At 43.0% G+C, this 57,671-nt stretch carries 48 protein-coding genes and 1 riboswitch (2 of these 49 cut by a window edge); of the genes, 5 read left to right on the plus strand and 43 right to left on the minus strand.

Annotation, left to right across the window (positions count from 1 at the left end; genetic code table 11):
* From HP401_RS15345 to HP401_RS15430, 18 genes are all read right to left on the minus strand, one after another.
* Positions 1–541, minus strand: the 5' end (the start) of a protein-coding gene (locus HP401_RS15345) for a GNAT family N-acetyltransferase (protein ID WP_173605613.1). Its footprint begins 614 nt before the window's first position; only the first 541 of its 1,155 coding nucleotides appear in the window; it begins with the start codon at positions 539–541; its stop codon lies beyond the left edge, outside the window.
* Complete coding sequence (locus HP401_RS15350) at positions 522–941, minus strand: VOC family protein (RefSeq protein ID WP_087341636.1); 420 nt, start codon at positions 939–941, stop codon at positions 522–524. The genes HP401_RS15345 and HP401_RS15350 overlap by 20 nt, the downstream gene beginning before the upstream one ends.
* Positions 942–954: 13 nt before the next feature.
* Positions 955–1,191, minus strand: coding sequence for an acyl carrier protein (locus HP401_RS15355; RefSeq protein WP_087341638.1), 237 nt, complete (start codon positions 1,189–1,191; stop codon positions 955–957).
* Complete coding sequence (locus tag HP401_RS15360) at positions 1,191–2,864, minus strand: HAD-IIIC family phosphatase (protein ID WP_173605614.1); 1,674 nt, start codon at positions 2,862–2,864, stop codon at positions 1,191–1,193. Before HP401_RS15360 ends, HP401_RS15355 begins: the two co-directional genes overlap by 1 nt.
* Positions 2,865–3,129: 265 nt before the next feature.
* Positions 3,130–3,486, minus strand: coding sequence for a flagellar protein FliT (locus tag HP401_RS15365; protein WP_173605615.1), 357 nt, complete (start codon positions 3,484–3,486; stop codon positions 3,130–3,132).
* Positions 3,487–3,496: 10 nt separating this feature from the next.
* Positions 3,497–3,874: a flagellar export chaperone FliS gene (gene fliS, locus HP401_RS15370; RefSeq protein ID WP_173605616.1), complete on the minus strand. Its 378-nt coding sequence runs from the start codon at positions 3,872–3,874 to the stop codon at positions 3,497–3,499.
* A gap of 15 nt (positions 3,875–3,889) precedes the next feature.
* Positions 3,890–5,377, minus strand: a complete 1,488-nt coding sequence (gene fliD, locus HP401_RS15375) for a flagellar filament capping protein FliD (protein WP_173605617.1) — start codon at positions 5,375–5,377, stop codon at positions 3,890–3,892.
* Positions 5,378–5,389: 12 nt separating this feature from the next.
* Positions 5,390–5,749, minus strand: a complete 360-nt coding sequence (flaG, locus tag HP401_RS15380) for a flagellar protein FlaG (RefSeq protein ID WP_016742353.1) — start codon at positions 5,747–5,749, stop codon at positions 5,390–5,392.
* Between the two features lie 69 nt (positions 5,750–5,818).
* The gene (locus HP401_RS15385) at positions 5,819–6,514 is read right to left on the minus strand and encodes an acylneuraminate cytidylyltransferase family protein (protein ID WP_173605618.1); all 696 of its coding nucleotides are present in this window, start codon (positions 6,512–6,514) and stop codon (positions 5,819–5,821) included.
* On the minus strand, positions 6,511–7,557 hold the full coding sequence (locus HP401_RS15390) for a nucleotidyltransferase family protein (protein WP_173605619.1): 1,047 nt from the start codon (positions 7,555–7,557) through the stop codon (positions 6,511–6,513). The genes HP401_RS15385 and HP401_RS15390 overlap by 4 nt, the downstream gene beginning before the upstream one ends.
* Before the next feature lie 30 nt (positions 7,558–7,587).
* Positions 7,588–8,208 carry an acetyltransferase gene (locus HP401_RS15395; protein WP_173605620.1) on the minus strand — a complete coding sequence of 207 codons (621 nt, stop codon included), beginning with the start codon at positions 8,206–8,208 and terminating at the stop codon, positions 7,588–7,590.
* The gene (gene neuB / locus HP401_RS15400; RefSeq protein ID WP_173605621.1) at positions 8,205–9,281 is read right to left on the minus strand and encodes an N-acetylneuraminate synthase; all 1,077 of its coding nucleotides are present in this window, start codon (positions 9,279–9,281) and stop codon (positions 8,205–8,207) included. Before neuB ends, HP401_RS15395 begins: the two co-directional genes overlap by 4 nt.
* Positions 9,282–9,283: 2 nt before the next feature.
* Positions 9,284–10,456: a UDP-N-acetylglucosamine 2-epimerase gene (gene neuC / locus HP401_RS15405; protein WP_173605622.1), complete on the minus strand. Its 1,173-nt coding sequence runs from the start codon at positions 10,454–10,456 to the stop codon at positions 9,284–9,286.
* A complete protein-coding gene (locus HP401_RS15410) occupies positions 10,443–11,630 on the minus strand; it encodes a LegC family aminotransferase (protein WP_173605623.1) in 1,188 nt (395 codons plus the stop codon). The genes neuC and HP401_RS15410 overlap by 14 nt, the downstream gene beginning before the upstream one ends.
* Positions 11,627–12,637 carry an NAD-dependent 4,6-dehydratase LegB gene (locus HP401_RS15415; protein ID WP_173605624.1) on the minus strand — a complete coding sequence of 337 codons (1,011 nt, stop codon included), beginning with the start codon at positions 12,635–12,637 and terminating at the stop codon, positions 11,627–11,629. The genes HP401_RS15410 and HP401_RS15415 overlap by 4 nt, the downstream gene beginning before the upstream one ends.
* A 25-nt stretch (positions 12,638–12,662) precedes the next feature.
* Positions 12,663–14,528: a motility associated factor glycosyltransferase family protein gene (locus HP401_RS15420; RefSeq protein WP_173605625.1), complete on the minus strand. Its 1,866-nt coding sequence runs from the start codon at positions 14,526–14,528 to the stop codon at positions 12,663–12,665.
* On the minus strand, positions 14,515–15,081 hold the full coding sequence (locus HP401_RS15425) for a hypothetical protein (protein ID WP_173605626.1): 567 nt from the start codon (positions 15,079–15,081) through the stop codon (positions 14,515–14,517). The genes HP401_RS15420 and HP401_RS15425 overlap by 14 nt, the downstream gene beginning before the upstream one ends.
* 130 nt (positions 15,082–15,211) lie before the next feature.
* Positions 15,212–16,030, minus strand: coding sequence for a flagellin N-terminal helical domain-containing protein (locus HP401_RS15430; RefSeq protein ID WP_173605627.1), 819 nt, complete (start codon positions 16,028–16,030; stop codon positions 15,212–15,214).
* 230 nt (positions 16,031–16,260) lie between these two features.
* Between HP401_RS15430 and fliB the strand changes: the two genes are divergently transcribed.
* Complete coding sequence (gene fliB, locus HP401_RS15435) at positions 16,261–17,505, plus strand: flagellin lysine-N-methylase (protein ID WP_173605628.1); 1,245 nt, start codon at positions 16,261–16,263, stop codon at positions 17,503–17,505.
* 78 nt (positions 17,506–17,583) lie between these two features.
* Here fliB and csrA read toward each other — a convergent pair whose 3' ends face one another.
* From csrA to HP401_RS15540, 21 genes are all read right to left on the minus strand, one after another.
* Positions 17,584–17,832, minus strand: a complete 249-nt coding sequence (gene csrA / locus HP401_RS15440) for a carbon storage regulator CsrA (protein ID WP_173605629.1) — start codon at positions 17,830–17,832, stop codon at positions 17,584–17,586.
* 11 nt (positions 17,833–17,843) lie between these two features.
* A complete protein-coding gene (fliW, locus tag HP401_RS15445) occupies positions 17,844–18,254 on the minus strand; it encodes a flagellar assembly protein FliW (RefSeq protein ID WP_309145131.1) in 411 nt (136 codons plus the stop codon).
* Positions 18,255–18,273: 19 nt separating this feature from the next.
* Positions 18,274–18,852, minus strand: a complete 579-nt coding sequence (locus HP401_RS15450; RefSeq protein WP_173605631.1) for a DUF6470 family protein — start codon at positions 18,850–18,852, stop codon at positions 18,274–18,276.
* Positions 18,853–18,875: 23 nt separating this feature from the next.
* Positions 18,876–19,778, minus strand: a complete 903-nt coding sequence (flgL, locus tag HP401_RS15455) for a flagellar hook-associated protein FlgL (RefSeq protein WP_173605632.1) — start codon at positions 19,776–19,778, stop codon at positions 18,876–18,878.
* 16 nt (positions 19,779–19,794) lie between these two features.
* The gene (gene flgK, locus HP401_RS15460) at positions 19,795–21,282 is read right to left on the minus strand and encodes a flagellar hook-associated protein FlgK (RefSeq protein ID WP_173605633.1); all 1,488 of its coding nucleotides are present in this window, start codon (positions 21,280–21,282) and stop codon (positions 19,795–19,797) included.
* 12 nt (positions 21,283–21,294) lie between these two features.
* Entirely contained in the window at positions 21,295–21,786 is a 492-nt protein-coding gene (locus HP401_RS15465; protein ID WP_026134183.1) for a flagellar protein FlgN, read from the minus strand.
* 72 nt (positions 21,787–21,858) lie between these two features.
* Entirely contained in the window at positions 21,859–22,134 is a 276-nt protein-coding gene (flgM, locus tag HP401_RS15470) for a flagellar biosynthesis anti-sigma factor FlgM (protein WP_016742371.1), read from the minus strand.
* 110 nt (positions 22,135–22,244) lie between these two features.
* On the minus strand, positions 22,245–22,673 hold the full coding sequence (locus HP401_RS15475) for a TIGR03826 family flagellar region protein (protein WP_173605634.1): 429 nt from the start codon (positions 22,671–22,673) through the stop codon (positions 22,245–22,247).
* Between the two features lie 87 nt (positions 22,674–22,760).
* Positions 22,761–23,540, minus strand: coding sequence for a ComF family protein (locus HP401_RS15480; RefSeq protein WP_173605635.1), 780 nt, complete (start codon positions 23,538–23,540; stop codon positions 22,761–22,763).
* On the minus strand, positions 23,537–25,519 hold the full coding sequence (locus tag HP401_RS15485) for an ATP-dependent helicase ComFA (protein WP_173605636.1): 1,983 nt from the start codon (positions 25,517–25,519) through the stop codon (positions 23,537–23,539). Before HP401_RS15485 ends, HP401_RS15480 begins: the two co-directional genes overlap by 4 nt.
* 149 nt (positions 25,520–25,668) lie before the next feature.
* Positions 25,669–26,043, minus strand: coding sequence for a glycosyltransferase family A protein (locus tag HP401_RS15490; RefSeq protein ID WP_217366103.1), 375 nt, complete (start codon positions 26,041–26,043; stop codon positions 25,669–25,671).
* Between the two features lie 61 nt (positions 26,044–26,104).
* Complete coding sequence (locus HP401_RS15495) at positions 26,105–26,812, minus strand: response regulator (RefSeq protein ID WP_015893575.1); 708 nt, start codon at positions 26,810–26,812, stop codon at positions 26,105–26,107.
* 33 nt (positions 26,813–26,845) lie between these two features.
* Positions 26,846–27,988, minus strand: a complete 1,143-nt coding sequence (locus HP401_RS15500; RefSeq protein ID WP_015893576.1) for a sensor histidine kinase — start codon at positions 27,986–27,988, stop codon at positions 26,846–26,848.
* Positions 27,985–29,001: a polysaccharide deacetylase family protein gene (locus HP401_RS15505; RefSeq protein WP_173605637.1), complete on the minus strand. Its 1,017-nt coding sequence runs from the start codon at positions 28,999–29,001 to the stop codon at positions 27,985–27,987. The genes HP401_RS15500 and HP401_RS15505 overlap by 4 nt, the downstream gene beginning before the upstream one ends.
* Positions 29,002–29,149: 148 nt before the next feature.
* Positions 29,150–30,355: a methionine adenosyltransferase gene (metK, locus tag HP401_RS15510; RefSeq protein ID WP_015893578.1), complete on the minus strand. Its 1,206-nt coding sequence runs from the start codon at positions 30,353–30,355 to the stop codon at positions 29,150–29,152.
* 133 nt (positions 30,356–30,488) lie between these two features.
* A riboswitch (SAM riboswitch) is annotated at positions 30,489–30,590 on the minus strand.
* A gap of 61 nt (positions 30,591–30,651) precedes the next feature.
* Positions 30,652–33,225, minus strand: coding sequence for a S8 family peptidase (locus tag HP401_RS15515; protein WP_173605638.1), 2,574 nt, complete (start codon positions 33,223–33,225; stop codon positions 30,652–30,654).
* A 178-nt stretch (positions 33,226–33,403) separates the two neighbouring features.
* A complete protein-coding gene (locus HP401_RS15520) occupies positions 33,404–34,399 on the minus strand; it encodes an SLAP domain-containing protein (protein ID WP_173605639.1) in 996 nt (331 codons plus the stop codon).
* Positions 34,400–34,439: 40 nt separating this feature from the next.
* Positions 34,440–35,387 (minus strand): SLAP domain-containing protein, encoded by a 948-nt coding sequence (locus HP401_RS15525; RefSeq protein ID WP_064200435.1) that lies wholly within the window; start codon positions 35,385–35,387, stop codon positions 34,440–34,442.
* A gap of 91 nt (positions 35,388–35,478) precedes the next feature.
* The gene (locus HP401_RS15530) at positions 35,479–36,426 is read right to left on the minus strand and encodes an accessory Sec system S-layer assembly protein (RefSeq protein WP_173605640.1); all 948 of its coding nucleotides are present in this window, start codon (positions 36,424–36,426) and stop codon (positions 35,479–35,481) included.
* Between the two features lie 576 nt (positions 36,427–37,002).
* A complete protein-coding gene (locus HP401_RS15535) occupies positions 37,003–37,968 on the minus strand; it encodes a hypothetical protein (protein ID WP_173605641.1) in 966 nt (321 codons plus the stop codon).
* 254 nt (positions 37,969–38,222) lie between these two features.
* Entirely contained in the window at positions 38,223–39,149 is a 927-nt protein-coding gene (locus tag HP401_RS15540; RefSeq protein ID WP_173605642.1) for a hypothetical protein, read from the minus strand.
* Positions 39,150–39,838: 689 nt separating this feature from the next.
* On the opposite strand from HP401_RS15540, the gene HP401_RS15545 reads away from it, so the two are divergent.
* From HP401_RS15545 to HP401_RS15555, 3 genes are all read left to right on the plus strand, one after another.
* The gene (locus tag HP401_RS15545; RefSeq protein ID WP_173605643.1) at positions 39,839–41,404 is read left to right on the plus strand and encodes a hypothetical protein; all 1,566 of its coding nucleotides are present in this window, start codon (positions 39,839–39,841) and stop codon (positions 41,402–41,404) included.
* Between the two features lie 327 nt (positions 41,405–41,731).
* The gene (locus HP401_RS15550; protein ID WP_173605654.1) at positions 41,732–42,595 is read left to right on the plus strand and encodes a tyrosine-type recombinase/integrase; all 864 of its coding nucleotides are present in this window, start codon (positions 41,732–41,734) and stop codon (positions 42,593–42,595) included.
* A gap of 56 nt (positions 42,596–42,651) precedes the next feature.
* Positions 42,652–43,461 (plus strand): hypothetical protein, encoded by an 810-nt coding sequence (locus HP401_RS15555; RefSeq protein WP_173605644.1) that lies wholly within the window; start codon positions 42,652–42,654, stop codon positions 43,459–43,461.
* A gap of 754 nt (positions 43,462–44,215) precedes the next feature.
* Here the strand turns inward: HP401_RS15555 and HP401_RS15560 are convergent.
* From HP401_RS15560 to HP401_RS15570, 3 genes are all read right to left on the minus strand, one after another.
* The gene (locus HP401_RS15560; RefSeq protein WP_173605645.1) at positions 44,216–47,236 is read right to left on the minus strand and encodes an Ig-like domain-containing domain; all 3,021 of its coding nucleotides are present in this window, start codon (positions 47,234–47,236) and stop codon (positions 44,216–44,218) included.
* Positions 47,237–47,363: 127 nt separating this feature from the next.
* Positions 47,364–50,522 carry an S-layer homology domain-containing protein gene (locus HP401_RS15565; RefSeq protein ID WP_173605655.1) on the minus strand — a complete coding sequence of 1,053 codons (3,159 nt, stop codon included), beginning with the start codon at positions 50,520–50,522 and terminating at the stop codon, positions 47,364–47,366.
* A 450-nt stretch (positions 50,523–50,972) separates the two neighbouring features.
* Positions 50,973–52,181, minus strand: coding sequence for a TolC family protein (locus HP401_RS15570; RefSeq protein ID WP_173605646.1), 1,209 nt, complete (start codon positions 52,179–52,181; stop codon positions 50,973–50,975).
* 272 nt (positions 52,182–52,453) lie between these two features.
* Between HP401_RS15570 and HP401_RS15575 the strand changes: the two genes are divergently transcribed.
* A complete protein-coding gene (locus HP401_RS15575) occupies positions 52,454–53,113 on the plus strand; it encodes a YigZ family protein (protein WP_173605647.1) in 660 nt (219 codons plus the stop codon).
* Positions 53,114–53,189: 76 nt separating this feature from the next.
* On the opposite strand, the gene HP401_RS15580 is transcribed toward HP401_RS15575, so the two are convergent.
* Positions 53,190–57,671, minus strand: the 3' portion of a protein-coding gene (locus HP401_RS15580) for an Ig-like domain-containing protein (protein ID WP_173605648.1). Its footprint extends 615 nt past the window's final position; the window shows 4,482 of its 5,097 coding nt (coding positions 616–5,097); its start codon lies beyond the right edge, outside the window; its stop codon occupies positions 53,190–53,192.

The raw sequence follows: 57,671 nt of genomic DNA on the forward strand, positions 1-57,671 counted from the left end.
TTTCACGATTGGGTGTCTGTGTCTTTTCAGCAGAGATATTTTCTAAGATTTCATTAACCCACTGATCTATTTCCTCTGTATTTACCTGTTCTTGAAGTAGTAGCTTGTATTTATTGGAATTTAAAGGTAGTACATACCGATTAAGATTTTCTGAGTAGGAGTATCCCATTCTTTTGTACATCGGGACCACATTTAAATTACAGCCAAGAGTAAATGTAACCTGCTTTTTCTTTTCCGTTTCTTTTAAAAGTAATATACCTAGCCCGCTGTTTCTATACTCTTCATCTATTACCCACATAGTCAGACCAGCACCCTTTTGTACTGTTCCATCTACGTCATAAAAGCTCGGGATATTTCCTAAAAACCCTATTATCTTCTCTTCCTTTAGTACAAGAAATGAATCTGTTACTTCCTCTTCCTCTATCCGATACTGCCAATTAAAAAGTGACTTGTCATATATAGCATGCTGAACTGCCCAATTTTTCTTGAGAAATTGAACTAACGGATCAAAAAAGCTATCCTCATACGGAATGATCTTCAATGGAAGGCTTCCTTTCTAATAGTTCGAATAATCCCCATACTGGATGGAATACCCAAGCGATTTTTCGGCCTCCAAATGCTACAGCTGGGGTAGGATTTTGAATCACCTTGAATTTATGAGAAATTGCGTGGAGTAATCCTTCATCAATATCATCAACTTCAAAACAAAGATGGACCAACTTATTCCCCTTTTTAATGCTGTTTTGTACAGGAGAGTCTTCAGTAGTTGGTTGTATTACTTCAACATGACAATCTCCAATGTTCATAAAGCCAACTTTTACACGTTGAATTGAATCTTCAACCATGTTTAAGTTACCAATCAGAGATTGTTGTGTATTAGATATAGCCAGCCCAACATGATGAAAAGTTGCAGAAGGTCCAAAAAAGCTTGCATTAACCATACAATTTCTCTCCTTACTTATTCCGATGTTTTTTAAGGAGATCCATAATTCCTTGAATTGTCCGGATTTCAGCAATTTCCTCAATACCTATTGAGACATTAAATTCAGATTCAATTTCCATAATAAGATTTAAGTGGTTAAGCGAATCCCACAATACAAAATCATCCTTGCTTGATTGTAAAGTAACACTTTCTAAAGGAGCCTCAAAGAGTGTAGCTACCATATTTTGTACCTTGGTGAAATCATCCATTAATTTTGCACCTCGTTAATTACATTGATAAAATCTGGACTCGATACTTTATTTATGTCTAATAGATAATTAGATGAATCAGTATACTTATCCTTAATAAAATCAAAGAATGGTTGATTTTTGTCTGTTTTTTGATACCTAGCTCTTACTGAGTCAATATTCATTTTCTTAATTTTAGACATGACGTTGAATAACAATGCCTCTTCTATTTTTTTCCCCATTACTCTACAACTCATGACAAAGTCAACGATTTCCGCTTGATTATTGGATACTGAAAAGCTTATTAAGGCAGTTATACCAGAATCTCCGAATTTATCTTGCACTTGGAACACATATACTTGATTTTGATTAAAACTGCTCCAATTCCAGTACTCTTCTTCTGTGTATCGATTCGTAGCCATATTGAATTGGTTAGTTTTATTCAAAAGCTGGACTGCACGTGTCAAAAGATTTTTCTCTAACGGAAGTACTTTAACAATAATATCCAGGGATTTTAACCAATCATCAATTGATGACGCATTTGAAAGACTTATTTTTCGTTCAGATTCTTTTTGATACATTTCTGTTCTAACTCTGTCTTCACGAGTAATTTCAATAGTTTCAAAGCAATCAAGCATACGAATAAATGTTGGATACGCCGTATAATCCTCAGGTAAATCAGGAGTATATATCTCTGGGAATGCCTGCTTTACTCTTTCTCTTTCTGTAGGATTATCATCTAAAAAAACAACAGACTGCAGACCAATATTCAATTCGTTTACCATTTCTGCGATATTCTCCGCCTTATCCTTCCAATTAATCCGATAGGCTGAGAAGTCGGACATTCTCAATATCATTTCCGGATGATTCTCTATCATTTCTTTTGCAATGCTCTCATCATTTTTACTGCTTATGGCAAGTAAAATTCCACGTTCTCTAAGTTTTTTTAGTTCCTTCTGAAATTGAATGAAGCTCTCTCCAATGGGATTAATTCCACCTAAATTAATATTATCAATCCCATCATCTCCGATAATACCTCCCCAAAGAGTATTATCCAAATCACAAATAACTACCTTTTTCGTTTTTCCTTGAAATGCTCGAATGACAGACTTCATTTCATAAGCAGCTTTCTCAAAGTAATCTCTGGAGTAGTTAATTTTCCCAAGTGCGAACATTTTATGGTCAAAGCTTTTCTTTTGCAAAGAATTATACCAATAGTTGGAATCCAATAGAACGATATGATTGTAGTTACTGAAGTGTTGAGCTAAGCGGAGGTTCATTTGCATTAATATATTGGTATGTCCTACATTATGTTTAAGAGCAAGAGTCTGAATCTCTCGATAATGAGGTGGCATTGACCAAGAAACAACAAAAGTAAGTTTGCTTCTTTGACTAGACTCTATTATATTACTTGCAAAGTAATCGACTTCGTCCATTAACGAATTGATTTCAAATTCCTCATAACCCAATACTTTTTCAAAAGATGGAATACTTCTTTCGGGGGTTGTCCACACGATTAATAGCTCATTTTCTTCTTTCCAGACACTGTGGTGTGGATCCATTAATATCTGTTGGACTTGATTATAAGGCCCTGTCTTCGCCTCAATAAAAGGAGTGGTTGAACGATCTGACAAAAATCTCAGAATAGGGTCAACAATAGTATCTGCTAGTATTAGTGCTTTAACATCAGGCATAATAACACTCCATTGAAGTTAAAAATTATGTTTCAGGCATCATCGGCTATTTCAAATATCGGTAATTCTAGTGGTAAGCAAAATAGGTCAATTGTATTAAACTTAAATCTTCATTCCCTCAACTATTCTAAGATTACGTTAACGTAATCTTAGTCTTACTTAAACGTAAGAAAATCCCCTCCGATAGAAAGCGTTACGTTTATCTTTTCAGACAGCCGCTTATCACTCTCTATCGTAAAGGGATTATATTACGTCCCACTTGTTCCTATTTTTTCCGGTCAAAAAACGCTCCGTATCCATTTGGTCCTGCATCCTGATAAGAATTCGTAACCATCCTGCTACGTTGAACATTGTTCAATTTTTTTTGGATCTCTTGCTTGTGTCCCTCTATCAGGGGAAACAGTTTTTGATTGATGGCAAATACTTGCGAGAGTAGTTGACGATTGGAATCTGTTAGCCTATCCTCCAGCCCTTTATCTTGCAGCAATTCAATGAGCTTTTCCCTCTCATCCAAAATCGCCAACCACTCTTCTGGCTCCGAGTCATCTTGCATCACGATCTCTTCTAAACGAAGGGTCTCCCTAAGCAAACGTTCCAAGAGTTCCTCAATTGTCTTTTCCATCGTTTGCTCCTTACCCTTGTGATTTCGCGAGCTGCATGGCCTCTTTCCATGTGTCGCGGAACTGGAGGAATAAGCCTTCCACTTCACTCAGTATCTCTATATCTTTACGCATATTCGCTTCAATCGTACGGTGGAGCATATATTCATAGAGCTTAATGAAGTCTTTAGAGATCGTATAATCGCTATTCAAGGTAGACATCAGCTCATATAAAATATTTTGCACTTTGAGAGATGCTTCGTGTGCTTTTACTACATCCTTTTCCTCGATTGCGCCTTTGGCTTGTTTAATAAACTTAAGTGCCCCATTGTATAACATCAAAGTCAAATCAGCAGGAGTAGCGGTCGTTACCTGATTAGATTGGTATGTCTGAGCAGCATTTTGTAACATCTGCATCACTCCCTATTATCGTTGCCCTAACATTTGTGCGAACCAAGAGCCTTGGGACTGACTTTTGGACATTGCTTTTTCCATAGCAGAGAATTGCTTCCAGTAGCGATCTTCGATTAGCTTTAGGCGATCTTCCCAGCGATCGATTTCTTCAGATGTTTGTTTAAGTTTCTTACCCAGGCTACTGTCATCATAACCGCTGCTAACGGATCCCGCCTCTTTGGTTACCTTTTCCATCACCTTACTCAGTTCACTATATAGCCGCTCAGCTACCCCACTTTCTTTGTACTTTTCAGAAGTGGTTCCTGCACTGCTAAAGTTTGTAAACAGTTTCAAGACATCTTCACCGTTATTACGGATTGATTCTCGCAGTTTTGTCTCATTAATATACAGTTTTCCATTTTCCTGATAAGCATTCTTCCCATTTGGTGGGCCCGTAATTCCCATTTGAGAGAGTGATAATGATTTGTCCGCAGCTACTTGTACAGGTGTGCTGAGAGCTCGTCTAAGTTCATTTAAACCGCTTGACAGAATTGGATCACGCAAAAGAATTCCACTGCGCGCCATTGTTTCCATTTTTTCAGCTGTTTTTTCTGGTAAGGCTTCTTTTTCCTCGTCTAGTAACGGTTGATACCCCTTATATTTTGGCTCTGATATTTTCTTATTGATTGTCTCAATAATGGCATTATATTTGTCTACAAAATCTTTAACTGTGTTGAATATTGAATCTTCGTCTGTTTTGGAACTAACCGTAATGGCTGCATTCACATTTGTCTGTTTTAGTGTAAAATCAATACCGTCATATTTAAATGTGTTAGTTGCAGACGTATATTCCACACCATTAATTTTGAATTTTGCTGGGACACCTGCACTTCCTGATGTATAGGTTTTGTTAGCATCTAAGTTCAAGCTGTTATTTGTACTGACTACATCAAAATCCTTCCCATCTTCAGCTGTTAAAACGAGCTTTTTATCGAAAAAACTCGCTTTCACTCCTGATTTTGAGTTATTTATTTTGTTCACAATACTTTCAATAGAGTCAGTACCACCTGCAAAAGTAAGAGGCACCTCTTCCATTGTGCCATCTCCATTTGTATCTTTCTTAATTGTTAATGTAAAGTCAGGGCCTCCAACTGCTGCTTTAGGGTCAGTAACAGTTGTCAAAAACTCAGCTCTTGCAGGTGTGCTAGCTTTAGCCAATGATTCTACTTCAACCGTATAAGAAGGTAACGAAGGAGTCCCAACCACCTTTGCCGAAGCAATACTGTCATTATCTGATGCAACCGCTTTTTTAGTGAAAGTGCTTGACATCCTGAGATTTTTCATTGTATTTTGCAAATCAGCAAAAAGGGAATTCATATCACGATAAGCATCCCGTTTCCACTCAACAGAATACTTATTTCGCTGTAATCGATTAACTGGCTCACGCTGTGCTTTCATTAAATCCTTAATCATTTTCTCCGTGTCCATTCCGGATGCCATTCCAGTCATACGTATACCCATAACTATTACCCCCTATCTTTTCTCATCAACGAGTAACCCGATCATTTCGTGCATTTTCGCAACCATATCCATCATTTTTTTTGAAGGAATTTCACGCACAACTGTATTATCGATGTCACTTACAACTTGAACATAGTACTCATTTAACTGCTCATGTAATGTGAATTTGAGATGAGTTGTGCTGGATTGCATAAACTTGTTCAAACTCTCTACTTGCCGTTCCATATCACCCTTAGAAAACTGCTTCTCTGTATCAGAAAGGGTCTTTGTTTCATTCTGTTGCACTCCAAGTTGGTTTCCAGTTCCCCCTGCAACCTTCTCTACATATGGCATTTTTCCGTTGCCAGCCATGTTACTCCCTTGGATACTCACAACCTTACCTCCCCTAATGGTTCCCTTTACCATAAGTATCGGAAAAAAACCTAGGACAGTTTACTTAGTTTATCGCGTCTTTTTTTCGTTCATGATGGTTTCAGCGAAAGTAAAATCAAATTGTGTGTCAATATCAAATGAACGTTCTTTTGGCATGACAAAACCTATCGTCTCTGCTTGTAAATATGTACGAGTTTGCTGCAACCAGGTTGACCTTGCAACATATACAGCACCGTTAAGCACATAAACATCAGGTGCATCTTGCCGTCTTAATACAGGCTGCTCCGACTGAAGAACGGGCAGGAGTCCATTTGTTTCTGAAAGGTGGTACATCCAGTATGGTGATTTATCTGTAAGGGTAACAGAAACGCATGCGTTTGCTCCTTGTTTTACACAATGCTCAAGGCACGCATCAATATCTTCTGTTATTCGCAGTGGTGAAGTTGGTTGAAGCAGTATCGCATAGTCATAACCGGGTAGCATTTCCATAGCATGGAGGACAGGGTCTATGCCTGGAGTATGATCTTGTGCGAACTCCGATGGTCTCAAGAAAGGAACCTCGCATCCCCACTCCCTTGCAACTTCTGCAATTTCTTCATCATCTGTCGAGACAATCACTCGATCAATGTATAATGATTTTTTAGCCGCTTCAATCGTCCAAACGATCAACGGCTTGCCTGATAACACTCGAATGTTTTTCCTAGGAACACCTTTGGATCCACCACGGGCAGGTATTATGGCAAGCACTTTTTTATCGTTGATCATCCAAAGACCTCCGCAAACTCCATATTTGCTCTCTCAAAGTCAGCCATTCTCCCAATATCAAGCCAATACTCCCGGATTGGAAATGCAATCGTTTGCTGTTGATTCTTCACTAGATGATCAAATAAGCTCGGCATGTCGAAGTATTGGTTATGAGGTATATTATCAATTGCGTCTGGGCTTAGTACGTAAATACCCGCGTTGACAAAGAAGCGTTGAGTCGGTTTTTCTTCAATAGAAGTAAGTCGATATTGGTCTAACCTGACTACACCATAAGGAATTTGATGGTCATATTCCCTGACACACATCGTCGCTTGAGCTTGATAGGTTTTATGAAAATCAAGCAACTGTTCAAAATTCACCTTGGTTAATAGATCCCCATTCATGACAAAAAATGGCTCACTCGGTTTTTCTGGTAACAAGCTGAGTGCCCCGGCTGTACCCAATGATTCTCTTTCTTGTAAATACTGGATGGAGATACCCCATTTTGAACCATCTCCAAAATATTCTTGTATCATCTCTGCTTTGTATTTAACCGATATGTAAAAGCGATGGAAACCTTGATCGATAAAACTTTGCAGAATGGTTTCCAGCAATGGCTTATTCCCTACTGGGAGCAATGGCTTCGGACAGTCATGTGTGAGCGGATGGAGCCTTGTTCCTAACCCTCCTGCCATCAAAACTACCCAGTTGTCTTTCTTTGTTGGACGCAATAATTCATTTAAAACTTCTACATGAACAATTTTCCCATCCTCATCTACAATAGGAATTTGATGAATCTTTTTGATCTTCATGAGTGCCAAAATGTTCTCACGTGTTTCGTAAGGAGAAGCCACTGTTGGAAATGAATTCATAATGAGAGAAATCGGGTCTTGCAGAGCTCTTCCTTTTAGCAAGCCCCTGCGTATATCACCATCAGTTACTGTCCCTAGCAACCTATCGTTTTCATCTGCCACCAACGCTATCTGTCTAGCACTTTTGTCAATGATTTCCAAAGTATGAAGAATAGGCGTTTGTGGTGATACTAGCAGCTCTCTCCAGTCCATTATTCGTCACACCTTTCTTGGAACTTATGCCTACATTTCTCTTGCGGGAATTCCCGAGACTTTTGTATCAGCTTGTACATGTTTTACAACAACGGCCCCCGCTCCCACCAAACTATTTCTACCAATCGTCATTCCCTGTATGACGGTAGCACCCGTACCTATATGTGCATCATCTTCTACTGTGACACTTCCTGATAATACCGCTCCGGGAGCGATGTGTACGTGCTTGCCTATCCTCGTGTCATGTTCAATGACGGATCGCGTATTGATAATTGAATTGCTGTCAATATGTGTACCAGGCTGGATAACTGCTCCTGCCATAACCTGCACTCCCTCTTCCAGAACCGCATGAGGTGAGACAATTGCGGATGGATGAATAACCTTGGAAAAGGAAAAGCCTTTCTCTTTCCAGAAAAGAAAAGCCTCGCGTTTTCTAGTGTTGTCCCCAATAGATCCTAATCCATTTACCAACAGTACATTCGACGGAGAGTAATTTTCTACCATCTGATCGTTCCCAATCCAAGGGATGCCAAAAATCATGGACTTAGGTTGAGGATCTGTATAACCTACCACTTCCGCGCCCTGAAATTGTAAAATCTCTATGACGACCTTGGCATGACCGCCGCCGCCCAATACGATTATTGGCATCATAGTTGTATCACGTCATCTTCTTCGTAATCCCGATCGGCCACTTTCCCAATCCACTCCCAGTACAACATGGGTGAAATTCCTGTCCCTGGGCGTTTAGAGGTTACATTTTCAATTGTAAACTTCTCACCTTGCTTAATTGTTTTTGCAGCGACCAAGCTTTTACGTGCAACAGATTTGTTTTTTTGTTCCACTGGAGTAGCAATCTTCATAGGCCTTCCTAAAGCCATTTCAACTTGGCGAATAGAATCAATCATCTGCTTTAATTCATCCGGCTCCAAGGACGCCATGTGATCGGGACCAGGTAAAGATCTATCAAGAGTAAAATGCTTTTCGATAACCTTGGCTCCACGGGCTACAGCCGCAATTGGAACAGAGATACCACGCGTATGATCCGAAAATCCTACACGTAATCCAAATGCAGCTGCTAGTGTATCCATCGCTCTTAAATTTACGTCCTCAAAAGGCGCGGGGTACTCTGTTGTACAATGAAGAAGCGTAACTTTTTCCCGTAACACTCGTTGTCCTTCCTCACTTGAATAAACCTCCATAAACCTAGAAAGAGAGGGTGCCTGTTTATCCGCAACATAACCATAGGAAAGGACAGCTAATGCTTGCTCAATTTCACCTAAGTTTGACATCCCTGTCGATAAGAATACAGGGAGATTTGACTGAGCGATCTTTAATAGTAAGGGAGCGTTAGTAATTTCACCAGAAGGAATTTTCAACTCATCAACTTGAATATCATGAGCAAGTAAATCCACACTACCTACATCAAATGGGGTGGATAGGAATTTAATATTATTATTTCGGCAGCAGCGAACCAGTTCTTCATGCATCTCTCGACTCAATTCCAGCTTTTTAACCATCTCGAGTTGAGTCTCTTCATTATCTGTTCTTTTCTTCTGATAATCAGCTTTTTGTGCATGCTTACTGATAATATGTTCTGCCTTAAATGTCTGGAATTTCACCGCATCGGCTCCTGCTTCTACGGCCCGATAAACTAATTCCTTCGCCATGTCCAATGACCCATTATGATTGACTCCTGCTTCTGCGATGATAAATGTTCTGAACATGACTACACCTCCAGAGAAAGGTCATAAAATCCTTTATTGAGTAATGATGAAAGATTCACTTCTTTAAGAAGCCCTTTTATCTTGCCAGATACTTCCTCTTCTCCATAGGGGGAGGTCATAAATGTAATATCTCTTTTAAATTCCGGAGAGAGCGCCTGTTTTATCGCATCGCAAATCGATTCTTTTGTCTCCATACAATTAATAACGGAGGAAGCTTGTATTCTTCCCTTTTGCCGATCTCCCATATTGACGGTCGGTTTTTTAAAGTACGGAACTTCAAGTATACCGCTAGAGGAATTTCCAATTACTACATCAACATGTTGTATGGCACTTAAATACCTCAGTTGGCCAAGCGACACAAAGGCTTTGCATGTGGAAGGACGTCTCTCAACGTACTCATCGATCATCCTGGAAATAAGACGCCCCTCCATATCTGCGTTTGGTTTCGTAAAAATACACGTCGCATTGGGAAACTCATCGAGCGCATGAAACAATTCATTCATTGCTTTCTCGGATTGGCCTTGGTTCAACGTTACCGGATGATAGGTCAAAAGAAAGCTTGGATCTCTTAATGGAAGCTGCACCGATTCCTCAAAAGATTTGCGGTCCATCAAATTTATCTTTCTGATATTATCCAGGCCAATTGCACCGACGGTATATACGCGGTCAGGTTGCTCTCCCATTTGGATGACTCGCCGTCTATATATTTCCGTTGAAACAAAGTGTAAATGAGACATCTTGGTCACGGAATGCCTGATTGCTTCGTCAATGACACCTTCTGTGGTCTCTCCACCATGTAAATGGGCAATCGGAATACGCGCTACCATTGCTGCCTGAGCAGCAGCTAAAATTTCAAATCGATCTCCTAAAACAACAATGATATCCGGCTTGAGTCTCTCAAAAGCCCCTGCAAAACCGATCACTCCCAATCCAACGGAGGTTGCAACCCCAACAGAAGTGTCACTTGAGAGAAGCATTTCTACTTTTTCATCTATAACAAAGCCATCTTGCTCAATTACCTTATACGTAAGCCCAAACTCTGGAGACAAATGCATCCCCGTAGCCACTATTTGGAGATGTAGATCGGGGTCATCCTGAATCTCACGCATTAACCAATAGAGAAGGCCGTATTCCGCTCGTGTTCCAGTTACGACACATATTTTACGATTCGACATACGCTGCCCCCAAATTTGAGCTACTTGGGATATTCACGATACTAGATTCCAATTTCAGAGCTACAGTCAGATCCATTCTAGGTGCCTGCTCATACATTGGAAGGCTACTCAGTAGACGCCATACTGGCCTCGTCATCAAACCATGCTCGTTAGTCAATCTCAAGATATCATCACGCAGGTGGCTCCATTCCGGCTTCAAACGGATCACATTGAGCCAATAGTTGCTGGTACAGAAGTTAGGCTCGGTTATAAAAGAAACTCCTTCCACATCCGAGAACTTATCTTGATAGACATGTGCCAAAGCTCTTTTTCGAGCTAGAAAAGTAGGCAGTTGCTCTAGTTGAGCACACCCCAGAGCAGCATTGATATTTGGCATCCGATAATTATAACCAATCTGGTCGTGGACAAACTCCCATGCATGTGGCTGTTTCGCTGTTGTTGTCAAATGCTTGGCCAATTGCCCCAACGACTCATCATTTGTTATGATTGCTCCTCCGCCACCCGTTGTCATGATTTTGTTCCCATTAAAACTAAGAGCAGAGACACGCCCCCAATTACCGGTATGGCGTCCTTTATAATACGAACCTAATGATTCCGCTGCATCTTCAATGAGTTCTAAATGATATCTCTCACAGATGTCTACCAGCTTATCCAATTCAACTGGATGCCCAAATGTATGCATAGGTACAACTGCTTTTATTCTTCGGCCCGTTTGCTTGTTATAGCATGCATGGTCACGAACGACTGCAATCTCCTGAAGGTACTCATCCAGCTTCACCGGGTCCAAGCCAAGTGTTTCTTCAGAGCTATCAACAAAATGAGGAATGGCACCACAGTAGGCAACAGCATTGGCGGTTGCAATAAAAGACAAGGCGGGAATCATTACCTCATCATCCCGCTCTACGCCTACGAGTTTTAGACATATATGCAGGGCAGCTGTACCGTTAACAACAGCAACGGCACGCTTTGCCCCCGTATACTCCTTAAGCATCTCTTCGAACTTGTCCACATATTTCCCAACTGACGAAACCCATCCTGTATCCAAACATTCTTTTACATAAACCCATTCATTTCCTTGAAAACTCGGCTCATGCAAGGCAATAAAATCTTTGTCAGGAGAAATAACTTCGTTTAATATTGAAACGATTTTTTCAGCTGAGATTGACGTCTTCATAGATTGTATATCCCCGCTTTGTACTGACTTAAATGAGACGGATTTAAAAACCATTTAATTGTTTCAGCCAGGCCTCTTTTAAATCCCTCAGTCCCACTATAGTCAGGTTCCCAGCCAAGTAATTCTTTTGCTTTCGAATTGTCCGCCCACAAACGCTCTACTTCACTTTTTTCCGGACGAAGGCGATTGTCCTCCGTTACTATCTCAATGTCTTGTCCCATCAATTCAGCGATAAATTCAGCAGTTTGTCCAATCGACACCTCATAATTGCTGCCTATATTGATCACTTCACCCACAGAACGATCCGATTGCGCCATCGAAATAAAGCCTCTTACTGTATCTTTTACGTAATTAAAGTCTCGTGTTGGATGAAGGGACCCCAGTTTGATAGTCTTTTGCCCAGCAGCTATTTGGGTAATAATCGTAGGAATCACGGCACGAGCAGATTGTCTTGGACCATACGTATTGAATGGGCGAATGATCGAAACCGGGAGACCAAATGAACTATAAAACGACAAAGCCATCTGATCGGCACCTATTTTACTGGCTGAATATGGTGATTGTCCTTGAAGTGGATGCTCTTCCGTTATGGGAACGAACTTTGCTGTGCCGTATACTTCACTGGTAGAGGTATGAATAACTTTTTCAACCTCCAACTCTCTCGCAGCCTGCATGATGTTTAAGGTACCTTTTATATTGGTATCTACATATGTATCCGGTGAATGGTAGGAGTATGGTATAGCGATCAGGGCAGCCAAATGCATAACGACATCGCAATTCTCCATGGCTTTCTTAACACCGTGAGGATCGCGAATATCCCCCGAGAAAATCTCTACTTGGGATACAATCTCCTGAGGAGAATGATCCAACCATCCCCAGGAGTTGAAAGAATTATAGTTGACAAACGCCCTCACATCGTACCCTTCCTGAACAAGCCGCTCTGTTAAATGCGACCCGATAAATCCGTCAGAGCCTGTGACCAATATTTTCTTCCCTTTAAGGTTCATCACAACTACCACCATTCTTATAAAACTATTTTTTCTCAGCGAAGATGCGGTCACTTGTTTCTTTCAAAAATTCTTTCATAGCGGCAAGATCATCCAAGCAGCTTTCCATGTACTTCGTAAACTGGTTTACAACTTTTTCTGCTTTATCAATAGGCTCCGTGTGATATCGTACTTCCTCGAACAACTTCATGACGATTGCAAATCCCAGACTGTTCATTCTTTGAATAACGAATATATTAAAGTGATTTTGCTGCAACCGATCAAATAGTTTATCGAATTTGTTAAATGCCTTTTCCAGCAGTAATATATTTTTGGTAGCAGTTAACGCTCTCATCTCATCTAATAGCTCTTCAAAACGCCTGAATATTTTCCCCAACTCTTGACATGACTCATTAAGATTGCGGTATTGCTGTCTAAGATAGGTTTCATCAATATCAAGGCTTTCTTCCAGTTTGTCTACCCATGCCTTATGAATGACCCCATGTCCTCTCAATTGGTTGGAGATCAAGTCCTCGAGCGGCATGAATGTAGTTCCCTCAATGTGAGCTCCACCCTTTGTTGCGTTCCATACCGTAATTGGTTGAATAGAAGAAATAAACTCCTCCATCTCCAATCTCATTTCATTATGGCCACGACTGCTCAATATCATGTTCCCGTAAACATCCTTAACGGAAGAAGCGGTCTCTTTTTGTTCTTCAGTCGTCTTCGGATCAATGTAGGAAATTCCGGAAGCATAATAATCTTCCCCACGATATCCAAAATTTTGCCCCACCAGAATAATCGGTGAGCACCCAATCTGATGTAATACGCTCATCGTAACATTCGAAATGGTTCTTAATCGTTCCGCTTCCAACAGTTGTTCTTCGCTTTTTGACTTTATTAACATATCTACAATAGAGTCATTCCGAACAAAAAAGTGAACGAGTTTACCCGGGTATTTCTCTACTGTCTCAAAGCCAATCGTCGATCCAAAGATCAATGGGATGTCCGTAATGTTTGAATCAATAATTTTCTCAAAAACCTTGGCATTCATGACACTACCATCATAAGAGAAGGCTGCATCCGGATAAATTCCATTTGAAATTAACGAGTTAATGGCAGAACCCACTGAAAATATATAAGCTAAGCCCTCTTCCTTGATTTTTCTTAAATTTTCATACTCGTCATTTAAAGAAGGACCGGCTGCTACAATGATTGCAGGTTTATCTCTAAATAATTCATTGTGTCCATGTAAAATGTTTGGCGTCTCTAACATGTAAGGGAGATTCTTGAGTCCATTGATTGCTTCCCTTTTTGAAAAAATCAAACGAGTGGAGATGATTTCTTTATTTTCATAAATGGACTCCCGAAATACTTCAACAAACTTTCGGGTCGATTCGGGATAAATCCGATCATAGCTATTCAGTATGACAATCTTAACTTCCTTATCTAAAAAATGAGTGAACTTGCGAAGATTTCCCTTTAAGTCATCGCTAGTTGTTTCTGTCATCACATTTACTAATTGTTTGCCTGGGTGCCATTTGTTTAAATCGAAAACGGATAAAAACTTTGTGAGAATAGAATGATTTGGCTCATAAATCGAAAAGCTAAGGGAAGGATGAAGCTTTAATAATTCTTGAATATGATAACCTAAGCCAACCCCATAAAACAAAACATGCTGATTGGGGTCAAGGTCCTGAAGCGAACTGACAAATCTCTCCGCTTCCCCTAACGGATCATATTTACTGTGGATATAGTTCCACCCCGATTCAACATGAACTGCAACTGTACTTACCTGCTTCCTTGTCTCCTCAAGACGTACCAGTGAGTCATTGGCTTTTTTGTCGGTTATCTGCTGCCATACTTGGGGAAAGTACGTTTTCAGTAACTGTATATTTTCAGTTAATATCAAAAGTCTTCCCTCCATCTATTGCTGATAATGCTTCGATTGCCTTTTCAAAACGAGGGATGATTTCAAATTGAATAATATCACCGATTTGACCATTGTCTTGTTGGGATACGGCTAGCTCAAGATTACGAACCTCTTCCCCGCAGTCCAAAAATGCCTGGCTATCTGTAAATTCGGCCACCTTACTAATCCATTCAATACTCTCAATCAATTTACCAAAATCCTGCCATGCTCTTTCTGAAGGACTGTCATAAAAATCTTGATAAAGAGTCTCTAATAACGGCAAGGAGTTTTGCAAATACTCTTTTACAGAATGCAATGTCTCCCGTCTCCATTGTTCTTGTGTCAGGAGAATCGCTTCAATTGTTTCGATAGTTTCTCCTCTATCTGCAACGAGTTGAGCTAAATCATCATAAAATTCTTCTCTATTGACCTCAAATCCGCAAAATACCAGTGAATGGTCTCTAATCGCTTGATCAACAATATTTAAAACCGTTTCAATCATTACAGAATTATTTTCTATGATATATTCTTGTCCAGCCGCAATCAGTTTCATGATTTGCACCTCCGTATTGTTCATTACTAGTATCGGCTAATCAATTTCCCCCGTTTATATGATAAACATGGAAATAAAAAAAAGCATGGGCATCCTTACGGATTTCCATGCTTTTTTATTCATTCTCTGATTAACGGAGAAGTTGCAGAACACCTTGTGGCAATTGGTTAGCTTGAGCCAGCATAGCTTGGGAAGCTTGAGTCAAGATGTTGTTCTTCGTGAACGCCATTTGCTCTTTCGCCATATCTACATCGCGGATACGGGATTCAGCTGCAGTCAGGTTTTCAGAAGTAATGTTCAGGTTGTTGATAGTGTTTTCCAAACGGTTTTGGTTCGCACCCAAGTAGGAACGAGCAGCAGATACTTTGTTAATTACTGCATCAATGCTACCCAGTACTTTGGAAGCTTCACCTGCATTAGTAAGTTTCCAGTTCCCAACAGCAGTATTAACTGCAGCGATAGAGAATTTATCTTTTGCCAAAGTCAATTTTTGACCTGCTTCTTGACCGATTTGGATATCAACAGATTTGGTACCATTCAACAAAGTAATTCCGTTGAATTTAGTGTTGTCTTTAATGTTAGTAACCTCTTTGGTCAGTTCTTTCAGCTCTTCATCCAAACGAGCACGGTCAGCAGAGTCATCGTAAGTTCCGTTAGCGGATTGTGTAGCCAGTTCTTTGATACGAACGAGCATGTTGTTCACAGTTTGCAGTGCACCCTCAGCTACTTGGATCAGGGAGATACCGTCTTGGGAGTTGCGGGAAGCTTGCTCCATACCACGGATTTGTGCACGCATACGCTCAGAGATGGAGAGACCTGCAGCATCGTCAGCAGCACGGTTGATGCGGTAGCCGGAAGACAATTTCTCAACGTTTTTAGACAGGTTGCCACCGTTTACACCCAGTTGACGGTGAGTATTCATAGCAGACATATTGTGTTGGATAATCATGTACAATTCCTCCTTGAGTTTGACAGTCACGTCCCTGTGACTGTTGGTTAATAGGTAGGACTTGCTGCAACCGCGCGCTTGCAGCTTGCCCTCACAATATTTATATCGGAAGTCTCCTTGATTCGTTTTAGTACTTTTTACTCTCTTTTTAATTTTTTTTCTCGAAATCTTATGAGCATAGCTAGAAACACCGATTTATATAAGAGCAGTGCAAAAAAGGAGGACTCAACATGTCTCAATCCGGTTCCATCATCCTCATCCCTGCCTATATGGATCAGTTTCAATGTATTGGTTCTTCCTGCGAAGATACCTGTTGCTCTGGATGGAGCGTAACCATAGACAAAGCAACCTACAAAAAGTATAAAAAAGTAAAAGAGCCTGCACTCGCAAAAAAGTTAGATAAAGTTGTAACGAGAAACAGGAGTAATCCAACAGATAACAACTATGCGAAAATGGCCATGACCGAGTGTAAAAGCTGCCCTATGCTCTCGGACGATCACCTTTGCGAGATCCAATTAAAAATAGGGGAAGACAACTTGTCAACAACGTGTGCTTCATACCCTCGTATAACCAATACCGTAAACAGCAACTATGAAATGTCAGCGAACCTATCCTGTCCTGAGGCTGCAAGACTGGCTTTACTTAACCCGAATCCAATGGAATTTTTCGAAATAAAGCTGGAAAAAAACCATAAACATCTATTCTTCTCACAGCTTGAACCTAATAACTATACCAATAAACAAATAGTATCTTACTTTTGGGACTTGCGTATTTTTTCCATTGGACTAATCCAAAACCGAAGTTACGATATTACGGACCGGCTTTTAATTTTGGGGTTGTTTTATCAAAATTTACAGGACATCGTTGCAGCTGGAAACACAACTGAAACCCCTCAGTTGATCGAAAACTACAGAAAACTTATTGAAGCAGGCACATTACGCCAATCCCTAGTACAAATTCCTGTTGAGGCATCTGCGCAAATTCGTTTATTAAAAGAAATAATCGATGTTCGTATTCATGCAGGAGGCGCCAGCAGTCGCTATCTTAACAGCTTTGAAACATTCTTGGCAGGAATAAATTATACGGATACGGATGACATTGAAACAATTGCCTCACGATATCAGCATGCACACGATATGTACTATAAACCTTTCATGGAAGAACATTTTTATATTCTAGAAAACTATTTAGTTAATCATATTTATAAAAATCTCTTTCCCTTCTACGGAAACAACTTCAGTCTCATGGACAATTATGTTCTGCTAGCTCTTCATTACAGTTTGATCAAGATGCATTTGATCGGGATCGCTGGCTTCCATAAATCTGATTTCAATTTAAATCATATCCTTACTTTGATTCAATCTTTAGCAAAAACAATTGAGCATAACCCAAGATATCTTCAATTCGCCTTCGATTATCTAAAGAAAAAAGATTTCACGTCTATCGCCGGAATGGCGATATTCCTAAAAAACTAGACAAAAAAGAGTTGTCGAAAACACATTCGACAACTCTTTTTGCAATTATACAAGCATCTTGTCACTCTAATCGTGTTATTACTGTTTATCACTTTCATGATCATTCTTTAGAAAAAGCTGCTTCACCGCTACCCAATCTCTTTGATTCTGCGTCGCTAGTCGATTTTCTTCTTGAATCGCATCAAAAATTTCTTTCCGATACACTTCCAGATTACGCGGTGCATCGATGCCTATTTTAACCTGATCTCCATCAACTGCGATAATCTTGATTTCGATGGTGTCTCCTATCATGATCGATTCATTTTTCTTTCGAGAAAGGACCAGCATATAAACACCACCTACTTTTGATCGACAGCTTGTTGTTTAAACAACGGCTGACGAATAGAATATGTATCTTCCTGCAGAATCACTTGTCTACCCATACGATTGCTCAGATTCACCACGATTGGGGCCTTTAAGTTCACTGTTGCCTCATTGTTTCCACGAAGCGTAACAATCGTGAACACCCCTAACTGGGATTCTTCGTCTACATGCAGGGCATTTTTGGCTACATCTGAAAGCTCAAATTTGTACTCGGGGAAAAAAGAAAAAGGATCGATTACCCAAAAGCCTACTTCCTTCTCTTCCGTAGACTGAATGATAAAAAAAGGACTTTCCTCTTCCTGTAACAGTTGAAAAAATTGCAAATGGGAAAACCCAGGGATGCCATCCTCAAAAAATAGCTTGCCCAATTCAACCTGTTGACTCATGTTCATGTTTTCCCCTCACTCACATCATTTGATCCAGTTGACCGCCTACCACATCTATTTTCAGACTATTATATTGTATCATATACGGCTCTACCTTGCCCGGCGTATAGGACAACTCAGGTGCTCGCAAGACTGGATCCATACGCATCCCGTTACGCTGTACATCTATAACAACCGGCTTGAATTCCGCGCTTATATTTACACCATCATCTGTCGAGGCTGCTGGGGGGGTATAGCCTCCCTCCAGCACGCGCAATCCTTTTTCTTGACCAATTGCAGCAATTGCGTTTTCCTTCGTATAGATCCGCATGAGACGATCGCCCTCTTGACTTTTCTCTGCAATCGCCTGCATAGCCTTTTGTTTGCCATAAGCAGCACTACTATCGCTAAACTGCATCGAAGTCATAATGCCAATATTAGCACGGGCCTGACTAGAATCGATCTGCAATATCGTACGGGCTTGTTCTATCGAAAGTGTAGCAGGAGTCTGGTGTAAATTCATTTCTGCTTTTGGCTGCTTAATTTCTTGAATAGGCTTATTTATGTTTAATCCTAGCTGAGCAAACGTGCTTTCCATTCGAATTTTGGGAATTTGCATTGGCTATTCACCCTCATCTTTCCCTAGCGAAGGAAATCCAACAAAGTTGGCTGAATAATACGGGCACCTGAACCTAAAGCTGCGTTGTGGACACTTTCCTGTGTTTTTAAATCAGTCATGACTTTCGCCATATCCGCATCTTCATTTTTTGACATTAGTCCAGTAATATTAACGTCTTGACCCTTTAAACGCTCGGCAATAAGGTCAACACGGTTTACACTTGCTCCAAGAGAAGCCCGCTCGGCCAATAATTTATCGTACTGCTGATCAATTCCCGTGATAAATTGCGCGGCACTTCTACCATTCCCCAACTCAGTAATAATATTATCTAGCACCTTAAACATATTGTTCGCATTGTTAGGATAGTTAAATAAGTTTTGTGCGTTAATGTTTGAAGTCACAAAAACATTCTGGCTCACTTCCAAATTAATTGGAGAGCTGTTTGTACTTACGAAGTCACCTTTCCCCCCATTTGCAGCGGGATCATAAGGAGCTATGTTTGTATCTGTACCAGCAAAGATATACTTACCATTAATTTGCTGATTGGCTAGTGTACCTAAGTGAGTTTTCAATTCCTTAACTTCTGAGGCCATTGTGTTCAGGTCAGCGGGTGAAATGGCGCCATCACCGGAATAAACAAGAAGCTCTTTGATCCGCTTTAAAACACTTCCAACTTCATCCATCGTACCATCTGTCATATCCATCCAGGATTGTGCTTCGTCAACGTTTCTTATATATTGATCATTCTCCATCAATGAAGAACGATAAAACATCCCCCGTGCTGCCACTACCGGATCATCAGATGGTTTAGCGATTTTGCTTCCAGATGAAAGCTGGTGCTGAAGATTATCCATAGTGCGCATGGAATTATGCAAATTCCGTAGCATATTACTATTTAACATGTTCTGCGTTACACGTACCGCCATGATTTAATCCCTCCTACTAGAGGCCCACTCGGCCCATACCGTTGATGACTTTATCCAATATCTCGTCCATGCTTGTCATGACGCGTGCAGATGCACTGTACGCATGTTGGTACTTCACCATTTCCGCCATTTCATCGTCGATGGATACACCTGATACAGATTGTCGCTGGTTGTCTACAGTACCAACAAGCATTTCGGAGTTAAGTCGGTTACGTTCAGCTTCTTGAGCATCTACGCCCAATTGACTGATCGTATAGCGATAGTAGTTATCCAAAGTTGAACTCTCCGCTAAATCATTTGGACCAGCACCTGCTTGGAGCACTTTGAACTTAATGGATGCAATAGCCAATGCATTCTCATTGTTTCCTACTGGAGTACTTCCAGTTTCAGGTTTTGCCACAGCAATCGCATCTAAACTCTTCGTAATTTCTGGATTAATGACAATCCCAGATGCACTTGTTGGATAGTTTTTAGTTGCTGGGTTGGCAGCTAGTGAATTCGCATCCACAAAGAATGGCAGATCTTGTACAGTGCCATTGTTAATATCACTCAAGCTTCGTCCTGCCCGATGCAGATCGTTGATTTCCTTCGTCAGATTCACCGCCAAAACATCCAAGCGTTTCAACATGTTCGGCACGATCTGATCACGAGATTGGAGGGTTCCTGCCATGTAGCCGGTTGTCGGCACAAACGCCGCTCCGCCCAGCGTCATGTCACTCATACCCGTAGCTGGATTCTGTACAGTAGCTACCGGCTGCGATGTAATTCCAGTAACAAAATCACGACCTTCAATGGTCACATTAACCATACCAGCTGTTGACTGCGTCGCACGGACCTCCACCAGCTTGGAGAGCTTGTCCAAAAGCACGTCACGTTGGTCATAGAGATCGTTTGGCTGATAGCCGTGCGGTACAACGTTTGCAATCTGATTGTTCAAGTTAGCAATCTGTTGGCCCAAGGAGTTGATCTCCATTGATTTTACGTTGACCACGTTATTGAGATCAGTTTGTACTTCCTTAATATGATTGGTCAGCGTATTAAACGTATCCGCTACTGCCTTGCTTCGTTCCCGAACAACTGCGCGAGCTGAAGTATCAGTAGGGTCCTTGGCAAGATCCTGCCATGCTTGCCACATTTGGTCCATAACCTTTTGCAAACCAGTATCAGAAGGCTCATTCATAATTCCTTCCAATTTCTCCAACGTTTCCAAACGGCCATCCCAGTAACCTTGGCGTTTGTACTCATTCCGATACTGAATATCCAGAAACTCTTCCCGCAGACGCTGGATACTAGTAGCTTGAACCCCTGTTCCGAGCAACCCTGGCTCGATACTCGCTTGCATCCCTACATAAGGCAAGCCCGTCGTAGCCTGCATATTCACGCGCTGGCGGCTGTAGCCTTCCGTATTTGCATTGGAGATATTGTGTCCCGTTGTATTTAGCGCGGATTGTTGAGCGAACAAGCCGCGTTTGCTGACTTCAATTCCATGAAAAGTAGAGCGCATTTCGACACCTCTTTACGCTTTTTTGTTGAAAAAAGTTCGATTAGCCTGACGATACGTATCCGAAGTCGGCCTTCCGTAGATGAAGTCGTCCTCGGGCGTATCTGTGATCAGGTCGAGCGTCATGTTGACAAAAGAAAGGGATTGCTCCAGTAACTGCTGATTCAGGTCGTTGGCATCGCGCAGTTCAGTCACAATCCGGCTCAGCTCATTACGACAGGAAGTGAGTCGCATCTTCTCTTCCGCACTGGTCGTCAACTTGATCAATTCAGCCAGTGTGCCTTCTTGCAGCGCAAAGCCCTTCTGTGCTGTCAGTTCTTTTACGACTTGCTGGCGGGCTGCTTCAGCTTCTGTGACGCCCTTGATCAGTTTTTGCTCCTGGCGTGTAATGGCTATAAGTTCATCCACATTTCCTTTTACCAGCACTTCTTTCTTGTGCATAGCTAAGGTGTACAAGGCTTTGTGCAACTGGATCAAGTTGTCGAGCAGATCGTAGAGTCTGTTCATTCCTTGCTTCTCCTCATCTTCCATCGAAAACTATTTAAAGAGGCTGTTCAAAAAGCCCTCTTTCGATCTGTGTTACAGCTTTTTCCAAAAGGACAGGAGCTTATCAGCGATCCGTTCACTTGAGACGTGATATTTTCCTTCCTCCACTTGCTTCTTCAACTGCTCCACCTTTTCCCGACGTTGCGGAGAGTTGACATCTTCTACTTGCTTTTGCATTTCCAGCGCTTCTGTGGAAATGTTTACTTCATCCTTGCCCATCGGGATTTTACCGCTTTTGCCTACCTGGTTGTTGCCTGTTTTGTTGTAAGCATTGATCATCCCGACACGGTTAGGTTCATTAATCCGCATCTGATTACCATCCTCTCATACCAACGGTCTTTTCATAGAAAAAACCGATGACACCTCTTAGTAGTATCATCGGCAATTTCATCATGTACGATTAGTTTTTTTGCACAAAACTATTCGTCACTATTCTGCTTTCTTCGATAAGCTGCACTAGCCAGTTCGGCGCGTTGGAATTCGTCCAATCGTTGCTCTACCTCGAGTTGTTGCGTAATTTCATGCTTCAAGCCTTTTAGACAAGATTCGCAAATATTGCCTGCTCTAATCAAAAAACCGCAGCGCTCACATGGATAGCCAAGGTTGGGGCTTCCGGCAACCGAAATACGCCCTTCCTTGATAAACTTCGTGATTTGCTTCACGCTCACACCTGTGGCTTCGCTCACTTGATGAATATTCGATCCGCGATTTTCGCGCTTACGCAAATACTGGGCACATGCCTCATATTCTTGTTCCACTTCTTTATAGCATTTGGGGCAAATGTCACGGACTGCTTGTACAAATACAGCATCACACCGCGAGCAGTTTGCCAACTTGCCCATAGACATATCGGACAACCCCTTTTCCGTTCAGAAAGTTCATACGGTTCCATATCTGTTGTATGCCTACATCATAGCTTAATTTTCCCAAACTGGCTATCGGTATATTGTCAAGGAATACATATCACAGCTTGGCCCCAAATATTCTCTGATTGTCCTCGCGCACGAACGCAACGTCGAGCCAGTCGTATAAATATCGTCAAGCAGCAGGATTTTAGCAGCAGAGGGCATACCCTGGCCATCCCACACAAAAGCTTCGCGCATGCTTTCGTGACGTGCTGCGCGCCCTTTTTGCTTGCTTAGCTTTGGGGTGTCCTTCGCCCGGAGAAGCAACGGTTTGACAGGAATTTTGATTACTGCTCCTAAATGACGAGCCAGCAAGTCAACCTGATTGAAGCCGCGTTCCCTCAAACGCTGTGGATGTAGGGGAACCGTCGCGATACAGGTAAACCCCATAGATCTGTAATAACGCTGAACCGCAATGGCGAGAAGCGTACCGTAAAATGAAGCTAGCCGTTCGTCACCGCGGTATTTAAACAATCCGAGCAAATCCCTCTCTCCCTTTTCATAGCGAAGCAAACTCCGATTTGCCACCAATATTTGACCATCTTCCCCATGAACACAATCCCTGCATAGCCCTTCACTGCCGATACTAGTCTGCAACTCCCTATCGCGCCCGCACCGTTGGCAAATATCATGCCCAATCAACGGTAAAGCATCAAGGCAAGCTCCACACAACATAATCCCTTTTAACATGCGATAGGTGACCGGATACCCCGCCTGATCCGATAGCTGTCGCGCTTTTTCTCGAGCGATCGATTCCTTTTGGAATGCTAGGATACGCCCACCACAACGGACACACACCCCACTGGTCATGAATGCCCCCTTTGCTCCGCCAACCTTTGAGCCAAACTGTTCATCTGTGAAATCTGCCTGACAGCCCGCTTGGGAGAAGTAGATCGTTCTGCTTGTATAAACAGAACGCTACCTGTCGTATCATCGACTGACCGCCCAACTCGCCCTGCTATCTGCACCAATGACGCCTCGTCAAATACTGGCGCCTCCGCACCTACCACTACTACATCACTCTTTGGTATGGTCACACCCCGCTCCAGAATCGTTGTCGTCACTATGACGGTGTAACGTTTTTCCCGAAAGGCGAGTACCTTCTCCTCCCGCATAGGGTCTGCCGCATGAACACCAGCCATCTCCCCCACATGAGCAGGAAGCCACTTACGAAGGTATGATAGCACCCTGTCAATTTCATCAACCCTCGGTACAAAAACAAAAACTTGTCGGTCTTTATTCAGAGATGTACGCACTACATCAATAAATGGCGCCACGATTCGATTCGTCTGAACGCGCTTATGTAAGCCTTGTACCGTGAGAATCTTGGGGACAGGAAGCGCAGCACCATGATAGCGCCCAGGTAACAGAACATGTGTATCAGAGAAAAGCGGTATCGCCCCAGACGAGCCTAGAGTTGAGCGCCCTTTTCTAACGAGCCGCTTTTGCAAATATCCCGGAGGTGTCGCGCTTAAATAAAGCAGCTTCCCATTCTTTTTCACCGCTCTGGATAGAGCGCGATACAAAATAGGATCATTATGATAAGGGAACGCGTCAGCTTCGTCGAGAATGACCAGTAAAAAACGTCGATGGAAGCGCATAACCTGATGCGTGGTCGCAATCGTGATGTCACTCTCTTCCCACTTTTCCGAGCTCGAACCGTGGACGGCAATCACTTTAGCCCCTGGAAAAACCCGCTGAATCCTCGGAGCCAGCTCCAACACGACGTCTTTTCGCGGTGTCGCAATCAAAACGCGACCACCTGCAGCAAGTGCTTCTGTAACAGAAGGGAATAGCAGCTCTGTTTTGCCCGCCCCACAAACTGCCCAAATCAAATATTCCGACAGCCCTGGTCTCGGATTGGCTACAAAGCAACGCGCTCGCTCAGCTGCCCGTGATTGATCGACCGAATACTTCCCCGCCCACTCCAATCTCGCCACGTTCTGCAAATGTTCTGCGCTACGGAAAAGGGATGAACCTACATCCATTAAAAAATACGGCGTGCAACACTTACTCCTGCCCATCCCTAAACAAGCTGTGCAATAAGCGCAACCTTGCTCACACGTATGACAGTAAGTAAACTCCACCTTCGCTCCTGCACTTCCGCAGCGTTCACATACCAACTCCAGCCTATTGCGCCGCCATCCTTTTGTGACCGAAAAACGAATGCCAGGTCGCCACTCCGCTTTGTTTGCAAGCACGAATGAATGCAAAATGGCGGACAAATCATGCACCTCCACCCCTCGCTTCTTCAACAAGGACTCCACTTCATCCCATAGGAGCGCACGACCATCCAAAATCTCGCTTAAAACAGCTTCTTGTGAATTCTCGTGCGATGAGCTCCTACGAAGAAGCTCGCGACCACTCGAATAGCTCAACCGAGCATCCGGCATTTCCCCCGATTCTTTGCCACCTTGATACGGGACTTCCACACTCTCCTCAACTGACTCCCAAGAAAACCACCCGTGCTTTCGGCGGTCCTGTACACTTATTACTTCCCGCCCATATAAGCTACTTGCTTCGCGCACACTACTTACCGCTATCGCCCTCAACTCTTTTACATATCTATCAGTCAGTACCCGTTTGTCTTGATCCATCAAATACCCGTTTACCTTCGCACGCAAGGAAAAAGCCAGAGCAAGCGAAGACGTCTTCCCAATGACATGCAGGACACATCCTTCTCTTTCCTGCCAAAAAGAACGATCTACAGAAAAGCTGGGCGTAACATAAGTCTGCACCTGTGGTATTGATCCGCCGCAAGCTTTGATATACAGCAAATACTCACGCATACGCTCACTCCTCCGTCCTCTTGCTCTTAGTGTGCAAAAAGACAGACTGGTCCAGCAAATAAATTTCAGAACCAGAATCAGGGCCTAAAAATATAAAAAAGCTGCCGATCTATTGTCGACAGCTCGTAATATTTACGCTCACCAATTTTTTATGCTCCCTCTTTATTCTCCCGCAGATCAATGACGATGGTTCCAGCCGCCATCTCCTCTTGTACGTCACCCAAACAATAGCCGTACGGATAGCGTTTCAAGACGGCTGCCATCTGTTTCGTATCATCGTCAGACCCATCATCTATCAAGGTAATTCGGATCGGTCTGCCACTCCAATACGAGCGAAACAGCAGACTCCTCACTACACGTTCCAGCACCTGTTCCGAATTGCGCACCAGCAACCGATAATGCTCATACGGGAGCTCGCTCGCGGTATCCGTCCGATTGGTCCAGTGCTCCGCGATCATTACCAACAAAGAGGAGCAGCCAAATGCTGCCAAAAGCCATACAATCAGCTCTTCCACCACGGTCATACCTCCTCCTATACCAAGGTATGCCGCACGGCTTGAACAGAGTGCAAATCGGAAGCGCTTCCTACAATTTCACCCAGCCGTTTTTAATGGAGATGACAACCGCTTGTGTCCGGTCTTGAACATTGAGCTTTTGCAAAATGCTGCTGACGTGATTTTTAACCGTCTTTTCACTAATAAACAGGAATTCCCCAATGGCACGATTGCTTTTCCCTTCTGCCATTAGCTGCAATACTTCCCGCTCGCGACGGGTAAGCGACTCGATCACTTTTGGATCGATGGCTTGCGACTCATCTACGGAGAAGCTACGCTCGGCGGTCCCTTCCTGCTCGCTCAGACGACGGAATTCTTCAATCAGCTTGCCCGTCACCTTCGGATGTATGTATGCACCACCACTCGCCACTACACGCACAGCGTCAACGAGGTCTGACGTTCCCATTTCCTTCAGCAAGTAGCCAGACGCTCCAGCTCGGAGTGTACGATACACATATCCCTCATCATCATGAATCGAGAGCATAATCACACGAGTAGAAGGGCTTACCGAAATCACATTTTCTGCAGCAGAAACGCCATTTATGTTTGGCATGTTAATATCCATCAACAAGACATCCGGCTTGTGCTCTTCCGCCAATACTGTGGCTTCTCCTCCGTCCGCACCTTCACCGACGACCTTGAAATCTTCTTCCATTTCCAATATTCGCTTTACACCTTCGCGAAATAATTGATGGTCATCCACAATCACAATGCGGAGTTCTTGCTGTCTCTTATCCATGGTTCATCCCCCAGTACTTATTTACGTATCACGTCACAATTTTATCGGTATTTGGAATATAACCTTGGTTCCTTCTCCTGGAGCGGATTGAAGCTCGACACTGCCCTCTAAGAGCTGTACACGCTCACGCATTCCCAAGAGTCCAAAAGAGTTGCCATTCGCCATGCGTTTTTCCAGATCGAATCCGACCCCATCGTCTTTGACGACAAGGCTTAACGAATCTTGTACAAATTCCAGCTTCACTTGCACGGTCGTAGCGCCTGCGTGCTTCTCCACATTGTTCAGGCATTCCTGAACTAACCGGAAGATCGCCGCCTTTACTGAACTGCGCAAAGGAGGCTCTACACCGAATACTACCAGATCGATGGAAGACTGAATTCGCTCTTCGCATGTTTGAATATATTTTTGCAAGGTAGGTACTAGCCCTAAGTCATCTAATGCCATCGGACGCAAATCAAAAATAATACGTCGAACATCCGCCAAGCTCAAGCGTACCATTTCCTTCAGCTCGTGGAGTTCCATTTGCGCTTCCAAAATGCGTTCGTTCTTCAGCATGCGTTCTACTATTTCCGAACGCAGCACGACATTCGCCATCGATTGAGCTGGCCCGTCGTGAATCTCGCGCGCGACACGCTTGCGCTCTTCTTCCTGAGCCTGGATTACCTTTAAGCCCATCAACTGATGCTGCTTAGCCGATTCCAGTGCCTCGCCTATCTTGCTTAAGTCACCCGTCAAGTAACCAAGCACGACGCCCATTTGAGAAACCAGCTTTTCTGCTCGGACGATCGTTTCTTCCAAAGTACGCAGTTGACGCTCCAAATCATTTCTTCTGCGCTTCAAATTGTTTTCCCGCTCGCGGTAAATGGACAGTTCTACCTGAATACGGCTCGCCTCTTCATACGCAACCCGAATGTCTTCCTCCGTGTACATATGAAAATTGCGACTGACCAAGACGAGCTTGTTGCGTGATTTGCGATACGCAAGTTCAAGCGCATCGACTTTTTGAATCACTTTGGAAATCTCTTGTCGAAGTTCATGTAATTCAAACTTCAATGAGTTGCCATGCTGTCTGGCGTTTTCAGCTATATCAAATATTTGGGTTTTACTCGTTTCTACGGTTTCAATCGTTCGTTTGATCACCCCGTCCAGCACGCTGATGTCTATCGCTTTGTTCATGATTGCTCTCCTTCAAACTCATTTTTAGCCTTCGTGAACAACTGTTGGAGGTGCTCTTCTTCTACGTCTCGCAGTCCCATGTCATTGCGTGGAATGGCAAATGGATCTGTTCCCTGTTTTACGAATCCACGATTAGATGTAAACACATAGCGGTAGCCAGCTTCACGCGCTGTCTCCAGTACGATTGGACTTGTGTATCCAAACGGCAACGAGATGACTTCGATCTCTTTCTTCATCCAATCGCTTAAGCTGACGCGAGATATACGAAAATCCACAAAGAGGCGGTCCCTGTACTCTTTTTCGTCCTCTAAACGATGCAAGTCCTTCAAATAGACCGGAGCTGTTTCCGGGCCAAGATCGCCCCACTCATTTCTTTCTTCCTCTTCATGCAGACTGTACGTATGGGACCCGATTGTAACCAGTCCCGATTGAATCATTTCGTTAACTTGTTGACGCGTAAGTGGTGGCGTCATATTCTCCCGTTTTCGGTCAGCTACATCTCTTAAGCGCCCCGCAATCGCGAAGTTCACTGAAGGGTAGCCGTATGTACGCAAGATCGGAAATGCTTCTTTGTAGTAACTCTCATACCCATCGTCAAACGTAATCAAAACAGCATTCTCAGTCGGTAAGGTACCCGTCTCCATAAATCGCAGGAACTCCTCCAGCGAAATCGGATTCAGGTCATTATCATGCAAAAATTTCATGTGTCGGGCAAATTGATCAGGAGCTATGACATACCGCTGATTCGATTGATCCGTGACATGATGGTACGTCAAAACAACAACCTGATTGTTATACCACTTTTTCGTTTGAACCACTGCTTCTTCTGTTGGTGTGACGTTTGGCTCAGCATTTTTTGTCTCACTTATGCTTATAGACGTATCCACTTGGGGAAAAGGTTGCACTTCTTGTTTATTCTTTTTTTCCAGAAAAGATTCGCCTAAGAACCCAATAGCCACTATAAAAAACAAAAAAGTAAGAAACACGATCAGGAAGAGCCTTCTGTTCGGCAAAAAAACCCCTCCTCTACTTCCTCACTAGGAGATTCGACACAGTCATACAAATTCCTGTGCAACAATTGACCCAATAATTGGATGACTCTGCTCCTAAAAGAAAAAGAGCCCAGTAGCAACACCAGGCTCTTTTTATGTCTTTCGAATATTAGAGTTGAGCAGCCTCTTGCTTCAGAACTTCTGCTTTGTCTGTTTGCTCCCAAGGAACATTCAGGTCATTGCGTCCGAAGTGGCCATATGCAGCTGTTTGTTTGTAGATAGGACGACGCAGGTCGAGCTGCTTGATGATACCAGCAGGACGCAGGTCGAAGTGTTTGCGAACCAATTTCACCAGAGCTTCTTCGGAAATGGTACCTGTGCCGAATGTATCTACTGCGATGGAAACTGGTTGTGCTACACCAATTGCGTAAGCAACTTGTACTTCGCATTTGTCTGCAAGGCCAGCAGCCACGATGTTTTTCGCTACATAACGAGCTGCGTAAGCACCGGAACGGTCAACTTTCGTTGGATCTTTACCGGAGAACGCACCACCGCCATGACGAGCATAACCGCCGTAAGTATCTACGATGATTTTGCGGCCAGTCAAGCCAGCATCCCCTTGTGGTCCGCCAATTACGAAACGGCCAGTTGGGTTGATGAAGTATTTGGTTTCAGCGTCCAACAGTTCAGCTGGAACAACTGGTTTGATTACGTGTTCAACCAGATCTTGCTTGATTTGCTCCAAAGTTGTTTCAGGAGCATGTTGGGTAGAAATAACGATTGTATCGATACGAACTGGTTTGTCGCCATCGTACTCAACGGTTACTTGTGTTTTTCCGTCAGGACGGAGGTAAGCAAGTGTTCCGTTTTTTCGTACTTCAGTCAGACGACGAGCCAATTGGTGAGACATGCTGATTGGAAGTGGCATCAGTTCAGGTGTTTCATTGCAAGCAAAACCAAACATCAAACCTTGGTCACCAGCACCAATTGCTTCGATCTCAGCATCAGTCATTTTGCCTTCGCGTGCTTCCAATGCTTGGTCTACACCAAGTGCAATGTCAGCGGACTGCTCTCCAATTGCAGTAATAACACCGCAAGTGTCAGCGTCAAAACCGAATTTCGCACGGTCATAGCCGATTTCACGAATGGTTTCACGAACGAGCTTTTGGATATCCACATAAGTGTTTGTAGTGATTTCACCTGCTACGAGAACCAAACCAGTAGTTACGGAAGTTTCGCAAGCTACGCGAGCGTTTGGATCTTTGGACAGGATCGCATCCAAGATGGAGTCGGAAATTTGGTCACAAATTTTATCCGGATGTCCTTCAGTTACAGATTCGGATGTAAACAGACGACGACCTTTTTGCAAAGCCATGAGAAAATACCTCCTTTGACCTCATACAAATAGTGTGGTAGCCGAGTTAGGATTTTATCTACGTAAACGCAAATAAAAAACCTTTTCCAATTTTTAGGAGGAAAAGGTTTGAGCGTTTTTTGCTTCCTTCATCCTCTTATCGGCCAGAACAGATGTCCGTTCTGCTGGTTAGCACCGCTCTAGCTCGGTTGCCGGGCTTCATAGGGCCAGTCCCTCCGCCTGCTCTGGATAAGAGTATCCATTACGGATAATAGAATAATTGTTTTTTTCAGAGATGTCAATAGGAAAAATTTTACTTATAATTGATAGGCCTTTGAAAGTACAACCACTACCTCGGCGCGAGTTGCTCTTCCATTCGGTTTAAAGGAAGAACCGTACCCATTAACCCAATTTCTCGATGTTAAAGCCTCGATGGCAGGAGAAGCCCAGTGACTCGTTGGCACATCCCGATAATTCGAGGTACCATGATTATACATCAACACATTACGTGCCCGAGCGATCATTACCGCCATCTCTGCACGCGATATCGGCTGATCCGGCTTCATTTCATTCTTCGGGTACCCTTTCAAAATTCCCAATTGATAAGCTACACCTAAGTTGTGATACGCCCAGTGCCGCTTTGGCATATCCCGGAAGGTCGCTTTTCCTGTGTAGGTAGTCGCTACCTTAGAACCGGTCGCACGCATCGATTTAAGCAGCATCGTCGCAAACTCTGCACGGGTCACTGCCTGATTCGGCTTGAATGACGCATCATTAAACCCATTTACAATATCGCGAGAGCTAAGTCTGACGATCTCTGAGCGCGCCCAGTGGTCCGAAATATCGCGATAACCCGCTATCAATTTCTGCTGCGTCACCGTGAGTCGGTACGATTCATATTTGAACGAAGTACCACTATTAAGGCGTACATAATATTTTCCTGGCTGCAAACGCAAACCGATAATATCGTTTCCTCGCTTAGACAGCTCCGCTACCTCATTCGTCGAAGCAAGCGCATAGTTCATGTTTCGATCGCTATAGAGCGCGAAACGAAAGCCGCTATCGACAGGAATGTACGGTGCTCGGAACGTCACATACGATTCACTATTCACAGTAAATTGGAACCAGTCGGAATCCGTAGCTGTCGGAATCGTGCCTGACATCACTGTCCCAGCGCTTAACGGAGACGCAGTTTGATAGGTGTCATTCGGCTCATTAAAATCTTTTTTTACTGGCGTGTATCCCAGATCCAGCTGATATTCGCCATTCACCGCATTGCGATTATACTCACTCACACGGATGTAATACTTGCCTGGTGACACTTCTTTTTGGACGCGCTCTGTCGGATTGTCTTTTGTTCCATTATCGTAGGTAGGGTCCCAGACAACCATCTTTTTACCGAGCTCTTGTTTACCGATACTCAGCAATAGATCGACACGCTTGTTATCAGGACTAACAGTGACATCCAAATGCCCGTATTCACGAACATAGTAGGAGAACCAGTCCTGATCCCCTTCATCGTGAAAATTGCCTGTTACACTGATTTCGTTGCCTACGAGCGGCCTTGCCGTCTCTTGCGTATCGTTCGGTTCGTTACGGTCCGGATTGATGGTAAACTTACTCGTCAGTACGTAGGTAAATGCGTTGTTGACCCCTCCGTTACGCATTAACCGGATATTCATTTTCCCCGCTTTGACCGGGACAGTTATCGTATCTCCATTTCCGAAGTACTGCGTAATCGGCGGACGATTCTCTGGGTAAAAGGTAGCTGCCATCGCGGAAGAAATACCGGATGTCACTGACGCTGTAAAGCTGACCTTCCCATCGTAAGGGATGTCCATCTTCAGCCAGTCTATCGTATCTTTTGGTCCCAAATTTCCACGTATCTGAGACTCGATCGGGAACGCTTTTGCTGAGTACGTCTGATTATTCGGCTCTAAAAAGTCATAGGATAAGGACGTTCTAACTGCCTTGTCGACATTTAGCAACCCGTAGCCCGTTTTCCGGTCCCATCCCTTTTCCCCTAAGTCCGTAGCGGTTTGATAAAGCAATTGTCTTACATCAAATGGACTTAGTTTGGGATGACGCGCTAGTATGAGAGCCGCTGCACCCGCTACTTGTGGTGCGGCTGCTGAAGTACCGCTAAAGGAACCGTATTTCCCCCCTAGCTTGGTCGTATAAACATTGAAACCGGGCGCTACTAGGTTAAGCTCAGGTCCCGTATTGCTTTGATACAGCACTTCATTGTTACTCCTTACAGCCCCTACCGCTACCACCGTGGGATAAGCTGCCGGATAAGCCACTCGGCTACTCTCATTGCCACTCGCTGCAATCAGAACCGCTCCGCTTCTTTCCGCTCGTTGTACAGCATTCGCCAGTTCCTTGGAGTAGGCCATACTGCTGAGCGACATCAAGATGACTTTGGCACCACGATCCAAGGCAGTATTGATACCCTTAGCAAGAGTCTGCACCGTAGTCTCGCCATTGGCCAAAACTTTAATCGGCAAAATCTTGGCATTCCACAAGACACCGGATACACCAATACTGTTATTCCCGCTAGCAGCCAGTACACCAGTTACTTCTGTTCCATGTCCGTTATCGTCCTGGGCAGATCTCCCGGGATTGACCAGATTCACACCCGGCAGAAGATTGTCCTTCAAATCAGGATGCTTATAATCCGCACCAGAGTCTAGCACCGCGATGATAATCTGTTCATTACTATTTACGACTGACCAGGCCTGTTGAGCTCTAATCTGACTCAAATGAAGCTGGTTACTTAAATAGTAGTCATTCGATGCTGGTGGTGCTGCAGCATAGATTGTTGGGTTGTTTGCCATCAATAGTGCGACACTTATCGCAGTCGCTACTGACATGTTCACTGATTTTTTCATGTAAAACAGTCCTTCCTTCTCTCCCCTGCAAATCAGCAGTCTAAAAGGAATTCAGGTATTTATCTTCTCGTCCTAGCATAGCGGATGAAAAGGGAGACATGCAACCCTGATTAGCCAATATTTGGAACGTTAAAAAAGTACAAAACCCTTTTCACCATGGGCAAAAAGGGTTTTCTCCTTACTGTAACAAACCTTTATTGTCTTCCACTTCAGGTGCTACCTGAGCTTTTTCTTTTTTTCTTTGCTGAGCTTTTGGAATAAAAGCAGTAACTTCCGCCAGATTTACCTCTTCCTTTTTAATGGAGGAGAACGGAATATCAAATGCCCATATACGATGGCTATTTGCTTCTACCTTCATGTTTTCCAGGGTAAAGTGTACACGTGCTACGGTATCGCCATCCTTATCATGAACGATAATTGGCACTTCGGTAAATTCCAGACGTTTTGCCAGACCGTTACGGAAAGCAACGATGACTTTCAGGCCGTTATCTTCACCTGGCTTGATGTCGAGAACTTGCAAATCTACTTCGCCCTCTACAATCGGAGCCTTTTCTGCTGCCTGCTGCATGTATTGCTTGGATTCATCTGCACTCAGACCCAGATTAAAGTTTTGATTCTCTTCTACTTCGTTCTTTTCCGGCTTGATAAAGGCCAGCTTCAATGGAACCTCTTGTTCAGGAATACGATCGAATTCATCCCAGCGGAACATGAATTCCATCGGACGGCTGGACATTTCCATCACTGGACCAGATGTAACCAGATCAAAAGTCTTTTTCGCGACTTCCTCTCCATCCTCCGTCACCAAAGACAACGGAAGCCTTTGCAGCAAAATGCTGCGGTCAGTCGCATTACGAACGTAGGTAAGAACCAAAAAACCATCATTCGTAACCTGTGTAAAGAAAGGAATGATACCTACTTCGTTACGAACAACCGGAGGCATTTCATCATGCGCGTATTGCAAGAGCTCATGCTCCGCTTCGTCCAATTGATCATCCCACGGACCGTTCAGCACCAAAAACAATTCCTTGGATTCCACACGGTTCGCAGATTGCTGCGGATTCTCTAATCCGGATACACCCAAATAAAACTCTCTATGAAGATTCTCATGAATATCTTCGCGTACTTGCTCCAAGCTCTCCTTGGAACCAAACCAATTTTCCAATAACCAACTCATAAGTCAACCTCCTCTTTCCCAACCTCAAAAGTATTGCGCCCTATTCTACCTCAAGCGTCCATCTTTTCAGGTCGGCATCAGGCTTTTTCACTAAATTTGGCGGGAATACAATCATCCATGGACGGCTGTAACCCGGCTTCACATTAATGCTGCTTGCGTCGAGTACACCTGTTGCTACCAGATCACCATTAGCATCAGCAATCGTCAGCTTGATTTCATCTGGACGGTAATCATGGGCCATCCCATTGCGGAAGAGCATCGCTGCTACCAAATGTCCTTCCTTTGTCATTCCGATGTCGAATCCAGTAACCTGTACCGTATTAATCGGAATCATTGGCAAAGACTGCGTCAACGCTTCTAAACGATCCTTTTGGCGATCGGTCATGCGGCTTTCCATTTCAGGATCGAGCTCCAGATTACGCGGCCATACATGCGAATTTCTACCAGCCTTCATAACCACTTTCCAGCGGTTAAAGGTGAAGTTTTCATGCAGATAGCTCTCTTCCGGGAACAATACCTCCCACGGACGGCTGGTATGCGGTGGAATTGCGCCCATATCTGACAAATCCACCTTGATCCTTGCAAACGCATTATCATCAAGATAAATCGCTAAGCCAACGTTTTTGATCCGCACTGGCTTATTTGTCGAGTTACGGAAGAACATCGCTACCGTCATGCCATTTGGCTGGGGAATCATACTGAAACCCGTTACGCTAATCATGCCTTTACGCATCTCTGGCAATTCTTCTTGCAAAAAGCGAAGCGTATACTTTTTCTCGGAATCCAGCTCGCTCTCCCAAATCGGGCTCAGGGACAATTCCGTACGAATTTTTTCAACTCCACCTACAGACTCTTCCTGTTGCTCGTTGCTTTCCATTTCGACCTCGGTGTTTTTCAATTCAGCGACATCGATAGCAGACTCTTCTTGAATATCTTTTTTCAGATCCTGTTGATCCTTACCTAAAAAATTCTTCATAAAGGAAAACATAGGCTACCTCCTCAAACGTCCGGACACGAACGAAGCTTCTCTTATCATGATAAACTTTTTTGACTAGCCCATGCAAATTTGCTCTCTTGCATTAGGCTCCTTGGGGAACGCTCACTTTCCAACGGGACAAGTCAAGCTCTTCCTTTTGAATGCTCTCAGGTGGGAAAATAAACAGCCACGGCTTGCTCGTATTTGCATTTACAGTCAGGCTTCCTAGTTCAAACAGACCTTCAGCCACTTTATCCCCGATTGCATCATAGAGCGCCAGCGGCAACGTTTCGAAGGACAGCGATTGTGTAGAGCCATTGCGAATCAAAAGCATCACATTCAGAGCACCGCTTTCGGTTCTACGAATCTGCACACTCTGTATATTTACTTCTCCCTCTTTTAAAGCGGGGAGGTTCTTCGCTAATTCAATTAAGGACGTTTTTTGTTCATCAGTCAGCGCCTTAATCCAGGATTCTTCCAGCTCCAGCTGCTGTGGAAGGACCATCTTCTTCTGCGCCATCTCAAAGGCAATCTTCCAGTTCACGAGAAGAACTTCAACCTGTAAAAAGTGCTCTCTCGCAAATACAAACGACCACGGTCTTGCAGAACGCGGCGGAATTTCTCCGAGCTCACTCAAATCAAAGGCTTGGCGGGTAAACAGCTCCTGATCCCCAAACAGTACCACCAGCGTCATCTCATTCAGGCTGATTGGACGGTCCGTGCTGTTCCGGACGAATGCTACCACTTCAATCCCATCGTCATGCGGAACGAGTGAAGTCCCTGCCAAAGAAATATTCCCTGGTTGCAACGGTTCCAGTTCCTGAGCCATAAAGGAGAGCGAGTATTTCTCTTGCGCACTCAGCTTACTCTCCCAAGATTCGTGCAGAGAGAGTGTTGTTGTGACGCCAGTTGATTCAACCTGTACCTGTTGTTCTTCCTGATGTGACTGTTCGGTATCAGCAGCGGAAAGGATCGATTCCTCCTGCACCTGTTCCCGCACCTCATTGGTTGTCGGTTTTTTCCCCATTAAATTCTTCAAGAAGGATAACATATCGTCGCTCCCAACTTTTCTCTACATCTATATATAGTAACATTCGTCATCCACTATAGCATAGTGACATCCTTTTGCAACATAGAAAACTTGGCATTCCAAGCAGAAAACAAACGGCTTTTGCAACCTTTTCATTGCCTCATTCGTACTGTTAGTTATGTTAGGATACCCGTACGCAACAGGGGATGTCAAGGAATGGAAACATGGGCGGTGGGACAAAAACGGAGAACCTGATTTGCGCTCAGCCACAAGGACCGTTTCTTAGTCCGTCTATACCGTGCAAACACCTTTGATCGTTCACCGTGTCTCCATCACATATTTAATGAAGAAAAATGTTTTAAGCAAACGAGCCGTTGAAGATTTCACTTTCATGTATAACATTTCCATAATAAGTTAAAGTTTACAACGTTGTTTACTATTGATAAAATGTAAGGGTCTAAACAAATAACTTGGGGAATTTCTTTTTGGCCAACTGTCTTGTGCAGTTGGTTCTTTTTTTGTTCATAGCAAAAGAGCCTATCACGAATACGATAGGCCCCGCCAACGCTTTACATTTCAGGATTTTACACCTGCCATCTATTGCGGTGGAATGTTTACATCGATACGTGTAGTGGTACTCGCATTCCCCGCTGTGAACGTGATTTTCACGTGCTCGTAAAGTGTAGTATTGGTGGTATTTTGTTGCATTAACCTAATTCTTCCGGCGTCATCCAACTGCAAATATTGTGCGGGTTTATTTCCTCCACCCATTCCTTCGATTTGTCGTACTTTGTATGAAACATGCGGATTTTTTTCACTTCCCTCTTTCAAGCGAATTATCTGGTCAGTGACATCTTCTCCGACGATGTTCGTATTCGAAATCGTTGCTGTTCGGAAGTACTTATCGCTCTCCGCTATTGCAATTTCCATTACACTTTTTTGACCCGCACCCGTTTTCGGCTGAAATAATACGTCTACATACTTGATCGTAGTCGCTGTTCCGGCTGTGAACATGATTTGGACATGCTCAAAAACCGTAAAGTTGGAGTTGTTTTCTTGGATGAGTTTGATTCTTCCTGACTCATCAGCCTGTAAATATTCGGCTAGTTTATTATTTCCGCCCATTCCCTCTACCTTGTGCAACTTAACGGTTACTGCTGGATTTTTCTGAGATCCATCTATCATACGGATAATTTGATCCTTGACGTCTTCTCCGACCTTGCTCGTACTTGGAATGATTACGTTTCTGTGGTACTTGTCACTTTCCGCTCGAGCAATTTGTGTATCACTCATTCCGTCATTACCGGCTTTTGGTTGCAGATATACATCTATACGCGTACCAGTAGCCGACGTCCCAACTTTGAGCGTGACGTATACATGCTCGTAAACGGCTGAATTTGTATGATTTTCTTGCATGAGCTTGATTCTGCCGGACTCATCCAGCTGCAAGTATTGTGCGGGTTTGCCTCCTCCGCCCATCCCTTCAACTTTCACAATCTCGAGTCCTACCACAGGATTTTTTTGCGTTCCTTCTATATAAACGTATGATTTGATCCGTAACATCTTCTCCAACCTTGCTCGTGTTCCCGATTAATGCACTCTTGTAGTACTTGTCACTTTCCGCCATGAGTATTTCTCGGTCACTCAGCCCACCATCATGAGCTTTGGGCAGAATATTTACGTCTATTCGGAAGATCTGGCTCGCAGTACCTGCTGTAAGCATGATTTTCACATGCTCGTACAGAGTCGTACTCGTGGTATTCTGTTGAATCAAATAAATTCGACCTGATTGATCAGCTCGCAAATATTGTGCTGGTTTATTTCCTCCACCCATTCCTTCGATTTGATGAATTTGAATCTGCATGTGAATTCTTGTTCATGCCATCTTTCAAGCAAATAATTTGATCAGTGACATCTACTCCGGCTTCTGTTGTTGCAGAAATCGAGGCGACTCTGTTGTATTTATTCACTTCCTCTTGGACGATTTGATTATCGCTCGGCTCCCCGGTATCGCCCTTTGGCTGTATGGTGACTTCTACTCGATGTCCTGTGCTCGTATCGTCTACAGTGAACCATACATTTACGAGTTCTTTCACAGGCATCCCCGTGTTATTTGATTTGACTAATATTACTCTGCCATTTGGATCAACCTGCAAATATTCCACCGGGCGACCGCTGCCCTTCATTGGGAGAACTTTTTTCGCTGTAACCATCACGAGTGGGTTTTTCTCTTTGCCTTCGATCATGCGAATGATTTGGTCGGTAATATCGTCCCCTGCTTTTACTGTGTCGGGGATCGTCGCTGTTTGTTCATACTTTGGCATTTCTTCGTCGGCTGTTCGGAGATTGATCGTTTCCTGGATGCAATAGTCGAGACCAGCTTGGACATCCTTTTGATCGAGAAACGGTTTGTATTTTACCAAATACACCATACGTGAATAGGTATCTTGCTTGTATTCTTCGGTGAAACCATCAAAGGCATCAGCAAACTTCAGCTCCAGGATGGGATCTGATAATGCCTCACGCATCTGTGAAATTGCTGCCTGCTCCTCTTCCCTTGTCGGGTTATTACTCATTTTGATCGCGTTAATTCGACCGATTGCTTCGGATAACGTTCCCTCTTGAGCAAGAGCTACCAATGTCCCTGTTGGTGAGAAAGGTAAAATCAGTACGAGCGCTACAAACGTTAGGAAACACTTTGACATGATTGACTTGAAACGAATGCCACAGGTTATTTCGCTCATCATATGCACCTCCATTAATTTGTAGTAACAACGATGTAAATTATAGGAATATTTAACATTTTTGCATAGTGATTTTCCACAGACAAAAATAAAAAGCTTATCATGACTCTTCGATAAGCTTCTGATTCTATGGTATTCGACATTTCATTGAGAGATTTGTCTTTCCAAAGGCAAAACTACACTTCCATATTGTGGGGATTTCCATTACTTAGCAATCAGCTACATCCATATTCATTTTTTCTACAAATGATGGGTAACATGGACACTATGAAAATACTGGTAGGACGTGATTTGCAGGAATTGGTGAACAATTAGAAATTATTGTAAGGGTTAGTGCTATTAACCTTAAACAAGTAAAAGTTGTTTTCAACAAAGAACTTGATAAAGTTTCCGCTGAAAATGCAAACTTCTACTTTGAAAATGGTACTAAACTGGCAACTGTAGATTCTACAGCAACAGCAGTACTGCAAGATGACAAGAAATCTGTAGTCATCACATTTACAAACGCAAAGGCTGTTAATACTTCCTTCTCCTACAAAGTTGCTGGTGTTCTTGAGAAAGATGGCAGCACTCCAATCGATAGTGATTCCTTCACTGCAACATTCGCTGATACCATTAAACCAACAGTTACAGCTACTGAATACAAAGGTGGAAAAGTAGTTATTACTTTCTCTGAGCCACTGAAATCTTTGCCAACAACTGTTCGTGTAAATGGAACTCCAGCTACAAATATCGGTTTTGTTACTGGGTCTAAAACTCAAGTTCAAGCTGATGCTACCGTTGCTGCAGGTACTACTGCTACTGTGTATGTAGCTGGCGCTACTGATGAAGCTGACCTAGCAATGGATCTCTATAACGGTTCTTTCACTGCACCTGCTGCTGATGTTACTAAGCCAACCGTTACATCTATTACTCAAGTTGCTCAAGATACAGTTCGTGTAGTGTTTAGTGAAGCTCTTGATCCAAATGCGGACTTTGTAACTGGTGATGTGAAAGTATTGAAAGGCACCACAGTTTACACTAACGGTGCTGGTGCAGCTATTACAGTTACCAAATATGCTGCTGACACTACTGGTAAGTCTTACGATGTTAAGATTGACCTCGATACTAATGTAGCTGGTGATCAAATCTATGCTACTGGTGCTGCTAGCCAAGCATTGACTTTCCTGTTTGACAAGGAAGTAGTTGCTGACGCTGCAGGTAACAAGAATGATGAAATTACATCCACTGTGACTTTGACTAGAGATGCAACTGCTCCTGCGTTTGTTTCTAGCAAAATCTCTTCTGACAAAGAGAAATTCGAAATCACATTTAACGAAGACATCGATGCAACAGTTAACAAAAACAACATTATTGTAACTGATGCTAGCGGCGTTCGTTACACTGTTGACAGTGCAGCTCAAGGTACTGATCCAAAAGTATTAGTAATTGATACTATCCCTGCTACAGCTACTAGCCAAGTGGTTGCTGATGGTGTCTACACTATTAAATTGGGCGCTGGTACTGTAAAGGATGCACAAGGTAATCTGAGTGCTGAGTTTACAACAAATGTAACTGTAGGAACAGCTGGCGATACTACTAAACCTGTCCCTACAATTTCAACAACGGCAAACAACAAATTCAAAGTTGTATTTAAAAATGGTACTAGTGCAACAGCTGCAGCTGAAGAAGTAACTGCTTCTGCTCTGAGCCTTTCTAACTACAAACTTGATGGTGCAGCTTTGCCAGCAGGTACTGACATCTACTTCACAGATGCAACTAAATCTGAAGTTGAAATCGTATTGCCTGCAAACAGCGTAAACATTGGTAAGGCTGGCGTAGGTACAAATGCTGTTCTTACAGTATCTGGTGTAGCAGACAAGGCAGGAAATGTTTCAGATGCTAAATCTGGTGATGTAACAGTTGAAGATAACACAGCTGCTACTCTTACTAGTGCTCAACTGCTTGCTGATACATTAGTTCTTACTTTCAGTGAGAACATTGATGCTGCTAGCAAACCTGCTGACTTTGCAGCAGTAATCGATGATTTCAATATCTCGGCTGGTTCTACAACTCTTGCAAATGGTGCAGGTGCAACTGGTGCAGCTACAACAAGTGTTGATGGAAACAAACTGACTATCACATTTACTGCTGGCGATTCTAACTGGGCTACAGTAAAAGCTGGTGCACTTAAAGTTAAAACTGCTACCCCTGTTTTGACAGATGCTAACGCAGTAGTTGTTAAGGATGAAGTTGAAGTAACTGTTACTAAGTAATAGGTAAACCGTTCTTCAAAATATTCTAAAGCAACGAAGTAGAAAAAGCACCCCATACGCAGAAATGTGTACGGGGTCTTTTTTTGACCGTTATAAAAATATTTGTAATTCGTTGCAAATGCTGGAAGGGACTAACGCAGTCATGCGCTAGCCCCTTTCATTATCGATAGCATGTAGCTGAAAAGTTATAATATTTTCAATGACAAAACACTTTGTTTTATTGTATTGAAATATCCAGAAAACGGTTATACTTAAAGTATTGCCCTTACCTTACAGGTACTCTTTTTACTTGAGTACACTGGCATTTATGGTGGTGTTTTGAGACAAATGGTCTTAACTCAAGCGATAGATATTTTCTTGCAATACTTGTCTTCAATTGGCCGGAGTGAACAAACGATTACGGGATATAAAAAGGATTTGTCATACTTCACCCGCTTTCTGGAAAGGAAATACAACTGCGAACCATACATCGACGAAGTATTAGTAACGGATATTGAAGATTTTCTTCTATATCTTAAAACAGAACGTGCCTATGCACCTGCCAGCAGACAACGAAACCTTCATACTTTCCGTTCATTCTTTGCTTATGCTCAGAAAAAAGAATGGGTCTCCCGGAATATTGCATTGTCAGTTGAGAAAATAAAGGTACAGCAAAAAGAAAGAACATATTTGGAAGAAGCAGAGGTAGACGAGTTGGTTAGTGAAATTGATCACCCACTCATTAGACTTGTCGTCATGGTTCTATACATGACTGGTATGCGAATTTCAGAGTGTCTAAACCTGAAAGTCGATGAAGTGAAATGGGATCAACAAGTAATTCATGTGGTGGCGGGTAAGGGAAACAAGGATCGGTTTATTCCCATCTCCCCTCGTTTACTACCGATGTTGAAAGAATATGTACTTCATCATCGACCTGATTCTGATTCCAATCGTTTTTTTTGTACAAAAAAAACGGGTAAACTTTCTCCAGTTTACGTTAATCGCGAAATTACAGAAGCAGTCAAGCGATTAGGCTGGAGCAAGAAAGTGACGGCGCATATCCTCCGCCACAGCTTTGCAAGTCAGTTAGTTAAAAAGGATGTTAATCTGGTACAAATACAAAAACTTCTAGGTCATTCATCTTTGAACGTAACCAGTATTTATACACACACCAATTTAGATCAGCTGCGAGATGCGATCAGCCATCTGTAGGTGAGTGTATAAAATATCCAAACACTTTAAAAGAGAGATATATAGGAGTGTAGAGAGTGGATATACGGACAGAGAAAAAACCAATCTATGACGAACGAGTCAATGAGATATTACGAGGCATGGTTGAGGGAAAAACAAGAGATGAGATAGCGCAGGAACTAGGACATAAGAATTACAAGACGTTAGATATTTACATGCGTCGTAAGAACTTTATGTGGGATCGTTATAAACAAGCCTATGTACCTATACATACAAGTACAGAGAAGTGGGATCCAAGCAAGGATTTAATGAAGTCCTCAATGGAGTCGACGATTCTCTCGCTCTTTCAGAAAGACGGAGCAGATGCGAAGACGATCGCCAAACGTATGGGCTTTCAGGATCATCGGGAGCTGGCAACATATATGAGGGCAAAAGGATACAAGTGGTGTTCTGATACGAAGAACTATGTGAAGGAATATGGGAAACTTGAGGAACAGGAAAGGAAATATAGCGAGTCAGAAATGAAAGTTATGGAGCACTCTCTGGAAGAACAAGAAGGGCCTTCTATAACGAATAGAGTAGGTCATACGCCTTCCAATCAGCTTGATCAGTATCTTTCCCTACTCGAGATGCTAGAGCGCAACAGAGGCCGTCTAATCGATCTCATTGTGCCTGGCTCGGAATCAGGTAAAGTTCCGCGATATGCGGTGCCTGGCGTTTTCGTTACGAAGTCCGTCCATATGACAAATACACTAGACCAACTAGTGCGGGAATATAGCAAAGAGAAAAACATTAGCCAGCGAGATATTTTTGCTGTGGCTTTGATTGAGTTTTTCAAGCGTTATGGGTATGAGAGAGAGATCAGTACCTTAATTGGTAAAGTGTAAGTATTCTCTTCGTATAAGTGATCAACATATTGGTTGAACATCGCCTCCTAAACCAGTGACTTGCATCAGGTTTGGGAGGTTTTTTTATATTGTAAAGGTATTAGGCCACAGTGTTCTGGAATGGCTTTGCCCATGGCGCACCTTCAATGAATGCGATCGCTCTCCGCCAGTTTTCCTCTCCACATCTGTGTTTCCACTATGGGTACAAATGGCATGTCATCCACACTACTATGAACCCGCTGCCATCTTATCAACCTCACCGGTGCTAACCCACTTCTTCTGATAAGACTTCAAACGTTCCACCTTGTCTATACCTAGTTTTGCTGACCTTAGGTCCCCACTATACAACCCGAGAAAAACAGGTTTAACACCCTGAATTATTCCTGTTTCGTCTGCACGATCTCGTGTGCATCGCCTGTTGTTAAACACCAAGCGCTTACTACCTAACGACAGCTATCTAGTTTTGAATCACCATGGATTAGTCGCCTGACCATAGTCAACTTTTAAAGAGCCCCACCTTGCTTCTCAGTAAGTACGACTTCACCTGGCTTCTTGGGGAAGTTGGTATAGGTTGCTTTTCGTGAAGGAGGATTAGGTACATGAGGGTTAAGCTGTTCTCATGGATTGAATTGCACCAATCTATTTTACAAGATAATAGAGAAACCCCCTAGACCGTTTTAAAAGTCGTCTAGGGGGCGTTCTCCACTTCTTTCACTCAGTCAATGAGTTTATGAAGTAACGTTTCGTGATTTTATTAAGGGGCTACAACAATCTCATCAATTCGTTTTTGGAGATCCGCTTTTGCAGTTCCATCTTCCAAAGCAGCTACCAATGTTTTAGCCGCATCAACATCAGATTGTTTTTTGCTTGTTTCTGCTGTTTCTACAGCCTTAGTAGCTTCTTCAAGTGCCACTGCTTTTTTCAGGTCAGCAATCTTAGCTTCTGCTGCTTTCAAGACATCTTCATTTTTCACCAAAGCTTTTTGCGCCGCAGTCAGTTTGTCGAAGTCAGCACGAGCTGCTTTAACATCTGTTTCATCAGTTACTTTCAGAGCATCAACTGCTGGAAGTTTAGCAATCTTGCCTTCAACTGCTTTTACTGCATCATCAATTACTCCAACTACGAATGCATCTGAGGATACTGCAGCAAAATCGCTTGCATAGTTACCGATAACATCAGTAATTGCGATATTGTTGAGCAACTCAACAGTTACTGCACCGTCAATGCTGATATCACTGAAAGTGATTTCCAACTTGTTGTCTTGTACTTTATCAATGGAGTATTTAGCTGTTGGAATACGGCTACCATCCGTGTTTTTAATGACCAATGCTTGTTTAACAGCCGCATCATCACCTGTTACCACTTCATCGAACTCTAAAGTGATCGTATCAGTCTTATCATCAGTTTGCAGTTTTCCTTTTGGTGGTACTACCAGAGTTGGTTTTACTTTGTCAACCAAATCAGCGGAAGTTCCTGCGTCAGTTGCGATTGCACCTTCAAATACAAAGGCATCTTTATCTGCTTTAAGCTTAACAGTCGCTGTACCGTCACTTGTAGCATTTGGTTTCAGCTCTTTGCTCAATGTCAGTTCAACAGATTTTTTATCTGTTGCCAGATTTACACTAGTAACTTGCGCTTCAAGAGTGTTACCTACTACAACAGTTACTTTGTTTGGATCTACAGCAGTAAACAAGTGACCTGTTTTAGCGGAGACCTTAACCTTATTTTTCGCTACCAATTGAACGGCATTTTCCTGAATTGCATCATTAAATGCAACAGAAGGATTATATGCTCCGTAGATAGCAGACAAGCTAGAGAGATTTTGGTTCAATTGTCCTGATTTCAAAGTATTTCCAGCAACATCTTTCACTGCCAATACTTTTAGACTTCCAAATTGCTCTGGTGATGCTTCTGCTTTATTGTAAGTAATCACTACTGATTTACCATCAGTAGAAGTTGTAACAGTTGCAGCACTAATATCAGAAAGTGGTTTGTCACCTAACAGATAGTTTGCTTTATTTGCTAGTGTTGCAATATCCATTGATTCATTAAAGATAATAGTGATTTTGCTATCAAAAGAATCGCCATCAGAAATGATATTATCTCCAATTTCAACTTGCCATTTAGCACTTATCATTTCTGGAGCTTGTTTATCTGCCAAGGTAATAGCAAATGTAGCTTCGCCTAGTTTGTTTTCACGGATAGACTTATCTACGATGTTATTTTCTTTTACTACTTTAACACTGTATACTCCAGACTTGTTCAGAGCATCATTAATTTGGATAACAAAAGTTTTGTCACTCGCTTGGTTGTCAATGGATTTTGCCACTACATTTGTAATTCCACCATTGACTACCTTGCCATCTTTATCCAGAAGCAGGAAGTCACTCTTATCTACATTCTTCACAGCTTTAGAGAATGTAATCTCAACATTGTTGCTGCTATCTACAGTATGACCAGCTACTGTTGGAGAAGTAACATCGTCAACAGCTGTAAATTTAAATGTCTTTTCTTCTTTCACTTCATTGCCATAGTTGTCTTTGATGTTATTGTAAGCGAGTTCCGCTTGTACAACTGCAGCCAGATCAAGTGGATTTTGCAGAGTCATCTCATAAACAGTTGAGCTCTTTTTATTTACTACTGTAACATCATTGTTTGGTTTTCCTGGAACTTTAACATACAACCCTGGGTTACCAGCTTGAACTGTAGACTCATCTACAACTTCACTAAAAGTAACCTTGATTGTAGAAGCATTCACTACTTCTACTCCAGTAACTGCTGGAGGAGTCGTATCAGCGCCAAGAGTTACATCAAATTCTTTAGTTTCAAGTGGCAAGCCAGCATAGTCTTTCAAGTTAGAAACTTTAACTTTGTGTGCACCTACGGTAACCGGATTACCTAAAGTAATGGTAACTGTTCCATCATTAGATTGTTTAACAGAAGATGCAAACACATTGATACCATCAATTTGAACTAAATCAGTAAGAACACCACTAGCAGTTGTGATATTTACTGGCTCAGAGAATTGAAGTTCAAGAGTTTTTGGAGAAGTTAATGTAGCAGACTTAGCTACAGGAACTTCAGTATCAAGAGCCTTTACAGTAGTTTCAAAATTAACTGTAGCGGTTCCTTCAGCTGCCTTCAGGCCATCTACTGTAACCTTATAAGATTTTCCTTGGTCGAACTTACCAGTGACAGAATCAATTAGGTACAGAGTTTTTCCATCTTCAGAAAGTTCGCGTTTAATGGATTTAGAGGCAGTTCCATCAAACAGTTTTACTTTCGTTGATTGCTCTGCTTCTTTTTGATCAACTGCTTTATTGAACTTAATTGCAATAGTTCTAAGGTTATTAGCACTTACAGATTCAACTTTCAGGTCACCTGTATTATCGCCATCAACTTTAGATCTAGCATCTTCAGTTGCTGTAGAAGAACCATCTTTGTTCACTACTTTGTAGAGATCAGCAAAGTCAGCTTTTTTCAGTGGCTCGCCCAGAGCAACTTTGCTGCCTTTAGTGAAGAGTTCTTCAATAGAAGCGCCGTTTCCTTTGTAGTCAACGAAAACTACATTGTTAAAGTCAGAAGCCATAGCATTCAGCTCAGAAGCATAAGTAGCTTTAGCTTGTGGAGTCATTTCGAACAGAACGTCAGTAGAATAGTATTTTTTGATGTTTCCACCGATGTAAATACCATCTTTTGGTGCTGCAAATGCAGATGCTGCAACGCTAGCTACAAGTGTTGTAGAAAGAACAGAAAGTACCACTTTTTTATTCACGTACTACCCCTCCGTATGTTTGATAGGAAGTTCTCTATTGTTTGGGTAATAAGAGTTAGAGGGGATAACTCCCCTCTAGCTCTACCTAGTAACCCGACACTAACTTCTAACTAATTAACTGTATTTCTTACGCTTCTACGAAAGTTACAGTTGCTTCGTCAGAATCTTTACCGTTTTTGTTAGTAACTTTGATTTTGCTGGAAGTTACTTTATCTTCAGTGTTGTAACCGATTGTGATTACACCATCTTTGAAGTTCAACAGGGAAGGTTCAACTTTTTTACCGTTGAAGTAGAACTCGATAGCATCTACATCTTCAGCTTTAACCTTGCTATTCAACTCAACAGTTGCACGGTACAGTTTAACAGGACCAGCAGATGTGAATTTACCTTCTACTTTAGTTGGAAGAGCGTCCCAAGGTCCTGTCTCTCCACCGTCAGATGGCTCTTGCTTCAAGAATGCTTCAGCATCATCTTCCAGTTTGTCTTTACGAACTGTCTTCTCGTCAGAAACGATCAGAACGTAGTCGTATTTAGTACCGGAGATGTCACCGCTGTCGATCATTACAACGTAGTCGCCTTCGTTAACGCCATCTGCTTCACCGAAGTCGTCGTACAGATCGAAGTAAACTGTAGCAGATTTGATGCTAGCTTTCTTCTTGTTGTCGTCAGCATCTTTGTAAGTGATGGTGTCTTTGCTTACATCAGAAACCAAACCAACGACCATTTTGTCGATGTTTGCATCTTTCATGCCTTTTTCGTCAGTTACTTCTGCGAGCATGCCTTTAGCATTTTTGTTAACTACTTCGACTACATCGTCAACAACAACTTCGTCGTTGGAATCCACTGTGAATGCGATGAAGTCGTTACGACGGATGTCCTCATCCTTCAGATCGTCTTGATCGCCATCCAGTTTGTATTCTTTCTCAACAACTTTGTCGCCATCTTTTTCCCATACTCTGATGGTGTCTTTACCGCCTTTGCGACCAAAGTCGATCACTTGACCGTAGTGAGCATCACCAGTCAAACCATCACCTTCAACAACGAAGATTGCTTCTACTTCGTCTTTATCGTTTACAGTGTAGATTACAGACAGGTCGTTTTCGTCAGCAACGTCTTTGAACTTCGCAGTTTTAGCGTTTTTCAGTTCTTTACGTTTGCTGCTCTCTTCCAATTTACCAGTCATGTTGAAGACAGCTGTTTTGTCAGTAACTTCGTAGTCGCCAACCATGTCGTCGTCTTCATCAGCGAGGTCATCCCAAGCTTTACCGGATTCTTGTTCAACTTTTACAGGTTTCAGGAATTCAACTTTACCTGGTTTGCCATCTGCATCAAGAGTTACTTCTACGAGCAGAGTGTCTTTGTCTTTGCTAGGTACCAAGATTTCTTCCAGATCATCTGGATTCTTGTTGTCTCTAGCGAAGTTTTTACCATCGAAGTCATAGATGTTTTTAGGTTCCAGGGAAACTGTAATTTCCTTACCTTTTTGAGTCAACACACGGAAATCATAAGTGTCTTTGCTGGAGTTGAAAACAGCAGAACGAGTAACGATTGCTTTTTGTTTGCGATCGTCGATAGCATCCTTAGTTTCGATGTGACGAACACGACCAGAAGCATCCAGGTACAGTTTTACTGTTTCGTCGTCCAAGCTGTCAACCAGATCCCAGTGGTCTTTGTCGATGTCTTGAACATCTTTGTTACCGTCATCGGAGAAAGTAGCACCTTCGTAAACGCGGTATGTTTTGTCGCCGATAGTCAGGCGGTAGTCGTTGTTGTTACGGCTAACAACTTTGTCTACTTTACCTTCTACTACTGTGTCAGTAGCGAATACCAGCAATTTGTCTTCGTCGCCATCAGCGTAGTATACGCTGTAAACCATGCCTTCTTTCAGATCGCTGAATTTAGCTGGTTTACCGTTGAGGAATACCAAGAAGTCTTTACCTTCTTCTTTGTCTTCCAGGTCGTTGAACTTGTCGTTATCACGGTTCGTGATTTTCTTTTTATCAGCATCGATTTTGGAGATAACTTCGGAACCGTATTTAACGCCTTCGTCTTCTTTGTTCATGGATTGGTCGTCAATAACGTGGATGTAAGCAATCTCGTTATTGTTGTCCAGAACAACTTTTGCACCGAAAGTGAATCCGCCATCAGCGTTGTCCTTGATGATTTCTTTCAAACCATCAACTGGATCGTTGAAGCGAGTGAAGTTGTAAGTTACTTTAGTGTTTTTGTTGAAGCGGTAGCTTTTTTCGCTAGCATCCAGCTCCAATTTCAGATCAGCCAGATCAGAGTTGCTCAGATCTTTTGGATCTTCGAAAGTTTTACCTTTCAGAGTGAACTCGCCAACGCGGTCCATGATAACTTCTTGATCTGTGGAACCTTCCATCCAAACGATTACGTCTTCACGGTCGTCTTTGATCCACACTTGTACGTGTTGACCATCGAAATCGTTAGCGTTGATACCGTCAGCTACTTTGTAAGTAGTGTTGCCGATACCAGCGTCTTTACCGTTCAAAGTAACTTCGTTAGCTTTGATTTTGCCCAGACCGATAGCTGGTACGTTAGTTACCAATGGCAGGTCTTCGCTGTCGTTGCCAGCTTCTTGAGCCCATTCCATGTCACGAACAGTAACTTTCAGGTATTTAGTCAGAAGAGTTTCTTTCGTGATTTCATGACGGATGTCAGTACCGAATTCAACTTGCTCCATCAGGTCAACGCGAAGAGCGTTGTCGAGCATTTTGAAGATGTCGCCACGAGTTGCTGCATTGTTAGGAGTAGTGATGCTTCTAGCAATGTTCAGCTCGGAAGCTTTGGAGATCATGCTGTTAGGCCATACACCCTTAACGGATGGCTCATAACCCAGTGCACGAACGATCATAGTTACAGCTTCAGCATAAGTAACTTGGTTTTGTGGTTTGAAAGATTTGTCCGGGAAACCTTTTACGATTTCTTCGCCGGAAGCTACGTTTACGAAACCAGCAAACCAATCAGTAGATTTCACATCTGTGTAAGTATTGCTGAATTGTGCCAATTTCGCACCTTGCTCCAGTCCGCGAGCGCGAACAACCAGAGTAGCGAACTCTGCACGAGTGATAGTTTTGTCTACACCGTATTCGCCGTTGCCATAACCTGCTACCAGGCCAAGAGCTTCCAGACGTTTTACGGTTTTTTCCATATCAGCGTCCATTTTTGGAGCTGTAGTAGTTGCTGCTTCTTCTGCTGCGAAAGCCATTGGAGCAACAGTAAGTGCGAGTGCACTAGCCAATACACTGTTAACGACCTTTTTCATAACCTTGTGTTCTCCTCCTCTAGTATAAACAAATTGTTCTTGGGGAATATTTGTTGTTAATCTATCTTTCTTTTTAAAGCCCGAATCCTGCAAGCGCGTGTCACCTCCTTTCGCAGGAAAGCCTCGCTTTTTGTGTTAAAAATCTCTAGTATATTCAGTATTGTGTAAAATGCAACAATCACTAGTGTAACACAACTGCTAGAATTCGTGAATCTTTTTTACACAATTCCCCGTTTTTCGTGTGACATCCTATTAAACGCCTGAGCGAATCAAAAGTTGCGGCGCCTTCGAAAAAAATTTAAAGTTTTTTTCGTGGTTCGTTATTCACCTGTCCATTATGTACGAAGTGACATCCGCCACATTCCGTATTATAGAGGACATATGGCGGGCTGTCACGACTGAACCTTTTTCCAATTTGGTTCAAAACCTCATAATCTTGCTTGAATTAGGTTAATTTCCTAATGCATTTTCAAAGTTTACGACAGCTAAGTTGTAAGACAGGATAGCTTTTTGGTACGCATTCTCACGAGTAGATAATGCTTCTTCCGATTGAATAACCTCTAAAGTCGTCGCAAGTCCATTTTCATAACGCAAATTTTTCAAGCGATAGCTCTCAGCTGCGGAATCTTTTGCTGCTTTTTGGAAGTCAATCGCCTCGCGAGCTGCGTTTAGGTTGAGGTATGCCTCTGCAACGGCCTTCGAAACGGTACGTTTTGCCTCATCAATGGCAAGCTTCGATTTCTCAACGTTGTTGCGAGCTTCTTGACCAGAAAGAGTTGAAGCCGCCGTATACTCTGCGATCAGCTTCACATTCAATTCTGCCAGCTTGAGCTCTTCTTCTGCTTTCGTAATCTCCAAGCGTTTAGAGAGGGCCTCCTTCTCGGCATCTTTCATGGTGATCGAGATTGGAGCCATTTTTTTATTGGCAGAGACAATTTTCCATTCTTTTTGAAGATCAACGCCGAGGAAATCATTCAGATTCATCACGGCAATTTCCAGGTTATTTTCCGCGTTCGTCAACTCAGCTTTTGCACCAGCTACGCCCATTTCCGCTTCAAGGACGTCTGTTTTCGCGTTCGTCCCAACATCAAATGCAGCCTTGGCTACTTTCAGTTGTGCTTCAGCACGGTCTAAGCTTTGTTTTTTTAGGTTCACGTCATCCTGAGCGAAAATCAGTTTGTAATAGACATCTTGTGCGCCTAACTTAATTTTTCCTTCTGTAGACTTAACAGCGAGGGCATTCAGCTTCTTGGTCATTTCACTTTGGGCGCTTCTCACATACTTTGCTTGCGCAGCATCTAAGGAATCCAGCATATCTGCTGTCATTTGTGCCGTGCTTCTATAGATGATCGAGTCGTTAATATCTGCATTTTTCGCATCCAAACGAGCATTTTGTAATGTGACGTTGCTTTTCAAGGCTTGTTCAATCGCTTTTTCCAGCGTCAACTCATCTGTTGCGGCAGTATCAGTCGTTGTCGTATTCGTTTTGCCTGCCTCAGCTGCTACTTTATCGGTAGACGCTTGTACAGTCGTAGGTGCCTTTGCTTGATCGGAGCCTGTATTCGCAGATGCTGTCAAAGTTCCTGCGCCAAGGGCTGTTGTTAATAATGCCGCCAAACTGATAGACATCCATTTCTTTTTCGAATATGGAAAATTCACTGACTTCCACTCCTTTATTTTATATTGAGCATAAAATTATTAACCACATTAAATATGTGGTTTGTCCCAAGATCACTATATCACAGAGTTATCCTTCTCACACGCAAAATTATGCCATACCAGCATTTTCATAAGGGAATCATAAGGAACTCCTCCCTTTCCTTTTTTATTCCACAAGCACCACATAGAGTACTACGATTATGTGTCAAAAACATTTCAGTGTTCGCCAACATTTCTTTGGCATGCTATCCTTTTCTTGAGGTGATTGTACGATGCTTACCCAATACAAAACCATCGCTGGCTACGGTGAGGACTATATCGTCATTGAGCGCTCCCGTTTTATCGGATATGCCCAGCGAGTTACCACTGAGGAAGAAGCGACAGCATTTATCGCGATGATCAAAAAGAAGCACTGGGATGCTACCCATAACTGTTCTGCTTTTGTCATCGGTGAAAACGATCAGATTCAGCGCTCAAGCGATGATGGGGAGCCTAGCGGTACGGCGGGCAAGCCGATCCTGGAATGCATCAAGAAAAACGGCGTGAAGGATACGGTCGTAGTCGTCACTCGCTATTTCGGCGGAATCAAGCTTGGGGCCGGTGGACTCGTTCGGGCTTATACAGCTGGAACCGTCACTGCATTGAAGGCTGCAAAGATCGTGGTGCACACGCTGCATCAGACGATCTCTATCAGCGTGGACTATACGTGGTGGGGCAAGGTCGAGAACGAACTGCGTCTGGGCGAACATCGCGTGAGTGGTACGGATTTTACAGACAAGGTGACTGCGCATGTGTTGATCCCTGAGGGGGACCAGGATGAGTTTGTCGCACGGATGGTTGATTTGACGAATGGACAAGCTCAGATCGTGCTGGGAGAAAAGGAATATCTGGAGGTTCCTGTAGACGCGGTTGGCGATGTAGAAGAAGAGTAGTTTCTCCATGAAAAAAGCTGAAGAGGCGATGACCTCTTCAGCTTTTCTTCTATTATATAGGGCGAAATATCTCGGCTTACTGCTTAGGCAGTTTTTTGAGTTGGACCATGATGCGAATCGTGATCATTGCCATTTCAGCACGAGTGAGGTCTCCTTTTGGTACAAATTTAAACGTTGGCTTCTTAGCCGTCGGATCATTTGCCTCACCGTTCATAATTTTGGCTTTGGATACAGCCAATACAGCTGGTGTTGCATAGTGCCCGGTCAGTTGGGCATCTGTATACATTTTACCAAGCGCGATTGCCGCTGCTTCCGGAGTGCTAAGCTTCAAGTTCATTGCACGAGCGACGATAATCGCAGCTTCTTCACGTGTAAGCGAATCATCAGGATAGAAAGCACGCGGATCTTTACCGCGGATAATACCAGCACGCGCTGCTGTTTCAATGTACTTGTACTGGTAATTCCAATCATCATCACTAGGTCGTACATCCGTAAAGGTAGGCTCTGCCGGGTGGTTTTGTCTACTGTCTGTGTACGGACCGTCGTTGATTGGCAGGTCGAGTGCTTTCACAATCATGGTCGCAAACTCACCACGAGTGATTTTTAACTCTGTACCAAATCCACTACCCGGTGCATCGGCCATAATCCCTTTTGCGTAAAGCGTCTCAATCGCGTCACGCGCAAATGGATGCGTGATGACATCGGAGAACGTTTCACGTGTTTTCATGACCATGTAATAACCGAATCCTTCGAATGGTACAGTTACAGTCTTCTTGGATGTATTAACTACCCCACCGAGGTTAATCCACTCATCCCCGTTGTTGTAGAAGACTGTCAAAATATTATTGGCTGCATTTACGATGGAGCCATCGTACTTAATCGTAACCGTACCTACTTTGCTTGGAATCAGATTGTTCTTCCAACGCTTAATGAATGGCTCCATTTCAGCATTGTTGACGGTACCTTCAAAGTATGGATCACGTCCACCTGGTGCGCGGTCTTCATCGCCATCTCCTGCCCCAGGCTTAGAGTTACCTGCATCCACAAAGTAGAGCGGACTTGCGTAGTTGAAATCAGAGGAAAGGCTCAGCAAATCTTCCATGTCCTCTCTGAGCTCATCGTCATCCAAATTGACTCGACCATTTGTCCGATCTGCCATTCCGAAATAAAGCGGAACGTCTGTAAAAATATCTGTCGCCGGTGCATTAATCTCAGAACCAGTACGATTATCAGATGGCGCCAGCAGTACAGTGCCTTTCGGGAATTTCAGCTCAAACGATTTGTCAAACACGCTAAAGGCTAATTTTTTACCAAGTACTTCTCTGCTTTCGGCACCACCGACTGCGGAGTTTGTATTGTAAATCTTCACTTCGTCCTTGTAACTGTTTGCACCAAATTGAACGGTGTACTTAATGGTGTTCAAACCTGGTTTCAACGCTACATTGGCTTCGAATACGTAATAGGATTCTGGTACAAGCTTGCCTGTATCTTCATCATATTCAAAATCAGGATCTTTCGTATTGTACGCTACTGCTTCTGTTTTACCGATCATAACCTTCGTTGCTTTTTCAGCAAAAATTCGCAAAGGAACAGAGTTGGAGTTCACGGTAATGTATTGGGCATTAGCCAATTTCTTCGGAGAAACTACTGTCCATGCTTGCGTATCTTGGTTGATCGATACTGTTTGACGAGTAATGATCGAACCTTGTGTTACTTCAATTTCGTAGTTCGTGGAGGTACCTTTGGAGAGCGTCAATGGGAACAGCTTTAATCTGCTTTCCAGATCCTCAGCCGATAGCCCCATATCTCCATCCAGTTCTCCAATCAGCTCTTCCCCATAATCTCTCGAGCTCATTTCGGCATTGAACTTGAATGTATTCGATGTATCTCTACCTCTAGAGAACGTACTATCATCAAAAATGGTACCCAAGTCAGATGTGTTTCCTTTAATCGCCGCATCACGAGCTTTGCGATAATCGGAGTCGTTGTCCAGGAAATCCCAGTCCCCCGAATCATCTGTCATCTTGTACTTCGCAATGACATTACCATCTTTTCGGATCGTCACAACTGCATCTTGTTCTACATTCTCAACATCAAATGTAAATTGACGCAGGAAGTACGCAGAGGTTTGGAACGCTTTATCTGTAGACTTTTTCTCCAGCTCTACATCGTTATCTTTTCCTTGAACTACTTTCATTTTTACATTTTGAATCTTAGGCGTTTTTTCTGTGTTGTAGAAAATGTTGTAGGTGAACTTTACATTCGGTTCATCTTTCAGTTCAAAAATCAACGTGTTGTTACCCTGGTTCAGATTCCATGCAGAACCACTCGTAAACTGGCTTTTATCGATGGTAAACTGTACGGCGCCACCGCTTGTAGACCCAACAATGTAGGTTAACGGTGTCTTACTATTGTTCAGGGTAATGACCATATTGCTGCTATTCAGTTTGTAGTTATACATCTTCCCTCTAAAGACGTTGCCATCGATTGCGAAATTAGATGGTCTTGGGTCAGGAATTTCCAAGGTGCTGTCAATTACCTTTTCCACGAAGGAAGTGGTGTAATAGAACAACAGTGAAGGTACAACTTCAGGGCTGAGCTTGAAGGAGATATCCTTATCATCACTCGTATCTGCCGTCCCCTTCGTATAAACGACTTTTACATTCGTCTCATTCGCAGGGAATTTCACGAATTCGATGTTTATTTCGTTATTACCAGCTGTTATGACATAATCTGTGTTTGCAGCTCTTTTTGTATTGTTGTAGTAGACTTCAAAATTACCAATAGTTGGCGTAGTGGTTTCCATGTTAAACGCTTCTACTTTTACCTTTACCGGAAGAGCACTCACTACGTTTACACTACCGTCTGTTCTGATCTCTGGTTGTGCAGTTGTAGTGGATATATCAAACACCTTGCCGAAACGAGGATCTGATGAGCTTTTATAAATAAATTGGTAAGCGTGGTTCCCAACAACCGCTTCCGAGATCAGATCCGGGATGGAAGGGTCGGTACTTTTGATCACTGTTGAATACTTCAATTTCATTTCGTAGGTCTTGCCTGTTTTAAGATCATTTGCGGGTATGTTCCCTGTCACTTTATACAGCTTGTATTCGGACGAGAGCGGTACATTTGTAACTTCAGTAGCCACTACATTTGTAGCCGTTACATCTACTGGTTGATTCGTCGCTAAATCATCCAAGGTAAGCGACATGCCATTCTGCTTGTCTGAATCAACTTTTTTCGTTACTGCATCACTTACATTCCCCGCACTGTCTTTTGCTGTTACAGAAAGAACGTCACCGAACTTCTGGCGAGAAATTGTTACCGAATAGATACCTCCCGTCGTTGCATAATCAGACCCCAGTTCAGTAGCTCCTTTTTTTACAATAACCAAAGAGCCTGCCTCTGCTGTCCCCGTCACTTTCGTATCTGTATTCATAATCGAATTAACAGTAGGAACAGTTGGTTTAGTTGTATCTGACGACGTTACTTTCACTGTCGTAGCTGGACCTTGGTTTCCTTTCGCGTCTCTAGCATAAACAGTCAAAACATCTCCAGCAGAAAAGCCTCCGGTATCCACTGTGAAAGCAGTACCACTTGCCACCGCGCTTTTCACTACACTTCCGTTCTTGGCAACAAAGACTGTAGCTCCATCTTCGGTTGTCCCTGTTACAGTTGCTGCCTTATCATCAAGGGCATTTACGACAGGAGCATCTGGAGGTGTCGTATCATTTCCACCCGCACCTGAGTCTGTAACCTTTACAATTGTTGCCGCGCTTTCATTACCAGTCTCATCTGTTGCGGTTACCGTAATCTCTGCATCAATTGGCTGCTCCGGTATTGTAACCGAGAACTTCGAGTTTGCATCTGTTACAGCCGTTTTCAATACGGTAGTTCCGTTTTTAACCGTTATAGTTGAACCAGGCTCTGCTGTTCCTGTGACACTCGTAGTTTTCTCACTGATCGGATTCACAATCGGTTTATCCGGTGCAGAACGATCTTTTTCCACTTTGACATAAGTTACTTGACTGACGTTACCAGCAGCATCTTTTGCCGTGACTTGCAGTTCTACATCTTCTGATTGCTTAGCGAACGCTACTTTAAAAGTTCCGGCCTTATCCGCAGTAGCGCTTACTTTAGTGGTTCCTTTGCTCACTTCCACTGTACTTTCAGCTTCTGCAAAACCAGTGATCTCCGTCGTGGTATTGTACACACGATCAACCTTTGGAGCATCAGGAGGTGTCGTGTCACTCAAAGAACCATTTAGAACACTAACTCCGTTTTGCAACTTAACGAGCAGTTCCCCATTAATTGGAAAAGAAGTACCCGCCGCCCCTGTCTGAATCAATTCATTTTTCGCTGGTGGGACTTTGATGATTGGTGTTTCTGTGCCTGCATTTATCGTTACATTATAAAATTGATCCGCTCCACCCTGAGTATTGCTTTTAGGGAGAACCAAAACACTGCGATTAATCAACCCAACTTCTCTATTTTTGCTAAATGCACGAATATCCAGCTTGTTCAAGCCAATCTGAGCATCTAATTCGATAGAGAATGA

The sequence above is a fragment of the Brevibacillus sp. HB2.2 genome, assembly GCF_013284275.1.
Classification (GTDB): Bacteria; Bacillota; Bacilli; order Brevibacillales; family Brevibacillaceae; genus Brevibacillus; species Brevibacillus brevis_D.

Coding starts and splice junctions, on each gene's coding strand:
- HP401_RS15565 (WP_173605655.1), bottom strand. CDS start 50,522: ATGAAAAAGGTCGTTAACAGTGTATTGGCTAGTGCACTCGCACTTACT.
- HP401_RS15365 (WP_173605615.1), bottom strand. CDS start 3,486: ATGGAAAAGACAATTGAGGAACTCTTGGAACGTTTGCTTAGGGAGACC.
- HP401_RS15575 (WP_173605647.1), top strand. CDS start 52,454: ATGCTTACCCAATACAAAACCATCGCTGGCTACGGTGAGGACTATATC.
- neuB (WP_173605621.1), bottom strand. CDS start 9,281: ATGTTCAGAACATTTATCATCGCAGAAGCAGGAGTCAATCATAATGGG.
- HP401_RS15415 (WP_173605624.1), bottom strand. CDS start 12,637: ATGAACCTTAAAGGGAAGAAAATATTGGTCACAGGCTCTGACGGATTT.
- HP401_RS15490 (WP_217366103.1), bottom strand. CDS start 26,043: ATGACCGTGGTGGAAGAGCTGATTGTATGGCTTTTGGCAGCATTTGGC.
- HP401_RS15465 (WP_026134183.1), bottom strand. CDS start 21,786: ATGAACAGACTCTACGATCTGCTCGACAACTTGATCCAGTTGCACAAA.
- fliW (WP_309145131.1), bottom strand. CDS start 18,254: ATGAGTCAACAGGTTGAATTGGGCAAGCTATTTTTTGAGGATGGCATC.
- HP401_RS15500 (WP_015893576.1), bottom strand. CDS start 27,988: ATGAACAAAGCGATAGACATCAGCGTGCTGGACGGGGTGATCAAACGA.
- HP401_RS15525 (WP_064200435.1), bottom strand. CDS start 35,387: ATGTTTTCCTTTATGAAGAATTTTTTAGGTAAGGATCAACAGGATCTG.
- HP401_RS15540 (WP_173605642.1), bottom strand. CDS start 39,149: ATGAGCGAAATAACCTGTGGCATTCGTTTCAAGTCAATCATGTCAAAG.
- HP401_RS15550 (WP_173605654.1), top strand. CDS start 41,732: ATGGTCTTAACTCAAGCGATAGATATTTTCTTGCAATACTTGTCTTCA.
- HP401_RS15535 (WP_173605641.1), bottom strand. CDS start 37,968: ATGTTACGGATCAAATCATACGTTTATATAGAAGGAACGCAAAAAAAT.
- neuC (WP_173605622.1), bottom strand. CDS start 10,456: ATGTCGAATCGTAAAATATGTGTCGTAACTGGAACACGAGCGGAATAC.
- HP401_RS15390 (WP_173605619.1), bottom strand. CDS start 7,557: ATGGACTGGAGAGAGCTGCTAGTATCACCACAAACGCCTATTCTTCAT.
- HP401_RS15475 (WP_173605634.1), bottom strand. CDS start 22,673: ATGTCTATGGGCAAGTTGGCAAACTGCTCGCGGTGTGATGCTGTATTT.
- HP401_RS15355 (WP_087341638.1), bottom strand. CDS start 1,191: ATGGATGATTTCACCAAGGTACAAAATATGGTAGCTACACTCTTTGAG.
- HP401_RS15385 (WP_173605618.1), bottom strand. CDS start 6,514: ATGATCAACGATAAAAAAGTGCTTGCCATAATACCTGCCCGTGGTGGA.
- HP401_RS15520 (WP_173605639.1), bottom strand. CDS start 34,399: ATGAGTTGGTTATTGGAAAATTGGTTTGGTTCCAAGGAGAGCTTGGAG.
- flgL (WP_173605632.1), bottom strand. CDS start 19,778: ATGGCGGTACGTGTAACGCAGAACATGTTAAATAGTAATATGCTACGG.
- metK (WP_015893578.1), bottom strand. CDS start 30,355: ATGGCTTTGCAAAAAGGTCGTCGTCTGTTTACATCCGAATCTGTAACT.
- HP401_RS15485 (WP_173605636.1), bottom strand. CDS start 25,519: ATGCGTGAGTATTTGCTGTATATCAAAGCTTGCGGCGGATCAATACCA.
- flgK (WP_173605633.1), bottom strand. CDS start 21,282: ATGCGCTCTACTTTTCATGGAATTGAAGTCAGCAAACGCGGCTTGTTC.
- fliB (WP_173605628.1), top strand. CDS start 16,261: ATGTCTCAATCCGGTTCCATCATCCTCATCCCTGCCTATATGGATCAG.
- HP401_RS15450 (WP_173605631.1), bottom strand. CDS start 18,852: ATGCAAATTCCCAAAATTCGAATGGAAAGCACGTTTGCTCAGCTAGGA.
- flgM (WP_016742371.1), bottom strand. CDS start 22,134: ATGCGGATTAATGAACCTAACCGTGTCGGGATGATCAATGCTTACAAC.
- csrA (WP_173605629.1), bottom strand. CDS start 17,832: ATGCTGGTCCTTTCTCGAAAGAAAAATGAATCGATCATGATAGGAGAC.
- fliS (WP_173605616.1), bottom strand. CDS start 3,874: ATGTTACAAAATGCTGCTCAGACATACCAATCTAATCAGGTAACGACC.
- fliD (WP_173605617.1), bottom strand. CDS start 5,377: ATGGGTATACGTATGACTGGAATGGCATCCGGAATGGACACGGAGAAA.
- HP401_RS15495 (WP_015893575.1), bottom strand. CDS start 26,812: ATGGATAAGAGACAGCAAGAACTCCGCATTGTGATTGTGGATGACCAT.
- HP401_RS15360 (WP_173605614.1), bottom strand. CDS start 2,864: ATGCCTGATGTTAAAGCACTAATACTAGCAGATACTATTGTTGACCCT.
- HP401_RS15395 (WP_173605620.1), bottom strand. CDS start 8,208: ATGATGCCAATAATCGTATTGGGCGGCGGCGGTCATGCCAAGGTCGTC.
- HP401_RS15410 (WP_173605623.1), bottom strand. CDS start 11,630: ATGAAGACGTCAATCTCAGCTGAAAAAATCGTTTCAATATTAAACGAA.
- HP401_RS15515 (WP_173605638.1), bottom strand. CDS start 33,225: ATGAAAAAATCAGTGAACATGTCAGTAGCGACTGCGATAAGTGTCGCA.
- HP401_RS15350 (WP_087341636.1), bottom strand. CDS start 941: ATGGTTAATGCAAGCTTTTTTGGACCTTCTGCAACTTTTCATCATGTT.
- HP401_RS15425 (WP_173605626.1), bottom strand. CDS start 15,081: ATGAAACTGATTGCGGCTGGACAAGAATATATCATAGAAAATAATTCT.
- HP401_RS15480 (WP_173605635.1), bottom strand. CDS start 23,540: ATGACCAGTGGGGTGTGTGTCCGTTGTGGTGGGCGTATCCTAGCATTC.
- HP401_RS15430 (WP_173605627.1), bottom strand. CDS start 16,030: ATGATTATCCAACACAATATGTCTGCTATGAATACTCACCGTCAACTG.
- HP401_RS15530 (WP_173605640.1), bottom strand. CDS start 36,426: ATGTTATCCTTCTTGAAGAATTTAATGGGGAAAAAACCGACAACCAAT.